Origin of the sequence: Pacificoceanicola niger (assembly GCF_048553275.1) — a bacterium.
Lineage (GTDB): Bacteria > Pseudomonadota > Alphaproteobacteria > Rhodobacterales > Rhodobacteraceae > Pacificoceanicola.
The window spans coordinates 333,001-388,179 of the sequence record NZ_JBLZMW010000003.1; the positions used below are offsets into that span (position 1 = coordinate 333,001).

The window sequence follows — 55,179 nt, forward strand, 5'->3', positions numbered from 1 at the left end:
CCCGGGCCAAACCCATTCGCACCGGCAGCAGCTTCATCGGCCTTGGCACGCATGAACATCGCATGGTGATCTACCCGATTTCCCATCCCGACGCCGAAGGCTATGCCCAGATCAACTGGATCGCCGAGCTGACCCTCGATGACACCGCCGGCTGGAAGAAATCCGGCTGGTTCCGCCCGGTTGAGATCGACGTCTTTGCCCATCACTTCGACGCCTTCAAATACGATTGGCTCGACGTGCCCGCCATGCTGCGCGGGGCCGAGATCGCCTATGAAAACCCGATGATCGACCGCGATCCCGTTCCGACATGGGTCGACGGCCCCGTCGCGCTCATGGGCGATGCCGCCCATGCGATGTATCCCACCGGCTCCAACGGCGCGAGCCAGGCGGTGATCGACGCGCGCACGCTTGGCGCGGCCATGGTCGAACAGGGCGTCACCCCGGCGGCACTTCAGGCCTACAAAGACCAACTGTGCGCACCGGTGTCAGAGCTGGTGCTGCGCAATCGCGGGGCCGGGCCCTTTGGCCTTCTGAATATGGTGAACGACCGCTGCGGCGGCACCTTCGATGACATCGACACGGTGATCCCCGCGCAGGAACGCGCCGAGTTCATGGCCGCCTACAAGGCCGCCGCAGGCTTTGCCAAGGATCGGCTCAACGCCGCGCCACGCACGATCCCCCAGGGCGCGCGGGCAGCGGGTTGCACGGCCTAACAAAGCCGCAGGGTCGCATTTGCCACGGGCTGGCAAATTACGAAGATGACCTCGCGTAACGATGCCGTTCTCTTGATCAAGGTTAATGACTCTGGTCCTAAAATACATCACAAGACCCGAATACTGCAATCGCTCGCTGTTCTGGCATTTGCTCACTCAACCGCCAGTGTCCCGTAGTTTTCCAGTTAAGTTGAAGAGACATGCTCGCTCACGAAGTAATGACAAGCCCGGTCGTGAAGATCCAACACGACGCCACGGTGAACCAGGCGCTCGCCCTCATGAGCCGTCACAACGTCGGCTTTCTGCCGGTTGTCCGTGACGGATGGATCGACGGCGTTGTGACCGACCGAGACATTCTGCTGCGCGGCACAATCAATGGCGCGGTCGAGTTCTTTTGCCCGATCGACTCGCTTACAACCCGCCATGTCCAGCAGGCCGGGCCGCTGCAGCCGCTCGAAGAGATAACGGCGCTGATGATCGAACACGATCTGCGCCGCATTCCGATCACGGACTCCCTTGGGTATCTTGTCGGTGTCATCTCCCTCACCGACATCGCACAGCGCGCCGCGCCCGAGCATGCCCTGTCTGTGTTGCGCACCATCGCCGAGCAGCCCGCCCGGCGCAAGACCGCCCGCTGATCGCGCCTACCCGGTCAGCGCCTGCACCCGGGCAAACCGACGCCGGTCCACACCCGCGAGCAGCGACAGCGCGCCCGGATTGATCACGTGGATATCCATGTGATCGCCGGTCTCGACCAGGTCTTGATCACTCAGCCGCTTCAGCACACGGCACACGTGCACCGAGCTCAGCCCGAGGAAATCGCCCAGCACCTGCTGCGTCAACGGCACGTGATAGGTGTCGCGCGCCGCGCCGTAGAGCCGCACGCTGAATTCCAGCAGCGCATGCGCCACGCGCACCTCCGCCGACCCCCGGCCGATCCGCAGCATCCGCTCGGCCAGCCGAACCCGCGCCGCGGTGCGCCCGGTCTCCACCCGTTCCGCCAATTCCGGCAGATCTTCCAGCAGGCCGGACCATGTCTCCAGCGAAAACAGGGCAACACGCGCCTTTGTCACCGCCTGCACCGTCACAAAAGCCGTCTGGCCATCGGCCGAGAGAGGCTCTGCCAACTCGCCCGGCAGGACAAGATCAAGGATCTGCACGTCGCCCCCGTCAAGTGACTTGGACATCTGCAACCACCCCGACAGCACACAGGCCAACACGGCACAGGGTTCGTACTCCGTGGCCAGGGAGGCACCTTTGCGCAGGCTCACCGTGTGACGGTCAAGCGCCGCCTCCCAACGCCGCGCCTGCCCTGCGGCACGCAGCTTGAGCAGGGACCAACGCTCTTCTAGCGCCGCCGGGCTGTTGTGGCTCCGGACATCCGTATCCAAAATCATCAGACACACTCCTCCGGGCATCCAATTCCTTTACCTTAGGGCACCCACGACACAAATCAACAATCAATAAATGTATAAACTGGACTCACCACACGGATCAGGCGATCAGCGCCGCGTTCACCTCATCCTGTTCCGCCTCCACCGCGTCCAGATGCGCCGCCTCCTGATCCGCCTCCGCCGTTGATCCGAACGCATCCGGCCCAAGCATCAGCGCCTGCATCATGCCCGTGGTCTCCGGCTCGGAAGGCTCCGCCTGTTCATAGGTGTATTCGGTCCCGACATACTCGCGCATCATCCATTCGCGATAGGCGTCGATCATCGCGCCGTCGCTGCCATAGACATGCGGATCAAAGGCCGCATACTCAAGGAACGCCGCCCGCACCGCGTCCAGTTCATCGCCCTCCACATTCTCCTCATAGCCCCATGTGGCATAGCCGAGATAGCTCGTCAGCGTGAAATCCCCGGCATAGTCCGCCGCCGCATCGCTGGCGAACATGGCCGAATGCACGTGGTCGGAGTGTTCAAGATCCGTATGCTCGGACTCGTGGTCCTGTATGTGGATCTGCCCCGGCGCGTGCAGCTCCATGATCCCGGTCAGCACCCCGGTCAACGCGTCGGCGCTGTAGCTTGCGGACCCGTCCACCGTGGTCACATCCGCAATCTCGCCGTCATACAGCTTTTGCAGACTGTCCTGCCCATAAGTCTCCGAGCCGCTGCCATCCCCGAAGCCATCCGGCGTGCGCAGGAAATAGAGCCGGATCTGCGGATCGCCCGACAGGTAGGAACTCGCCACATCATAGCTTTGTCCCTCGTGCGCGATGGTGACCGTCTCATCGACCCAATCGGCCGGATCGGCCCCGGCCATCTCGGCATAGGCCGCCTTTTCGCCCGCCTCGCGCGCCTCCCAATACTCCGGCCCCTCCCCAGCATCCCCCGCCGTCAGGTAGACCGTCGTCACCGGCTCGCCGGACTGGATCTGGTTCAGCAAGGTCGGGTTCATGAACAGCAGGTCGTCGTCCTGATGCGCCACGATGAACATCTCGCCCTCGGAGAGGATCGGACCCGGCGTGCCGGGATCGACCGGGTCCACCGGCTCTTCGGGATCGACCGGCGCACCGCCGTCCACCGTCACCCCGGACACCGTTCCGATCAGCGGCGTATCCTCGGGCCAGTTGCTCTCCCCGATCAGCATATTTTCGCGAAGCGCCACATCGGGCACGATGCCCTGCGCCTCGGCCAGCCGCACGCCGTCCTTCTCGATATACATCGTGCCATCGGCCTCGACCCCCGAGGTCCAGACTGCCGCCTCGCCTTCGACAATCGCGCCTTCGGCGATCACCCGATAGGCCTGACCGTCCTGCCAGATTTCCAGCATCATGTCGGCGGTGTTCTCCACCTGCCCCATCAGGATGTTGTTCGTCGCTGGCCCGTCGCCAAAATCATAGACCCGCTGCCAATAGCCGCCCATGACGTCGTCAAACCGTGCCGTGGCCGCGATCTCGAACACACCACCGGTCTCGCCCTCGGCACCGTCGCCGCCATCCGGCGCGCCCGGCTCCCCGGGATCAACCGGCTCTCCGGGATCAACCGGCTCCGGCTCTCCGAGATTGACGATCTCGAAGCTCAGAACGTCGCCTTCCAGCGTCCCGCCCCCGGCCCAGTCGGTGATCCCGATCAGCTGGCTGCCCCGCTCGATATCGAGCGGCACCGCCCCGGCCATCTCGACCGCCACCTCATCGTCTTCACCGATCCACATGGTGCCATCGTCGCGCACACCCAGGGTGAAGGTCTGCGCCTGCCCCTCGACAATCGCATCCTCCGCCACCAGGCGATACGCCTGTCCATCCTGAAAGACATAGAACAGCAGGTCGGACGAGGTGCCCCATTGCATCAGGCTGATGGTGTTGGCGCCGGTCGCCGTGCCGAAATCGAAAACGGTTTGCCACGCCTCCGCCTGCAAATCGTCAAAGCGCACCGTGACGGTCAGCGTGAAGGCGCCGTTGATATCCGCACCCTCATAGGGCGCCAATGGATCGACGGGGGGCATGGCTACTCCTGTGACACGCCCGCAGCACGGCGCAGGACAGCACGGCGCGGCAGGATGCTATAAATTCGGGCGCAGGACGGCGGGCGAGGAAAAGGACACGGACACCGCGTTGCGCACATCTCAATCTTGCGTTGATTAAACACAACAATCTTACCTCTGTCAGTGTATACGGGTTTCCGTTAGGGAAAAGCTGCGTTTCGCATCCCGTTCCAATCCGATTTTCGCAACAGTTGCAGACCATTACCCAACGTCAGCCAAAATGACCGGCGCCATGATTCTGCCACAGGATTTTGAACGGGCGCCGCCGCCAACCGCCGCACCGCCGCCCGCGCAAGAGGTGATTCGCGCCACGAAGCCGCCAACTCTATTCCTTTGCATAGGATTTGCTCTCCCAACGCTCTTGCCATCGGCAGGGAACGGCCCGAAATCGCTGCGAAATCAAGGCAGGCTTGGCATACGCCCCGCTCTGGGGCAAAATCCCATGAAAACGAGGGCACCATGTCGATACAGAAGAATGCCGGGGCCTTGGTCGAGCGCATCTCGACCCTGTCGCCTGACACCGGCCGGTTGATTGTAGCCGTGGCCGGGGCGCCGGGGTCCGGAAAATCCACCCTCGCCGAAGCCGTCGTCCAACGCCTGAAAGCGGCCGGCGAAGCCGCCGTCCTGATGCCGATGGATGGCTTCCACCTCGACAACCGCCTGCTCGAAACCCGTGGCATGCTCTCGCGCAAGGGCGCGCCGGAAACCTTCGACTTTGGCGGCCTGGCCTCCGCCATCAGCCGCATCCGCGCGGGCGAACCGGTCTTTCTTCCGGTCTTCAACCGCTCCCGCGAGGAAAGCATCGCCGGTGCCGCCGAGATCAGCGCCGACACCCGGATCATCGTGGTGGAAGGCAACTACCTGCTCCTCGATGAAGCCCCCTGGACCACGCTCGCGCCGTTCTGGGACCTTACGGTCTTTCTCGACGTCGACACCGCCGAACTTGAACGACGACTGGTGTCACGCTGGATCGGCTACGGGTACGACATGACCATCGCGCGGGCCAAGGCCGAGTCCAATGATCTGCCCAATGCCCAGCGCGTGACAGAGGGCTTCAGGGGCGCCGACCTGATCCTGACCTGAAAGCGCGGGCCGGAAACGCACCCAAACTCTACTCATATGAGCACCCCGGCAGAATCTCCACATCCGGAGGTTGATCCAGATAGCATGACCTGCAACATCCGCGTAGTGTCCGCCACGGGGAAACGTTTTGGAGGGACAGGAAATGCGCAGGATTCTGGCGGTTTGCGCCATCGTGGCCGGGCTGATCGGCGGAGCGGCACCGACCGCGGCGGATACCATCACCGACGTCCTGTATGCCACGCCGGAATGGACCGGCTTCACCGATGCGGACGGCAGCGGCATCTACAACGAATTGCTGCACGAGATTTTCTCCGCGGCCGGCATCACAGTGCATCGCCAGACCGTGCCGATGAACCGCGCCGTGACGCTGGTCGAGCGCGGAGAGGCGGACTTCACCGGCGGTTTCCGGCGCGACACCCGCAACTTTGCCGATGTGCCGATCTATGAAACCACCTTTGCCGCCATGTATCGCGCCGATATCGGCCTGACCATCACCAGCCCGGATCAGCTCAAGACACTGCGCGTCGCCACCGCCCCGCAGGTCAGCAGCACGCTCGGCGAAGATCTCAACGAGGTCGACAGCCGCTCGCAGGCCGCCAAGCTGCTGGTCTCGGGACGCATCGACGCCTACGTCGACCTGCGCCTGCCGCTGGAGCGTTTCCGTGCCACAGGCGAGGCCAACCTCGACGTCGCCAACGCCTCCGACACCCGCTTCGACATCGACCCGGACGATTGGACGATCACCACGATCGCCTCCACCCGGCTTTACATGCTGTTTCCGGACACGCCGCGCGGCAACACCCTGCGCCGGATCTACGAGGACGGCACCCGCGCCCTCGCCCGCTCCGGGCGGCTGGCCGAACTCTACACCCACTACGGGCTGGAAGTGCCGACCATCCCGCTGGACGAATAACGCCGCCTCACGCGATCGCCCCGGGCATCAACGCCGCGCCAGCCTGTCTCCGGCAAAACGGGCCATCCGTCCCGAGGCTCCCCTGCGGCCGGACGGGAGCCCGGATCTCTCACCTCGAACCCCGCCTTCTGCGGTCGGCCCCCTCACCCCCGCCACGGACCAGGCGCGACCCACGCCAGTCCGACAATCCACCGTCTCACCCCGGCGTAAACGTCAGCCCGCGCGTCCGCACCCCGGCATAGCGCGCATCCCATGTCGTACCGACCGAGCGCATCTCCAGCACCTCCAGCTTACCCGAGGCCGGGTTGATCCACCCGGCCAACGCCACACACATGGGCGCCCCGGTCTGCGGGTCCTGCGACAGCGTCGACAGGCAGTAGCTTTGGTAAAACGCCCCGTCACCGGGAAACGCCGCGTCGTACTGACCGGCCAACGGGCCACTGTACCCGTGCATCACGTATTGCCCGGAGAACGCGCCCTCGTAGGGCTCATATTGGGTAAAGCTGATCCCCGGATCCTCGACACAGGTCCAGGACTGCGCCGCCACCGCCTCTTGCGGCAATTGCGGCATCGCCGCGCCCGATCCCCCGGTCTCCGCGACAGCCCCCGCCGGCGGCGTGCGCGTGTAGACCAGCTTGTCGCTGCTGATCCCGGTCTGGAACTGCTGCGTGCCGCCCAGCGGCACATCGTTCGGCGCCACGAACTGATGGATCAGGTTCAGCACCGGATTGCCGCCCGCATCCACCACGAACTGCCCCGCCAGCCCGGACACGCAGCTCCAGCTCGGATCGCCCTGCCCGCCGTCGAGCGATTTCCACCCGATGTTCAGGCTCACGGAAAACCCGTTCGCCCCGGCCACCGGCCCGGTGCTCGACGACCGGGTATAGCCAAGGACCGTATAGCGCCCCGAACTGCCGGTGGTCGAAGAATAGGTGCCGATGATCAGCCCGGTCGCCGGGTTCGACGTCAGGGTCATCTTGGAGCCGTAGACGTTGTACCAGACCCCGTCGATTGCATTCGCTGCCGTGCTCATCTCAGGCTCCCTTCGCCGTCAGTGCATCAAACGCCGGGCGCAGGTCATCCGCGCTCTTGATCGGCGTCACCCCGCCGGGGTTCTGGATCATCGCCGGACCATCCGCCTTGTTGAAAATGATCACGCCCACCGCCTGCGCCTTCATCTCGCCGCCCACGGACACGTAATCATACACGTAAACCGTGTAGAGATAATCCATCAGCACCGACCCGACGAGCAGCAGCTGCGGCAGCGCGCCGAGCACCGCGAACTGCGGCAGCGTCTCGCCCGCGTTCTCGCCTTCCTCGATGGTGCGCATATAGACGTCCGGCGGCACCACGATCGTGCCGGTATCGGCGCCATAGGCCTGCCCCACCTTGATCGTCAGCGTGTTCGTGTTGCCGCCCAGATTGGCAAGGATCTGGTGAATCGTGTCCGGCCCGCCCTTGAACCGCGAGGAGCCGCTGTCCAGACACAGGAAAATATCGTCCAGCGTCAGGTCCCCGACGCTCACCGTCGCCCCGCCCGTGGTCCAGATGTAATCGACCGACGGCACAGGCGTATAGCCGTTGAACGGCAGCGCGATATACTGCGTCGGGTCCACCCCGCTCAGATCCACATCGCCGATCAGGCACGATCCCGTGCGCGTCGGCCGGTCCCAGTCGAAACAGACCCAGGCCTTGTTCCGGTCAATCACCCCATCGGCCAGCAGGTCCTGCATGACGTTGCTGAACCCCTGCTGCATCGCCCCCTGCGCGGGCAGGGCCAGACAGGCGCTCCAGTCGATCTCCTCGAACTGCGGGCCGCTGTACTCCGTCGCCAGGCCAAAGGTCGCGCGCTGCGCCACGCCGCCCGGCAGGTTCAGAACATCGCTTCCGATACTCGCGGAGAGCGAGCCCCAAGGCCCGTAATCAAGCTCCACCGGGGTCGTCTGGATGGATTGAAAACTGGTCGACAGGCTCGGGTCGAACCGTTTGTGAACCATGCAGGCATCGGTCGTGCACTGCGTCGAGGTCACCCAATCCATGTTGGTTCCGGTATCCAGCGCAAAGAACTGCACCTGCGGCTTGTCCGAGGTTCCCACGGAAAGCGGCGCATACCAGGGCGACGCCCCGTTGTCCTGATAGGGGCCACTGTACATGGGCAACTTGAAACTGGTCGGCAATCCATGACTGGTCATCGCGCGCTTCACTCCCGTTAAAGATTATTTTTCGCACGGTTGTGGAGGGTCATTTACCTCAGGTCAACTTATAGGTATGCCAAATTGAAAGAAATTATTCTCGCTGTTGCCCGTACTACGGGTATAGTTCCCATAACAGGGAGAACAGCCGAACAGCGGCGGAACGGGGTATTTCAGGCATGAGCAAGGAAAGGATCGGGATCTGGTCCAACGCGTCCCTGACCCTGAAATTCCTTGCGATTGCCGTGCCGCTGACCCTTGTCGTGACCATGACGACCTTCGCCCTGCTTGAACGGGACCGCACCCGGACGGCCGTCAAGGCGCTTGATGAACGCATCTCGAAACTGGCCGAAATTCAGGGCGCCGCGCTCTCCGGGCCGGTGTGGAATTTCAACCAGAGCCAGATCGACCTGATCCTCGAAGCCATCGTCAACGATCCTGACCTGACCGGCATCACCCTGCGCGACGATCGCGGCGACAGGCTCGGGCAGATCGGCGTCACCAGCGGCGATGACATGCGCGCACAAAAGGCGCCGATCTACCGCTATCAGGATCAGCCAGAGCCGCTGCTGATCGGCGACATCACCCTGCACTACACCCAGGACCGCCTCACCCGCGAGACCCGCCAGCAGGTGCGCAGCGCCGTCGTCGTCACCGCCCTGCTCGCGCTGGCGCTGACCGTCTCGGCGCTTGTCGCGCTGCACTACGCCGTGCGTCAGCCGCTCAAACGCTTTGGCCGGGCCATTGGCGCGGCGCAGGAAACCTCGCGCTACATCCCCGTCGAAGTCACCACCGGCGACGAAATCGGCAGCCTCGCAGGGGCCTACAACACTCTACAACAAAAGCAGAAATCGGACGAAGCCGAACTCCGCCGCATTCAGGACAACCTCGAAACCCTCGTCGAGAACCGAACCGAAGAGCTCAAGAAAGCGGTCGACGCGCTCAAGATTCGCGAGCGCGAGATCCTGCGCGCCCGCGACGATGCCCGCAACACGCTGACCCGCCTGCAACGCACGCAGGACCGCCTGGTGCAGTCGGAAAAGATGGCCAGCCTCGGCCAGCTCACCGCCGGCATCGCCCATGAGATCAAGAACCCGCTGAACTTCGTCAACAACTTCTCCTCCCTCTCCGAAGAGCTGCTCGTCGAACTCGAACAGATCGTGCGGGACTGCGCCGATGGCATCGACCCGGACAAGGCACATGACATCATGGACCTCGTCGGAACCGTCACCGCCAACCTCGGCAAGATCCAGCAGCACGGTCGCCGCGCCGATTCCATCGTGCGCAACATGCTGCTGCACTCGCGCTCCGGCCCCGGTACGCTGCAGACGGCCAACGTCAATGCCATGGCGGACGAGGCGCTGAAACTCTCCTTCCACTCCGCCCGCGCCGAGATCGAAGGCTTCAACATCGACATGCAGACCGCCCATGACGACGGCCTGCCACAGGTGCAGTGTTTCCCGCAGGACCTCACCCGCGTCTTCATCAACATCATCTCGAACGGGATGTATGCCACGCATACCCGCCGCCTCTCCGGCGAAAAGGGCTACAGCCCGCTGATCCGCGTCGAGACCCGCAGCACACAGACCGGCAGTGTCGAGGTGGTGATCGAGGACAACGGCCCCGGCATGACGCCCGCCGTGGTTGAAAACATCTTTACGCCCTTTTATACCACCAAACCGGCGGGCGAGGGCACCGGTCTTGGCCTTTCGATTTCCTACGATATCGTCGTCACCCAGCACGGCGGCGATATCTCTGTAACCAGTGCGCCGGGCCAAGGGGCCCGTTTTGTGATCTCACTCCCCCTGACGCAGCGCGAAGACCCCGCGACACGTCCCGAGGCAAAGGACGTCCCAACGTGACACTCAGACCTGTCAAGATCCTCGTCGTGGATGACGAGCCCGACATGGAACCTCTCTTCCGCCAGCAACTTCGCCGCGAGTTGCGCGCCGGTCGCTTCGAACTCGACTTCGCCGGATCCGGCTGCGAGGCCCTCAAACGGATCGACGACGACGACCCGCCGCGCGTGGTGCTGGTGCTCTCGGATATCAACATGCCCGGCATGTCCGGGCTGGAACTGGTGGCGCGGCTGCGCCCCCGCCGTCCCGGCCTCGCCATCTCCATGGTCACCGCCTATGACGACGCCGACACCCGCGCCCGCGCGCAGGCCAATGGCGCTGACCGCATCTTTTCCAAACCGATCGACTTCGGCGCGCTGAAAATCTACCTGGAACAGTTGATGCCCGCCTGACCGATGCCCAACCGAACGCCCCAAATCCTCGTCGTCGACGACGAGCCGGACATCGAAAGCCTGATCCGGCAGAAGTTCCGCCACCAGATCCGCGCCGGCAGCCACCGGTTCCACTTCGCGCGCGACGGTATCGAAGCCCTCGAAGCGCTCGAAGCCACGCCCGCCATCGACGTGGTCTTCTCCGACATCAACATGCCGCGCATGGACGGGCTCACCTTCCTGACGCATCTTGTCACCATGCCCGAACCGCCCGCCGTGGTCATGGTCTCCGCCTATGGCGACATGGCCAACATCCGCGCCGCGATGAACGGCGGGGCCTTCGATTTCCTGACCAAGCCGATCGAATTCGACGACCTCTCGGCCACGCTCGAAAAATGCCTTGCGCACCTGCGCCGCCTGCGCACGCTCCAGCGTGAAACCGCCCGCGCCCGCGCCGCAGAGGCCCTGCTCGCGCGCTACTTCTCCCCTGCCGTCATCGACAGCCTCACCCCCGGCGCCGCCGCCTACCGGCCCCAGACCGAACGCCGCACCGGCACCTTCCTGTTCACCGACATGCAGAATTTCCTGCCCCTCGTCGAACACGCGGATCCCGCCGCCGTCAGCGTCCTGCTCAATGGCTATCTCGACGGCATCACGCGGGCGATCTTCGATCACGGCGGCACCATGCTCAAGATCATCGGCGACAGCGTCCATGCGGTGTTTGGCGCGCCGCTCGACCTCGACGATCACGCCGGTGCCGGGATTCGCTGTGCCCTCGCCATCGACGCCTTCTGCGAGGACTTCCGCCGGCAACAGGCACGCGAGAGCGGCCTCACGCTCGAAAAGACCCGCATCGGCGTGCACACCGGCGAGGCCCTGCTGGGGAATTTCGGGGGCGACATGTTTTTCGACTACGCCGCCTATGGCGCGGCGGTGAACATCGCCTCCCGCCTCGAAGGCGCGAACAAGGTGATCGGCACGCGCCTGTGTGTCTCGGAGACCACCGTCGCCGCCACCCCAGAGTTTCGCGGACGCCGCATCGGCGCCCTGCGTCTGCGCGGCAGCGGGCAGCCCTTGCACGGTTTCGAACCCGCCGCGCCAGAGACCGTCCCGGACTCCGTCCTGACCGCCTACACCGCAGCCCTCGACGCGCTGCACCGGGGCGATCCCACGGCGCAGGAGCAGCTCGAAGCCCTGGCCGTGAGCCGCCCGGACGATGCCCTCGTCGCCTTCCACCTCACCCGCCTGCGCGCGGGCGGCTGGACCCCGGAGATCGACCTCGCCGTACCGAGCCTGCGCTAGCCTGCGCCGCTTGCCCGACCGGGCATTTGCGGCCCACACAAGACCCCGCTCAAGCAAAAGGGCGCGCGGATCACCGCACGCCCCTTTCGCCCCTGCGCCCGCGCCGCTTGCCTGACGCGGGGCGTGAAACCGGGTGAGTGTCGCTCAGGTGTTGAACAGGAAGTGCAGCACGTCGCCGTCCTTCACCTCGTAGGTCTTGCCTTCCGCACGCATTTTCCCGGCATCCTTCGCGCCCTGCTCGCCCTTGCAGGCGACAAAGTCGTCAAAGGCGATGGTCTCGCCCCGGATGAAGCCTTTTTCGAAATCGCCATGGATCACCCCGGCGGCCTGCGGCGCCAGCGTGCCCTTGCGAATGGTCCAGGCGCGCGCCTCTTTCGGCCCGACGGTGAAGTAGGTCTGCAGGTTCAAAAGCTCATACCCGGCCTTGATCAGGCGATCCAGGCCCGCCTCCTCCAGCCCCAGTTCCTCAAGGAATTCCTTGGCTTCCACGGCGTCGAGCTGGCTGATCTCTTCTTCGATCTTGGCAGAGATCACCACGTGCGAATTGCCCTGCGCCGCCGCCATCTCGGCCACCTTCGCGCTCAGCGCATTGCCTGTCCCGGCCTCGCTCTCATCGACGTTGCAGACGTACAAGACCGGCTTGGACGACAGAAGCTGCAGCATTTTCCATTGCTTGACGTCTTCCTCATCGACCTCGACCACCCGCGCGGGCTTCCCCTCCTCAAGCGCGGCCAGCGCCATCTTCATGAGACGCTCTTGCTGAACCGCCTCCTTGTCGCCGCCGCGCACCTTGCGCACGATGTTCTGAAGGCGCTTCTCAAGGCTCTCCATATCGGCAATAATCAGTTCCGTTTCAATGGTTTCCGCATCGGCCACCGGATCGACACGGCCATCGACATGGGTCACGTCCTCATCCTCGAAACAGCGCAGCACATGGGCGATCGCATCGGTCTCGCGAATGTTCGCCAGGAACTGATTGCCCAGCCCCTCGCCCTTCGACGCGCCCTTCACCAAACCGGCGATATCCACGAAGGTCATCCGCGTCGGGATGATCTGCTTCGATCCGGCAATCTGCGCCAGCGTATCAAGCCGCGCATCGGGAACCGCCACCTCGCCCACGTTCGGCTCGATCGTACAGAAGGGAAAGTTCGCGGCCTGCGCGCTGGCCGTCTTGGTCAAGGCGTTGAAAAGCGTAGACTTTCCCACATTCGGAAGCCCAACGATACCCATCTTGAAACCCATGCCGTGCGCTCCTGCCATGTCCAGTGTAAAGGGCGAAAACCCGCGCGGGGTCTACTCTCCCCCTTGGCCTGATGCAAGAGCGTGATAATCTCTCACGCATAAAGCGAGGGACTCACATGAAAATCAACCCATACCTGACCTTTGACGGACAGGCCGAAGAGGCCATGACCTTCTATCAAAGCGTCCTCGGCGGCACGCTCCAGCTCATGAAATATGGCGAGATGCCCGACAAATCCATGGTGCCCGAGGGCATGGAAGACCGCTGCGCCCACGCCGGTCTGCAGACGGACAATTTCTGGCTTCAGGCCTCTGACAGCATGGGCGAGCCCTTTGACGGCTACAAGGGCTTCACCATCCAGATCGACCTCGACGATGTGGACCGGGGCCGCGCCCTGTTCGACGCACTCGGCGCGGGCGGCACGGTGATCATGCCTTACGACAAACAGTTCTGGGCCAGCGGTTTCGGGCTGGTCAATGACCGCTTCGGGGTGCCGTGGATGGTCCATGTGACCTGATCGGCCGCCGCAGGCCCGGACGGGACATCAGGCGCGGGCCACCAGGCCCACGCCCACCGTCCAGAACCGCAAGCCCAGCGCCACCGCCGCCACGGCAAGGCCCAGCGTCAACCCAAGCCAGACGCCAACCCCGCCAAGGCCCAGCGCAATGCCAAAACCCCAGGCCGCCGGCATGCCGACGCCCCAATAGGCCACGCCCGCCGCCATCATCGGCACCCGCGTGTCCTGCAATCCGCGCAGAAAACCGATGTGCATCACCTGCGCCGCGTCCACGATCTGAAACAGCGCCGCCATCATCAGCAGGCCGCGCCCGGTCTCGATGATCTCTGCGCGGGCCGGATCGTCGCTGTCGATGAAGGCGCTCAGCAGCGCCTCCGGAAAGATCAGCAGCAGCGCGACCGAAAGCAGCCCCGCCGCCGCGCTCAGGAACAAGGTCACCTTGGCCCCCCGCACCAGATGCGCCGCGTCGCCGCGCCCCATGGCATTGCCCGCCCGCACCGTCGCCGCGTTCGACAGGCCAAGCTGCACCATGAAGGTCGCCGTGGCGATCTGGATCGCCACCCCATGGGCGGCCAGCGGGATCACCCCGATCCAGCCCATCAGCACCGCCGACCCGGCAAACAGCGACACCTCCGCCAGCGTCGTCAGCCCGATCGGCAGCCCAAGGGCAAAGACCCGGCCAAACATCTCCCAATCGGGCTTCCAGAACCGCACGAAAATCTGATGCTCGGGCAGGAGCCGCAGCGCGTAGACGATGACGAGCGCAACCCCGGCAACATTTGACGCCACGGAGGCCATCGCGGCCCCGGCGATGCCCATTTCCGGCGCGCCCCAATTGCCGAAGACAAAGGCATAGTTGGCCAGCGCATTGACCACCGCAGAGGCCACGATGATCCACAGCACCATGCGCGTAAACTCAAGCCCGGCCAGGTAATTCTTGAAACACATGATGCCCAGGGCGGGCAACATGCCAAGCCCCGCGATCCGCAGGTATTCCTGCGCCAGCGCCGCCGTTTGCTCCGTCTGCCCCATGCCACGCAGGATCGGCCCGGAGTACCACAGAAGCGGCAGGCTGAGCGCAAAGAACAGGATCGACCACCACAGCGCCATACGCGTGGCGCGGCGGATCTGCACCTCGTCATCCTGCGCCGCAAAGGTCGCCACCATCGGCATGATCGCCCAGGCAAAGCCCGACCCGAGCAGAAACAGCGTGAACATATAGGACGTGGCCAGCGTCAGCGCCGCCAGCTCCGGCACGCCGTACCACCCCATCATGATCGTATCGGTCAGCCCGATGGCAAACTGCGCCAGATGGCCGCCCACCATCGGCAGCCCAAGCGACAAAATGGCCTTGGCATGGCCGGCGATGCTCATCTCTACACGTGTCATGCGACAGCCCTAATCCGCGCACAAAAAAGCGGCAAGTCCGGAACCATCGATCATCACAAATCGCAATGACCCGATGCGCTCCCAGCCCACCGCATGCCCCTCCATGCGGGCGGACTGACAAATGCCGACCTGTCAGACCTGCCTGATAGAGACCTTCGCCGTCGATGCCGCGCATCACATATATCAAGAAGGTGGGCAGAAAGCGTAAAGTCGCTGCAATCGCTCGGTTCAAGCCTTGGCAAGATCAGAGCAGACATCCTGCCCGGCACCAGAAATCCGCTGTGAGGATCTGAACCGAGTACTGTATTGTCCCGCGAAAGGGCACAAATCCAGAAGCTCGCCTTTCTACAGAGTCACAGACCGACAAGGCTGACGGAGCGTTCTCATTACACGGCTGCCAGAACGCCCATTTTTCCGCGGCGTTTGCGGCTGCGTCGTCTTCGCCCACATGCAACGGCCAGAGCACATTGACGATCCGCCAACCGGCGTGACAGCAGAGGGCGACTTGCAGATCGTCCACGTATTCCGGCGATTGGCAGCGCACGGTCGCGAAGTCCCGAAAACTGTCGCGCAGCTGCACGTCACAGCTCACGTCGCCCTGCCAAGCGGTGCCGACGCCCTCGGGCTGTCCAGCGGACCGTCTGCGCGGCAGTCACAGGCGGCTCCCTGACGTCCAGCGATCCAAATTTAAGATTCGGGACGACGGTCCATTTTTTCAATCCCAGGTTCAGGGCACGTCGCATGTATCTCGGGCCCCGGCATACCGCCCTTCGCCGCAATCGGGCAAAGCTCTGGTAATGGCCGAAATATCCCGTGCATGAGCGTCCCTCTGTTTACCCAAAGTGAAACATCCTCGTTTCAGGGGCGTCAAAGAAGATCGGCGAGCATTGATGCCATCCGGGCAGCGCCATCATCGGCCACGGCATGCGGGATACGGGGCGCGCGAAGTGCGTCCGGCATCGCCTCGGCGATCCGGTCGGGGTCGCTTTGTGCGAAGATCATGCGCCGACCGGCATTATACCGATCAAGCCGCGCGGCCACGTGAAAACTCTGCCCGAAATGGTTGCCCAACGGGAAATACAAAAACGGTGTACCGGCAGCCGTCAGTGCCATGCAAGTCGTCAGCCCCCCTGAACAAGCGCCAGATCGCAGGCAGCCAGATGCCGGTCGAGATCGGAGAGGAACGTCCGCGCCTCGCCCCTTTCGGGCCACTTGAAGACCTCGAGATTGAGCCGCGGGCCTGTCACAACGATCATTCTCAGTTCGGGGATGCGCGCCTCGGGATAGGCTTCGAGTCGCCGATGGATCAACCGTGCGCCAACGCCGGAACCTCCGACCGTGACGATGCAGACCTTTCGCCCATCATCGTATCCGAATTCGGCCCGCAGATCGCTGCGCCCGCCAAACCGTGCGCGATGCGTGCCGATGCTGTAGTCCGAGAAGTCATACTGCTCCGGGATCCAGTCGCGCATCCGGGGCAAGCCCTCTCCGAAACCCGAGGTCTGCGATATCCTCTGGTCCGCCGACGAATATGGCCCGGTCGCGGACGTTCGGCTGACCCTCGACATGGCTGATCATCTCGGCGTTGTCGTCGGTCGTAAGAAACGCCTCGCGCGGACCGTTATCCGCAAACGGCACCCAGCCGACGAAATCGGTGAACCAGGTGATCGCCGCGCGCTTCCTGTCGGGGTGTTCGTGCCAGTGGTGATCCACGTCCCAGGCTTCGTCCGCGATCACCAGATCGTAGGGGTCAGACTCCAGCACATCCTGAAAGATCATGAAGGTCTTGATCAGGACCTCGTCCATGTTGCGGATGGCCTGAAACGCGTTCAGATCGTGTTTGCCGGCCTCGTCCTCGATATGGGCGCTCTCGTTGGCAAGCTTCCGGCTGGCGGCCTGGACGGTTTCACCCTTGGCCTCCAGAAACCGGGTGACAGGGTCTTGCGCCAGCCAGTCGATCTGCAAACCGGGGTGAAGCTTGCGCAGCTCCTGCGCCACGGCCAGATCCCGGCGCGCGTGGCCAAGCCCGATCGGGAATGACAGGTACAGTACCCTTTTCCGACGGGTGCGCCGGGTTGGGGGCGCCTTTTCAGCGACGCCAGGGTGCAAGCGCAGGACATCCCGCATCCGTGTGTTGAACCACGCCGCAAAGCGGGCGTGGATTGCGTGCCCGCCGCCGTCTTTCACGTCAAGGGGGCCGCCGGTCAAACGCCTGAACTATGCGTTTCAACAAAGCGATATCCGTGAAGGCATCGACGTGGTCTGGACCGGGCAACAAGCCCTGGGCGCGGCGGCACAATGGCTGAGAGACAGGTTGCTGGATTTGCCCCAGCAAGCATGGCGCGACAGTTAGTGCCCGCAGACCACGGTCCAAAAGCCGCGCCCCACGATCTTGCTTTGCTTCCCTGCGCCTGGCAGCGCGCGATGACTTTGATGTCAAAGCCGATCCCGGCCAGCCAGAGCGCACCGAGACCGGTCCGGTTCGGTGAAGGAAAAGGTCAGAACGGCCGGGCCGACGCCTCCGGTGTGAAATACCAGCCGACGCCGACGGCAAAACGCACGAACCCCGTCAGGCCATGCAACACCCATGCCTCGACCAGGCCGCGCTGACGGTAGGACCGGGCGAACAGAAGCCCGCCGATGAACGACACGGACAGGACCACCCAGTTCCAGAACATCAGGTGCGCGAGCGCGAAGAGCGTCGCATTCAGGACGGTCGCACGGGACCCCTTCGGCAGGATCGCGGCGTAGCGTTGAAAGAAAAGCGTCCGGTCAATGAGCTCCTGCGGCAGGCCAGCCTCGAAGGCGCCAAGGTCAGTCGGGCCGGAAGAGACCTGATGGCCAAGGGCCTCGGTCCAGATCGTCGCCGCGTCCGCGGCTGTCAGAACCTCGGGGCCGCAGACCTCGATCAGCGTGGCAGGCAGCGGGGCGTCGGTCCGATGACGCCGCAGGATCTCGGCCACCGCCGCGTCCGCGATGTCGCGAATGTCCACCATCGCCACGCCGACCTCCCCGATCGGCTAAGGGAAGATGCCCTGCAGCAGCGCGTCCCTTGCCGTCAGATCGTTCTGCATGAAGGAGTTGGCGCGCAGGACGGTCGCGGGCAGCGCGGCCGCCGCGATCATGCGTTCCACCAGATGCTTGCTGGCATAATGGGGCGTGTCGACATAGCGGTCCGCGTGGCTGACGGACAGGTTGACGATGCCGCGCACCCCTGCCGCCTTCGCAAGGTTCACGGCCATCATCGCCTGGCTCGCCTCCTCCGGACTGACGGTCGTCTGCAGGAACAGCGTGTCGACGCCCTGCAAGGCGGCCTCGACCGACACCGGGTCGGACAGGTCGCCCTGAACCGCTTCGACCCCGTCGCGCCCGCGAAGGTGTGCGGGATCGCGGGTCAGCGCACGAACATCAGCCCCATGCAGACGATCAAGGATCGCGCGACCTATCTGGCGGGTGGCTCCGGTGACAAGGATCGTCATTCGGCCCCCCACTGGGCTGCGGGCATCGTGCCGGTTTCCATGAGGCTTCGGCGCGGCCCCTCGCCCGAGGCCATCATCCAACCGGGATATTCCGGTGTCAGGGCACTGACCTCATCCAGAGCAGCCAGGTCGCCTTCTGACAACGCCACCTCGGCGGCCTTCAGGTTCTCCTCCAGCTGATCGATCCGCTTCAGGCCAAGGATCACGCTGGTGACAACCTTCTGATGCAGCAGCCACGCCAGCGAGATTGCCGCGAGATTGATGTCATGCCGCGCGGCGATGCCGTCCATCACGTCCAGAAGCGGCGCGCCGCGTTCTTCGTTCACCGGAGGGAACGGAATCGTGGCGCGACGCCCTTCGGACGCACCGCGATATTTGCCCGTCAGATAGCCCCCGGCAAGCGGGCTGAAGACCATCAGGCCCAGGCCTTCGGCTTCCAGCAGAGGCGCGATCTCGCGCTCCATGTCGCGCCCGGCCAGCGAATAGTAGCCCTGATAGCTCTGGAACCGCTCCAGCCCCCGACGCTCGGCCGTGCCAAGGGCCGTGGCCAGCTGCCACGCGGCCCAGTTCGACACGCCGATGTGACGGACAAGGCCCTGCCGGACAAGATCGTCCAGGGTGCGCAGCGTGTCCTCGACCGGGGTGGCGGAGTCGAAACCGTGCAACTGGTAGAGGTCGATATAGTCTGTGCCAAGGCGCTTCAGGCTGCTATGCACCTCGTGCAGGATATGCTGGCGCGAGGCACCGCCATCGTTCGGGCCTGCGCCGGTGCCGTGCTCGAACTTGGTCGACAGCACCACATCCTTGCGCGCGATGCCGAGCGAAGACAGAGCCCGGCCGACGATCTCTTCCGACTGCCCACCTGCGTAGACGTTGGCCGTGTCGATGAAATTGATGCCTGCGTCGAAAGCACGGCGCAGGATCGCTTCGGCGTCGTCCTGCATGACGCCGCTGGCGGCTGCATAGGGGCCGCCGCTCTGGCCAAAGGTCATGGTTCCAATGCACATCTCGGAAACGAAAAGGCCGGTACGGCCAAGGGTATTGTAGCGCATTGTAAGCTCCGCTTGTGATTCTCACGCCCGGCACATACGATACCAGTACGTTCCGGAACCATTTAGTATCGAATAGAAAATGCCCTTGACAGAAATTGACCTTCCCCCTGCCCCGCGAGGTCGCAAACGCGACCCCGAGCGAGATGTTGCCATTCTCGAGGCGACGATCGATCTGCTGGCGGAGGTCGGCTATGACGGGTTGAGCACGGCGAAAGTCGCGGATCGCGCGCAGGCTGGCAAAGGCACGATGTATCGCCGCTGGCCGACGAAAACCGACCTGGTGCTGGATGCGGTCGCGCATATGAAGGCACAACAGGTCGACCTTGACGCGCTGCCCGATACGGGCACGTTGCGAGGCGATCTCCTGGCCCTGTTCCAGCCTCAGGACAGCGCGCAGGTGGACCGGATCTTGCGCGCCATGGCGGGGGTCGTGTCGATGCTCAGCCAGATGCCGGGACTGGCCGAAACGGGCGATTATTCGATTTTCGAGCCATGGATCGCGGCGAATACGGTTCTGATGGAGCGCGCCATGACGCGCGGCGAGATCCCCGCAACGGCAGATATCGCACTGGCCGCCCAGATCATCCCCTCCATGGCCGCCTATCGCGCCCTGATCCTTCGGGTCGCGATCGACAGGGACCTGCTGGTCCGCCTGGTCGACCAGGCCGTGTTGCCCGCCCTGAACGAAAGCCCTGCAAATCTCGCGCGCCGCTGAAACGGCATCGTCCCCGACTTTACCCAATGTCGCCGATCGCCTGCCGTTACGGGCCCACGACGAATGTCGGGACGGTCCGCGCTGCCGACCTTCGCCCCGCGAAAATGCTGCACGATGGATGAACGGCTGGTCTGGTGAAGCTGCGTTGTGGCGTTGGGTCCGGCGATGAACGGCAGCGTCGGGCCGAGATTGACGGCAGGCGAACCCGAACCGGAAGGTGCCCGCCGCGCTGCCGCATGACCGAACGGGGTCCAAGCGTCACCTTGGCGTTCCAATCCCTCGTCGCATGACCATATTCCTCTTGCCAAGGTCGGGACTTTTGCTGTTGTTGCAAACCGATGCGGCGGGGATTGAAAATGGCGTCTGACAAGGCTCTGGAGATCGTGCAGGACGGCCTTGATAGGCACGCCCGAGCAACATTGTCCGGCGACATCGATATGATGATGGCATACAGCGACATCCCCTGCACCATCGAGACCATGGCGGGCAAAGTGGTTGCCACGAACCGCGCCGAGATGAGAGCGATATGCGAAGCCCTCGTGCACTCCATCGAGGTCAGGCAGCTTAGCGACATGGTTCGCCGTTGCCTTGAAGCGGAATTCACCAGCGAAGACACCATCTGGGCCACATACGAGACTCGGTTTCTCCGAAATGGCGTCGAACTGGCGGAGGACACTTACACCTCTTTCATGATCCTGAAAAAGCGCGCAGATGGCTGGCGTTTCAGCGGTATCCAGCTGCTGGTCTCTGAAGGAGATCCCGTAAGCGCCACCTTGAAGGACCGGTTCGGTTGAAGCTGAGGAAACCTTGTTTTCACAAGTTTCCTGAAGTCTCAGCGGACGTTGGTGGACGGTGGAGGGAAATCCCCTTGGCGGGCTGCAAGCCAACAACTTGCTATCTGGCCCCACGGCATGAGACGAAAAGAGCCCTGGTTTTTCCGACTTGACGCAGCCTTTGGTCAAAGCGCGGGTCGGTCCGCAGGGTATGAGGTCGCCACGTCGACAATTTTGCAACCGCTGCGAATGGCTGGCTCAACGGGCCGCGCCGCAGCAACCGACACCCCGGGTCGAGGGCGGATTTGGGCCGGGAGCGACGGCCGCCTGATGGGCGACCAGGCGCTTGGCCCGGCCGCGCAGCGAAGGTCGGGAACGAGCCCACGTCGACCGATGCTGCGGCGCGCACGAATGGCGGCTTTGACGACCTGCTGAAGGAGCCGTCTACCATCAGACGTGATCCGACCCGAGACGGCGTAGGAACCACAACGCGACCAAGATCGACAGTCCGGCGAGCAGGAACGTGATCTGCAAGCCATCGGTCACCGCAGCGGAGGGAGCATCTTCAATGGCGGCGCTTCCGACGCCGGCTGAGAAAATGGCTCCCATGACGGACGCTCCGGATATGAGGCCGATGTTGCGTGACAGGTTAAGCAGGCCCGACACCGCGCCGCGCTGGTCGGCGGACACATCTGCCATCACCATCACGGTATTGGAGGATTGGAACATCTGGTATCCCGGCGTCAGGATCGCGATTGCCGCGATGTAGCCGACGACGCCAAACGTCGCGGGCAGCACCGACAGCGAAAGTGCTCCGGCGGCAAGGGTTCCCAGCCCGAGCGCCAGAACCCGCCGTCTCCCCCAGCTATCGACCAATCGACCCGACGGCACGCCGGTGCAGATCGAGAGGGCCGGCCCGACCGACATCACCAGACCGACAACCGCCTCTTGCAGGTGGAGCGCGAAGGCGAGGTAGAACGGCCCGACCACCAACGTGGCCATCATGACATTCGCCACCAGAAAGTTAACCGCCAGGCCGGGAAAGACGCCACTCTTGCCAAGAGCGGACACATTCAATCGCGGCGTTTTCTCGACCGGCGCGACCGCTGGCAGGAACCGCAAAGCCAATCCGGCGGCCAGCAGACCGACCGGAACCAGAACCAAGAAGATCGCAGGCCATCCGACCCAGTCGATCAGCACGCCGCCGAGAGACGGGCCGAGCGCCGTGCCCACCGCCGACATCGTACCGAGCAATCCCATGGTCCGTCCGACACGCTCGGTCCCGACTGTCTCTCGCACAAGTGCGATGGTGAGCGTCATCATAAACGCCGCGCCGATCCCCTGAATCGCCCGAGCAGCGATCAGCATCCACAGGCTGGATGCCAGACCGCACAGCGCGGATGCCAGCGAGAACAGAACCAAACCAAGCAGGAGCATCCGCTGCCGACCGAAAACGTCCCCGAGACGCCCGGCGATCACAACGAAAAGCGTGATCGACACCAGATAGGCGATCACAATCCACTGCACCCAATGAAACGGCACGTCGAAGGCCAATGCGAGCGTTGGGAGTGCGATATTGGCAATGCTGGTTCCCAGCGAGGCCAGTACCATGGATAGCGAAAGACACAACATCACTCCACGCCGCGCAGCCTTTAGCTCCGATGAGTCGAGAGTCTTCATCTGTTTCCTCCACTTGCGAGAATCGCTACAGGAAGGCACCTTACGAATTGAAGTCAACTTGAGGTCAAGCATGAGACTGCTCGATATCGGCGAGGTGTCGCGACAGGCCGGTGTCCCGGCATCGGCCCTGCGGTACTACGAGGAGATTGGTCTGATATCTTCGGTCGCTCGACGCGGGCTGAGGCGCCAGTTCGAACCTGATGTCCTGTTGCAGCTTGCGCTGATCTCGATGGGGAAGGCGGCGGGCTTCTCGCTTGGGGACATCTCGGCAATGTTCGGTCGAGACGGCAAGCCCGACCTGCCCAGGAAGGACCTGCATGACCGTGCAGATGAACTTGATCGGCACATTGGAGAGCTGACCGCTCTACGCGATACCCTGCGCCATGTGGCCGACTGCCCGGCTCCGTCCCATATGGAGTGTCCGACGTTCAGACGCCTCGTCGACCTGGCTGGAAAACGGCGACGAAAAGGGATCAAGGCGCGTTTGCAAACGTCGGGTTAGTCGGAACAAATGGCAGCTTCGTCCCGCCTGCCTGACGTCCGTTGCCCGCCGATGCTGCACACAACCGTGGAGGTCCGCTTCGGGGAACGCACCGCGTCCGCATTGCAGCCGAATACAGACCGTCAACGGTCTGACCGCCGCGGTGAAGCCCCAGATCCTGTCTCGCCAGACGGTCCATGCACAAAAAGCGGCAAGTCCGGAACCGCCGATCGTCACAAATCGCGATGATCCGCCCGCCCCCGGGCGGTCCACTCAACGGCGGGTCAAAAGCGCTTTCAGGCCGTCGGGATAGAGCTTTGGCTGGCCCGGCAGATCCAACGCTTCAAGCGCGACCCACTCCGCCGCGCAGGCCACGCCGCTGTCTTCGGTAAAATCGATCCGGGTGACACCGGCAAAGGCCTCCGGCGGGAAGGTCACCTCAAACAGCGCGAGGATCTCATGGCCGAGGCTGCCTTCGTGGCTATAGATATTCTCCATGAACACCGGTGGGCCATGGGCGGTGACCACGATCCCGAGCTCTTCGTGAAACTCGCGGATCACGGCCGCCTCCAATGTCTCGCCGAACTCGACCGTCCCGCCCAGGGGGCGCACGCCCTTCACGCGCCCGCTGTCATCGCGCACCTCCGCCGCAAGCAGCCGCCCCCCGCGCCAGTGCAGGCCCAGGGCTTTGAGACGGATGCGGGGGGCTGGACGCCAGGTGCTCATGCCCGAAGGCTACGCACCTGTCCTGACCATGACAAGCGCGCCGGGGGGGCGCGCCTCCTGCCCCGCTCACGCCTTGCGCGTATCGGGATGCAGCGCCGTGCCGAGGATATGGTCGGCGCGGTGGATCACATGCCCCGCGCCGCCGACGATCAGCGGATCGGGCAATTGCGCGATACTCTCATCCTTTCCGGGATAGTCCACCGTACTCAGGAAATGCCGCATGCAGTTCAGCCGCGCGCGTTTCTTGTCGTCGGATTTGATCACAGTCCAGGGCGCATCGGCGGTGTCGGTGTAGAAAAACATCGCCTCCTTGGCCTCCGTATAATCATCCCAGCGGCCAAGGCTCGCCTTGTCGATCGGCGAGAGTTTCCACTGTTTGAGCGGATCGGTCTCCCGGCTGGAAAAGCGGGTTCTCTGTTCCTTCTGCGTCACCGAGAACCAGTATTTGTAGAGCCGTATCCCCGAGCGCACCAACATCCGTTCAAGCTCCGGTGTCTGGCGCATGAACTCCAGGTATTCGTTCGGCTCGCAAAAGCCCATGACCCGCTCGACCCCGGCGCGATTGTACCAGGAGCGGTCATAAAGCACGATCTCCCCGGCGGTCGGCAGGTGCTCGATGTAGCGCTGGTAATACCACTGCCCGCGCTCCTGCTCCGTCGGCTTGTTCAGGGCGACCACCCGGGCGTTGCGCGGGTTGAGGTGCTCGGTAAAGCGCTTGATCGTGCCGCCCTTGCCCGCCGCGTCGCGCCCTTCAAACAGCAGCACGAACTTCTGCCCGGTCTCCTGCGCCCAAAGCTGCACCTTCAACAGCTCCGCCTGAAGCTGCGCCTTTTCCTTTTCATAGGCGCGCCGCGACAGCCGCCCCCTGTAGGGATAGGCGCCGGTCTCGAAGGCGCGGCGGATCTCGTCCGCCGTCGGATGCGGCCTGGCCGGGGCCTTCGGCGCTTCGGTTCCCGCCTCATTGGCGGCAGCGACGGCCGCCTCGGGCAAGGGGGCGGTCGGAATGGCGGTCTCGGTCATGCGGGCATCCTTCTGTCTATGGCGTGCCGCGACTCTACCCCCGCACACAAACGCGCACCTTGACCCCTGTCAAACCGCCCGCCTTTCCTTAGGTCAGCCGTCCAGAACGTCCCGCCACGAATGCTTCGGCTGAAAGCCGAGCATCGCCTTCGCCTTGCGGTTGCAGTACATCGTCTCGTTGCCCGACATCTCGCGCTTCACCGGCACCCCGTCGTAGAACCGCGCACGCACCTCCGCGTTGCTCGCGCCCACCGACAGATCGTCGTTCGCGACGTTGAACACCTCATAGCCAAGCCCGTCCACCTCCAGGCAGCGCATCACCATCTGCCCCAGATCGCGCACGTCGATATAGGCAAAGATATTGCGCTCCCGCAGCGCCGCATCCGCCACATAGGCCGGGAAATCGCGCGCGTATTCATGCGGTTCGATCACGTTGTTGATCCGCAGGCCATAGATGTCGATGCTTGAGCGCTGCTGGAACGACCGGCCCGTCACCTCGTTGCAGACCTTGCTCATCGCATAGGCATCCTCGGGCACCACCGGATGATCCTCGTCCACCGGAATATACTCCGGCTTACGCGTCCCATCGGCGAAACAGATGCCATAGGTCGTCTCCGAACTGGCAAAGACCACCTTCGGAATGCCGAGCTTCACCGCCGCTTCCATGACGTTGTAGGTCGACAGCGTATTGACCCGATAGGTCTCGCAATCAGGCGCGATCAGGATGCGCGCCAAGGCCGCGAAATGCACCACCGCGTCAAATCCCGGCACGCCGGTCCCCGGCGCCAGCTCGGAGAAATTGGCATAGCCCGACAGCGCCGAGAACACCTGCCCCGGATCGGTCAGATCCACGATCAGATTGTCGACCCCCTCGGCCTCCAACGGCTGCAGATCGAGGTTCAGAACCGTATGCCCCGCCGCCGCCAGCATCGGCAGAATATGTTTGCCAGCCTTGCCGCTGCCCCCTGTGAACGCAATCCGCATGATGTCCTCCCGATCTGTCCTGCACTGTTTCGCGGTTTTGCCACCCGCGCCCCCGCGATGTAGCCCACCTGATGCGAGAAGCCATTGATTTTCCCCCGCGCATCCGGCAACAGGACCAGACACGGCAAGAGGGATACCCATGACACGCATCGACGCCACCTTCGCAAAGCTGAAGGCCGAAGGAAAGAAAGCATTCGTTTCCTACATCATGGCGGGCGATCCGGACGTGGAAACCTCGCTCGCCGTGATGAAGGGCCTGCCCGGCGCGGGCGTGGACATCATCGAACTGGGCCTGCCCTTCACCGATCCGATGGCCGATGGATCGACCATCCAGCTTGCCGGACAGCGCGCGCTTGCCCACGGCATGACGCTGGACCGCACGCTGCAGATGGTCCGCGACTTCCGGGCAGACAACAATGAAACGCCGATCGTGCTCATGGGCTACTACAACCCGATCTATTCGCGCGGCGTCGACACCTTCCTGACACAGGCCAAGGAGGCCGGGATCGACGGGCTGATCATCGTCGACCTGCCCCCCGAAGAGGATGACGAACTGTGCATCCCGGCGCAGAAGGCAGGCCTCAACTTCATCCGCCTCGCCACGCCCACCACCGATGACAAGCGCCTGCCCAAGGTGCTGCAGAACACCTCCGGCTTTGTCTATTATGTCTCGATCACCGGCATCACCGGCGCCGCCGCCGCGCAGGCCGCCGACGTGGCCCCCGAAGTGGCACGGATCAAGGCAAAGACCGACATCCCGGTCATCGTCGGCTTCGGCATCCGCAGCCCGGACACCTCGCGGGAGATTGCCGGCGTCGCGGATGGCTGCGTGGTCGGCTCCGCGATCGTCTCTGAAATCGCGGCCGGCAAGAGCACCCAAGACGTGCTGGCCTTCGTCAAGACGCTGGCCGACGGGGCGCATTCCGCCTGATCCGCGCAGCGTGATGGCCAGAGGTTTCGGTCGCTGACGCGACCGACCGGGTCGCGTTTCCTTCGGAAACGCTCATGGGGGCGCTGCCCCCGCCACCCTGCGGGCGGCCCCCCGAGGTATTTCAGGACCAAAGACGGACAAGGCTGCGCTCCTCCCGAGGGCGCGGAGCGCAGGCGGCCGGGGCGCAAGCCAGGGTCGCCCGGTTCCGGCGCGTGTTCGGGCGATCAAGCAGGTGAGCCGTCAGAGCGTCGCGTGATCCTTGGGGCGCTGCCCCCGCCACCCTGCGGGCGGCCCCCCGAGGTATTTCAGGACCAAAGACGGACAAGGCTGCGCGCGCACCCGAGGGCGCGGAGCGCAGGCGGCCGGGGCGCAAGCCAGGGTCGCCCGGTTCCGGCGCAACTTCGGGTGATCAAGCCGGTGAGCCGTCAGAGCGTCGCGCGATCCTTCGCCGAGGTCTCGTCCTGCGCCCTGCGCAGCAGGCGTGCCATGGTCTCGGCCAGAACCGCGCGGCGGACCGGCTTGGCCACATGGGAGTCGATGCCCTGCTTGAGATATTGGTGGACCTGATGCGTCATGGCGTTAGCGGTCAGCGCGATGATCGGCACGCGCGGCAGGTCGCGGGCATGCTCGAACTGACGCACGAAGCTCGCCGCTTCCAAACCGTTCATTTCCGGCATGTTGACATCCATCAAGATCAGGTCGAACGGCTCCGCGCAATGGGCCCGCACCGCCGCCGCGCCATCCCCCACAATGGTGAGCGAAACGCCGTAGCGGCGCAGCATCAGATCGATTACCCGCTGGTTTGTCTGATTATCCTCCGCGGCGAGAATGCGCCATGGGCGGCTGGCGAGGAAGCGTTCGCATTCAGAATACGGGGCCTCGGCCCGGCCTGAGGACGGCGCCACTTCGCGCGCCTCGAACGTGGCATGAAACACCGCGCCGCCGCCGGGGCGGGGCGTATAGGTCAAATCCCCGCCCATGAGGCGACAGATCTCCCGCGCGATGGTCAGGCCAAGCCCGGTGCCGCCGAAGCGCCGGGTGATCGAGCTGCCCGCCTGTGCAAAGGCCTCGAACAGATGCCCGCGTTGATCCTCGTCGATGCCGGGGCCGGTGTCCATCACGACACAGTGGCCCAGGCCCGCGTCGATCCACAGCCGGAGCGTGACGTCGCCCGCTTCGGTGAACTTGACCGCATTGGACAGAAGATTGCTCAGCACCTGGCGCAGCCGCGTCGGATCGCCCAGGATATGCCGCCAGGCGCTGTCCTCCACATTCACCGCAAGTGTCAGCCCCTTCTGCCGCGCCTTGAGCGCGAAGAGCTGTTGCACGCTGGCGGCCAGAGCGGGCAGGTCCAGCGGGATGCGTTCCACCTCCATCTGCCGCGCCTCGATCTTGGTCAGGTCGAGAATGTCGTTGAGCAACGTCAGCAGCGTATCGCCCGACGAGAGCATCAGCGAAGCCATCTCCGCCTGCTCCGCATCCAGCGTCGTCTCCGTCAGCGCCGCCCCCATCCCGAGCAGCCCGTTCAGGGGCGTTCGGATCTCATGGCTGATCATCGCGAGAAACGCGCTCTTGGCGGCGCTGGAATCTTCCGCCTCGACCTTCGCCGCTTCGAGATCCGCCGTGCGCCGCCGCACCTCGGCCTCCAGACGCCGGGCCTGCGCCCTCAACGCCTCGTTCGCCTCGTACAGCGCGCGCGTCTTCCCCTCCAGAAGCGCCTCCGCTTCCTTGCGCGCCCGCCGCTCGCGCTCATAGCGCCGACGGCTGACCCGGTCGCCGTCCTGCGGCCCCTTCGGAGGGTCGTGCTGCACCATCTACCCCGCCCGGCGCAGCAGGAAACAGGCGCCGTACAGGCCGTCCTTGCGCTCCCGCGTCTCCGTGATCTCCATCGGCTCGCCGAAATGCGCCACACAGGCCTCCACCAACCCCCGGCAAAACGCCATCAGCGGCCGGGGCGAGCGGTAATCCAGCACCATCTCGCCATCCGTGTGCACGATGGTCTCGAACCGGGGCAACTCCGCCCCCGGATAGAGCTTGCGCACCTCCAGATGCACCTCGCTCTCGATCGCGTCCAGCATCTCCAGCGCCGTCTGCTTGCCCGCAAAGAACGCCGGATACCCTGTCACGAACCGACCAAACATCCAATGTCCGAATTGCCGCTGCAGCAGCTCCCCCGGCAGCCCCGTGCGGACACTCAACGCCGCAACGATCTCGAACAACTCCGAACAGGGGTACGAGCCCACCGCCGAATACGCCCCGCCCGTACTCAATACCAGCCCGTCCAGAACCTCATCCACGGCGTCCTCGCCAATCGCGGCATCGGCCATCTCCAGAAGCTCCGTGAACACCAGCCCTTTCATGATCAGCCCTCCGCGGCACACCTCCCCTGCCCTTACGCCAAACCCGTGAAGGCCCGCTTAAAATCGCCCGACACGACCATCCGTGCATTGCGGCCTTGCGCCAACATTGGTAACCTTACCTTACCAATTCGAACTCAGCAGCAGCCAGAACCGGATCACGCCCATGCCCGTCATCACCGAAATCGAGGACCTCAAGCGCATCTACCGCCGACGCGTGCCGAAAATGTTCTACGATTACTGCGAATCCGGCTCGTGGTCGGAACAGACCTTCCGCGAAAACTCCTCCGATTTCGATGACATCCACCTGCGCCAGCGCGTCGCCATCGACATGGCCAACCGCTCCACCGCCACCAAACTCATCGGGCAGGACGTCGCCATGCCCGTCGCCCTCGCCCCCGTCGGCCTGACCGGGATGCAGCACTTCGATGGCGAGATCAAAGCCGCCAAGGCCGCCGAGAAATTCGGCGTCCCCTACTGCCTGTCCACCATGTCCATCTGCTCCATCGAGGACGTGGCGTCGAACACCTCCAAACCCTTCTGGATGCAGGTCTACACGCTCAAAGACGACGCCTTCATGCAGAACCTCTTCGACCGCGCGAAGGCCGCCAACTGCTCCGCCGCCGTCATCACCGTCGATCTGCAACTGCTGGGCCAGCGCCACAAGGACCTGAAAAACGGCCTCTCCGCCCCGCCCAAACTCACCCCCAAATCCGTCGCCAACATGATGACAAAGGTCCAGTGGGGCCTCGGCATGTTGCAGACCAAACGCCGCTTCTTCGGCAATATCGTCGGCCACGCCAAGGGGGTCTCGGACGCCTCCTCCCTGACCACATGGACCGCCGAGAGCTTTGACCAGTCGCTCAACTGGGACCGCATCCGGCAATTCCGCAAAATGTGGGACGGCCCGCTGATCATCAAGGGCATCATGGACCCGCGCGACGCGCTGGAGGCGCTGAACGTCGGCGCCGACGCCATCGTCGTCTCCAACCACGGCGGCCGCCAACTCGACGGCGCGCTGTCCTCCATCCGCGCTCTGGAACCAATCATGGACGCGGTCGGAGACAAGATCGAAGTCCACATCGATTCAGGCATCCGCTCCGGCCAGGACGTCCTCAAAGCCTGCGCCATGGGCGCCAAAGGCACCTGGATCGGCCGCGCCTACGTCTACGGCCTCGGCGCCATGGGCGAAGCCGGCGTAACCCGCGCGCTGGAGGTCATCCACAAGGAACTCGACATGTCCATGGCCCTCTGCGGCCACCGCGACATCAAAGGCGTCGACCGCGATATTCTGATGGTGCCGAAGGGGTTTTCGGGGGACTGGGGGTGAGTGGAATCCCAAGTCTTTAGCGGGCCTAGACTCGTCGAACATCTAGCGCACGCGCTCCGAATGTACTATTCGCGTGGACTAGAGGCGGCAGTTGCCGCATAAATTGTTACAGTTCAATTAAGAGCGACCAAACCGTGTCAAAACTAGATGATTTCTTGAACAAAAACAATATTATACCCAGCGAAGAATTGCCGGCGGTTCACACGACACAAGCTTTCAATCTCCAAGAGATCATCGACACTGCCGAACTTACACCTCGACCGTGCAACGTGTTCAAAGGCGAGGACTTGCTATATTATTTTTACGGAAAGCCTTCCTATAAGCCCTACACTTCGCTCGCACAATCAAGACCGTTTGAAATGCCTGTGTGTTTCATGGTCCCACTGTCTGCGCTGTCTCCGATCAAAAGAATCTATCCATTTGACAGCGGCGCATTCGTTGGCAATAGACATCCAGACTACATAAGCAAAATGAAAATTGGAAATTTTGAGGCCACGCCATCGTTAAACAACCCCAGAAAAATAGTTGGGGCGTTATTTACCAGCGTCGAGAAGTTTTTCTCACTCGACGGTAAGAATGAAAATGACTTCAAGAATGAATTTCACCTGGGGATTTTGGACGCTGAAATGACGGCTTTAAACATCCTCGCCAACGACAAATCGCTTTCGACTATCGACGACAGACGATTTGCAGTAGAAATTCAAATCGACCACGCACAACCTCTGAACTCCAAAACAGTGGATGCTGTTGTTTTGCCAGAGCAATATCTGGAGGATACTACAGTTGTTTCCTTTGTAACAGAGACTCTTCAGGCAGTACCTATAACGTACACAGTCTTCAGCGCTTCGTCTTCCGATCATACACCGCTAATATACAGCAAGATCCTTGAATACTACAAAGATCAGGGGACAATATGAGAGATTTCTACTACCATGGCGTTCTGATACCTACAGATAGCTTTCCGCAGTTTTGCATACCGCTTTTTGAGACCGATCAAGCGCGCGGTCTAGTGATTCCGACATCGAGCAACGGTAGAGTAACCGAAAGTTTTCAACTTCTCCCTCGTGGATATGAAAAGAGAATTTTGGGAGACGCGACTAGACGAATGAAGGTCATGGCAGGTGATCCGGAAGTGTTTTCATTTTTTAATGGCACTCGTGAAGGCATAACTGGAGATCGTCGCGAAGTCGAAAAATTTATAGAACTTCATATTGACTATATCCAAAAAAGCCCTTCAGCACACCTCTCCGCGCTACGCTTTATAGGATCATCAAAGGAAGCTGAGTATAGCGCCATCGTTCGCCTCAGCAATATAATTGAGAACGCAAAAATCCGTGAACACTTTCTATCTATTGAATTAAAGACCTCGCGACTGGGCGACGATGATGATGATAAATTAGATAGATATATCGAAGAACTGTCCGAAAGCCCCAACTTTTCCAGCACGCATAGAATTATTTCGCAACTAATGGCGCGCAAGTCGTCATTTCGGCACAGGCATTTTAAAACTGCTTTGAGAGCAAGTTTAGAGAACAATCAAGTCTACTGGATTGCGGAAGACTCCGATGTAGCGGAGTTCATTGAATACATTGTGCGAGAAGGGCGTCTTATGATCGCGCCAGAAGAAAGACAAAAATTGAACTTACCAGAGATTTAATCAGCAGACCAACGCAAAAGTGTGACTCTACCTGAATTTGCAAAAGTAACCATCCAGAAACATCTCGGATGGATGTCTGCCCATGTACAACGATGATGATGCAAGCTCCGCGAACACATCACAGAATATTAACCCATTGTTAACAAACACTGTTTCGCGCGCGAAACAACTCTGGGACGAGTCTCAACGGGGGGCCCCGCGCAGTCCCCACGGCACCAGCACCAAAGGCACCAGCAAGAGCGCCCCCGCGATCACCGTAAACGACCAGCTCAGCCCGAATCCCTGCGCCAAAAATCCCATGATCGGCGGCCCGATAAAGAACCCCGCATAGCCCATCACCGCCACCCGGCTGATCGCCTTCGCCTTCTGCCCCGCAGGCGTCACCCGCCCCGCCCAGGCAAGCGCCATCGGCGCCACCACCGACACCCCAAGCCCGACCATCGCAAAACCCGCATACCCAAAGGCGATCCCCGGCCCCCAGGCCGCGACCACCGCCCCGACCGCCGCCAGCATCGCCGCGAATCGCAAGACGACGCTCTCCGAAAACCGCATCACAACCGCCTGTCCCGAGAACCGCCCAAAGGCCATCGTCAGCCCCAGGATCGCAGGTCCCAGCGCCCCCTCCGCCGCCCCCGCGCCGTGCCCTCGTTCCAGATGCAGCGCCGACCACCCCTCCGTCCCCTGCTCCGTCATGAACCCGATCAGCACGATCAGCCCGAACGGCAGCAGCCCCAGCCATCCAAGCCCCGGCACATGCCCCGCCCCCGCGTCGTCGTCCTGATCCGAAACCGGCGCCGCGAGCATCACCACCGCCAGCCCGGCAATGATCAGCGCGATCACGCTGTAGACGGCGAAGGGGCCAAAACCCACCTCCCGCGCCAGCCCCCCCGCCATCGCGGCACAGGCATAGGCAAGAGAAAAGATGCCATGCGCCATGTTCATCAGCGGCCGGCCATGCCGCGCCTCAAGCACGGATATGCGCGCGTTCATCGCCACATCGCAGCTCCCAGCCCCCACCGGCGCGATCACCATGGCGAGGCAGAAGATCAGCCAGCTCTCCGCCAGGCCCACCAGCAAGAAACCCGCCACCATGACGCCGCTCAGAACGGGCAGCATCCAGCGCGACAACACTGGCTCCAGCCGCGGCGCCAGCCACATCGCGCCAAAGGCCACAATCGCCCCGATCAGCAAAGCCGTGCCAAGCCCGGCATCGGACAGCCCCGCCTGCCGCTTGAGCGCCGGAACCAGCGCGGCGAAACTGCCCCAACACAGACCCTCGGCCACGAATGCGCAGAGCGGGCCGCGCGCGATGTACAAATCCTTGATCATGCGAGCGCATAGTTCACGCCGATTTCACACTGTCCAGACACCAAAGATTTCCGATTGTTTCCACGCCGGGTTCGGTCACAAAAACACCCCCCGTCCCCGAATCAACTTGCCAAGCGGGGTAATCCGGTTTACGCGCACGAGCCTGAACGCGGGGTGACAGCCTTGGAGGCACCCTGCCCTAACATATTGGAGAAGTATCATGGCTGGAGAGATTCCGGATCTCGAAGCTCAGGAACGGACGGGGACAGGCAAGGGCGCCGCTCGTCAGGCACGTCGCGACGGCCTCGTTCCCGGGATTGTTTTTGGTGGCGACAACGATCCGCTGCCGATCAACATTCCGTTCAACGTTCTGCTCAAGCGCCTCAAGCAAGGCCGCTTCAAGTCGACGCTGTTCAACCTCAAGGTTGAAGGCCACGACGACGTCCGCGTGATCTGCCGCGATGTGCAGCGGGACGTGGTCAAGGACCTGCCGACGCACGTCGACCTCATGCGCCTGCGCCGCACCTCGAAGATCAACCTGTTCATTCCGGTTGAGTTCGTGGGCGAAGAAGCGGCTCCGGGCCTCAAGAAGGGCGGCGTTCTGACTGCCATTCGTCCGGAAGTCGAACTGGTCGTGACCGCCGGTGACATCCCCGAGAAGATCACCGTGGACGTCTCCAAGCTGAACATCGGCGACATCGTGCACATCAGCGACGTCACCCTGCCGGAAGGCGCAAAGCCGACCATCGACCGTGATTTCGTGATCGCAAACCTCTCTGCTCCGTCGGGCCTGAAGGCATCCGAAGACGAAGCGGAAGCAGAAGAGACCACCGAGGCAGAAGAGGCATAATTGCTGCCTCACTGCTTTGATTGACGAGACGAAGGGCCCCTGCTTATGGCGGGGGCCCTTTCTTAATGTACTGCATGAATATCCACGCATAGCGTCTTGATTTACAGGCTCTTATTCGATCTCCAAGACCTGTATCGCCTCGAAGGCTTCCAGCGCGGGCGGGCCAAGGTACAGGCCCTCGGACGTTTTGGCCCCCTTGTGCGCCGCGCGGAAGGCATCGGATTTCGTCCAGGCCCGGAAGCTCTCTTCATCCTCCCAGATCGTGTGGGAGGCATAGAGCACATGATCGGCCTGCTCCGACCCCTTCATCAGGGCAAAACTGCGAAAGCCCGGCACCTGTTTCAGGTGGCTATCGCGCGATGTCCACATCGCCTCGAACTCCGCGGCGCGTTCCGGGACCACCTTGAAACGGTTCATTGTCAGATACATCGGTCTCTCCCGTTGTTTTGAAGGCCTTATCGGACTAACTAGGGCATCAAATGCGACCTTGGAGGCATCAGTGCAGATTTTCGTCGGCCTCGGCAATCCCGGCTCGAAATACGCGGGCAACCGTCACAACATCGGCTTCATGGCGCTGGACCGCATCGCGGCGGACCACGGATTTGGCCCATGGAAAACCAAATTCCAGGGCCAGCTTTGCGAAGGGCGGCTTGGCTCCGAGAAGGTGCTGCTGCTGAAGCCGGAGACCTTCATGAACCTGTCCGGCCAGTCCGTGGGCGAGGCCATGCGCTTTTACAAACTGGAACCCGGCGATGTCACCGTGTTTCATGACGAACTGGATCTGGCCCCCGGAAAATGCCGGGTAAAGATGGCGGGCGGCCATGCCGGACACAACGGTCTGCGCTCGATCCACGCGCATATTGGAGAGCATTATCAAAGGGTTCGCCTTGGGATTGGGCATCCCGGACGCAAGGAATTGGTGGCCGCCTACGTGCTGCATGATTTTCACAAGGCGGATGAGGACTGGCTCGATGATCTGATGCGCGGGATCTCCGATGGCGCTGCGGCGCTCGCGGCGGGAGACCCGTCGAAATTCTCCAACGCCGTTGCGCAGCGGACTGCGCCGCCGCGCTCCTCCAAGACGGCAAAAAAGCCGGAAGACGCCCCCGCTGCCGCACCGGACCCAAAGCCCGAGACCAAAGACGACAATCGCAGCCCGCTGCAAAAGCTCGCGGATAAATTCCGGTGAGATGCCGGGGCCGCGAGATTTCTTCAGAGGAGTAGAGAGATGTTGGAAAAAGACGCGGATATCAATGTTTTGGGCGGAAAACTGGCGGTTTGCGGCATGGAGCCGGTGACCGGCTATTTTCGTGACGGGCATTGCAACACCTGCGCCGATGACCGTGGCAGCCATACGGTTTGTGCGGTGATGACAGCGGAGTTTCTTGCCTATTCCAAATATGTCGGGAATGACCTGAGCACGCCGCGGCCGGAATTCGGGTTCGTGGGACTGCAGCCCGGAGATCGCTGGTGCCTGTGCGCCTCGCGCTTTCTGCAGGCGCATGACGAGGGCTGCGCCCCGCGTGTCGATCTTGCGGCCACGCACCGGCGGGCGCTGGACATCGTAAAGATCGACATATTGAAAGATAATGCGGTTTAATCGGCCTTCTTGCGGATTTTTTGTCGGTTTTCTGGGGGTCAGGTTTTCAAAAGGGAGGCCCGCATAGGCCGCCGGGTTTCGAGGCGCGACCACGCCGTTTGCGGCAGCGGAGCTTTGTCAAATACGATGAAATGCGCAGAGTGACAGGGGATCATCGCACGTTTTCGCGATATACCCGATGTACTCACAGATTTATCCACAGAGTGACATGTGTTTCCGCGCGTGACGCGCCGGATCGGCCAGACAGCACGCCCGATCACGAGACACGGCACAAACGTCTGGACAATTTTTTGCGATATATTTCATCGCGTTGCGCCGGAAAGTTCATGCGACTGGCCGGTTTTTGCAGGCTCTGAAGGCCATGTGCGCAGGAAAAAGGGCGACGCCTGCGCATCGCCCCATTGTGACGGCTCTGCCCCGGATCAGTCGGCGGTGCGGCCTTCGGCCCCTTCCATGTCGAATCCGAGGTGCTTGGCGACCGTGTAGATATCCTTGTCGCCGCGACCACAGAGATTCATGCAGATGATGTGATCCTTGGGCAGCTTTGGCGCGATCTTCATCACATGGCCAAGCGCGTGGGAAGGTTCCAGCGCCGGGATGATGCCCTCTGTCTCGCAGCAGAGCTGGAAAGCTTCGAGCGCTTCCTTGTCTGTGATCGACACGTATTCCGCGCGGCCAATGTCGTGCAGCCACGAATGCTCCGGCCCGATTCCGGGGTAGTCGAGACCGGCGGAAATCGAGAAGCCTTCGAGGATCTGACCGTCGTCATCCTGCAGAAGATAGGTGCGGTTGCCGTGCAGCACACCGGGGCGGCCGCCGGTCAGGGAGGCGCAATGCTCCATCTTTTCGTTGACGCCCTTGCCGCCCGCTTCGACGCCGATGATCTTTACCGATTTCTCATCGAGGAACGGGTAGAACAGGCCCATGGCGTTGGAGCCGCCGCCGATGGCCGCGACGAGCGTGTCGGGCAGACGGCCTTCGGCCTCCTGCATCTGCTCGCGGGTTTCCTTGCCGATGATCGACTGGAAGTCGCGCACCATGGCCGGGTACGGGTGCGGACCGGCGACCGTGCCGATGCAGTAGAAGGTGTCGCGCACGTTGGTGACCCAATCGCGCAGCGCGTCGTTCATCGCGTCCTTGAGCGTGCCGCGCCCGGAGGTCACGGGGACGACTTCGGCGCCGAGCAGCTTCATGCGGAAGACGTTGGGCTGCTGACGCTCCACGTCATGGGCGCCCATGTAGACGACGCACTTGAGGCCGAACTTGGCGCAGACGGTGGCCGTGGCCACGCCGTGCTGACCGGCACCGGTTTCGGCGATGATCCGGGTCTTGCCCATGCGCCGGGCGAGGATGATCTGGCCGAGCACGTTGTTGATCTTGTGCGCGCCGGTGTGGTTGAGCTCGTCGCGCTTCATGTAGACCTTGGCCCCGCCGAGGCGCTCGGTCAGCCGTTCGGCGAAATAGAGCGGCGACGGGCGGCCGACGTAATGCTTCCAGAGGAAGTCCATCTCGGCCCAGAAGGACGGGTCGTCCTTGGCCCTGTTGTATTCTTCCTCAAGGCTGAGGATGAGCGGCATGAGCGTTTCGGACACGAAGCGCCCGCCATGAATGCCAAAGCGGCCCTTTTCATCGGGGCCGTTCATGAAGGAATTGAACAGATCGTCCGCCATGGTGTCTCTCCGCGTTTTGTTGCCGCCTTCTTAGGAGATGGGGCGGCCAAAGAAAATGCGAAAAACGGGTCAGGCGGCGGCCGCGTGCCGGGCAGCGCGCCACAGATTGATCATTTCATCCTTCGAGGGCGCGGTTTCGCAGACAAAGGCGTAGGATTGCTGGAACCGGGTGGCGCGGTGGGCGGTGTTTTCAAAGCCGGACACGGCGGCGCTGGCGGTAAAGCTGCGCAGGGCGGCGGCCTCGGACCAGATGAACGTCACGAAATGATAGGAGCCAGCCTTGAACGTCTTGGTCGCGCGATGTCCAGGCAAGGCTTTGGCCTCGGCTTTCAGAACGCGCAACGGGCCGGTCAACGCCATGGCCTTGAGAAACCCCGCGGATTCGAAGCCAATCACGTAGACATGGTACATATTCTTCCCTCCCGGGAAACAACAACAAAAGAAACCCCCACGTAGGGCAAAACATACTCGAAAGAATAGGTTAACTCAAGCTTTTGCTACTGTGGCAGATGTCGGATGGCATTCAGAGCAATTCAGACGCAACGGCCAAGCCTCGACGCGCCGAACCGGACTGTCGCCGCGCCCCGCTCTGAGGTCCGGTGTGCGGGACTTTGCTGAAATTCGATTTCAGCAGCTGAATGACCGCTTTGTGAGTGTCCCTTCGCATTGATCCCGACTCGGAAAGTCTTTGGGGGTTTGCTGTTGCATGCTCCATGAAACACGTACCTGACCACCATTGGTGCGCATTGAGCCTCAAAAATGCCGTGAGGCAGTGCTAATCAGGCCCACTATCGACACGGAAGCGACCCGCGTGACCGACCCATTTGAAAACGCCGCGACATGCGAAGAAGAACGCGCCATCGCGACTTCTTTGCCTCGAGAAGATCTCGTAGCGGCTGTGCTAAGTCATAGTTGGGATGGTTGTGTTGCCTCAACAATGGGCACCATCGCGGATCGTGAAGACTGTCCGCTCTTGGCCGTCCTGTTCATGTTTGATCTTGGGGAGGAGTATTATGCGGCCCCAGATGTGTCGGGCGCGCAAGAGATATTTGATCTGTTTGAGCGCATACAGAGACGGATTAACGCAGGCGGGTACACGCATCTCCCCGAGGATCATCTGGCAAATGACAGCCCAAGCGTGCGCAACTACCTCGACACCGCAGCCAACCCCATTGCTACCTGGGCTTTGAGCGCAAAAATCGTAGAACCTGTACTCGACCGGTCAGCGGTCTCACAACGTCCACTTTCGAATGCTGAAGAGCAGCAGGCACAAGAGATTTTCGAAGCGATGAAAGAAGCGGCTCCGGGGGGCGAAACCGCTGTGAAGCCGATCGCAATGCGCGCCGTTATCGCTGGGCGCCGGGTTGAAGCGCGCATCCAAGAATTGAGTGTCGCGCAGGGCAAAAAAAGGAAACCAACGAAAAAATGGCCGTTCTTCGTGATTTGGGGCGTCGCGATTTGGCTTATGTGGCCGTCACTACAACGTATGTTCTTTATGCAATGATACTCTGCCAGCCTTCAGGATAACGCTTTCGAGGATGAACGTCGGCTCCTTGGTGCACAGCAGCTATTCGGACAACTTGCGGCATGTGTCACACTGGGCTCAAACCCGACTTTCGCGGCGCCTTGCATGAGGGTCCGCTTTGCTCGCGGTGTCCGTTGGTTGGGTCAGGGATGTGATGCGGGCGGTGGGTTTGTCTGGCTTTTCGCGACGGCGCGTTCCAGAGCCGGGTAGCGCAGACCGAGGGTGAGGCCGCGTGTCAGCATGGAGATCAGCATGGCCGCCCAGAGCCCGTGATTGCCCATGGGTTCGAGCAGGACCCAGAGCGCGACGAGATAGGCCGCCGCAGAAACCACCATCATGTTGCGCATATCGGCGGAGCGCGTCGCGCCGATGAAGATGCCGTCCAGCATGATCATGCCGAGCATGAAGATCGGCGTGGCGACCATCCACGGCAGGTAGGTGCGCGCGGCGGCCTGAACCTCCGGGTCCTTGGCCATGGTGTCGATGATCAGCGGCCCGCCGATGGCAAAGGCCGCCGCCATGGCGATACCGAAGATCAGCGCCCAGAGGGTGGTCAGCTGCGCGCTGCGGCGGATGCGGTGAATGGCCCCTGCCCCGAAGGCTTGCCCGACCAGCGCCTCTGCCGCGAAGGCAAAGCCATCGAGCGCATAGCCGGCAATGTGCAGGAATTGCAGCAGTACCTGATTGGCGGCGAGGGTCACGGCCCCGAAGCGCCCGCCCAGCAGCAGGAAGGAGACGAAGATGCCCTGGAGCAGCAGCGAGCGGATCAGGATGTCGGTGTTCACGACCGCCATGTGGCGCAGCTTGGCGCGGTCGAAGACCCGGGTCCAATCGCGCCAGTCCGGCACCCGGAAGGCCGCGCGGCACAGCCAAAGGCCAAGCAGCAGCCCCGACCATTCGGCCAGGAAGGTGGCCAGCGCCACACCATCGACGCCCAGCCCGAATTGCAGGACGAACAGCAGGTCGAGGCAGACGTTGACGCCGTTCATCCAAAGCTGCAGCAGCAGCACGTCGCGGGTGCGTTCCTGCGCGATGAGCCAGCCGGTGATGCCGTAGATCGAAATCGCGGCGGGCGCGGACCAGATGCGGATCTGCATGTAGGCGCGCGAGAGATCCTCGACCTCCTGCCCCGCCGGGGAGACGCTGAACGCCCCGCGATAGATCAGATCCTGCAGCATGATGAGCGCAGCGCCCCCGGCCAGCCCGATCATCAGGACCCGGGTGAGCAAGGCGGCGACCTCGGCCCGGTTCCCCTGCCCCGCCGCCTGCGCGGTGAGGCCGGTGGTGCCCATGCGCAGGAAGCCGAAGATCCAGTAGACCGACGACAGGATGATCGCCCCGACCCCGACGGCGGCGATCGGCTCCGCCTGCGGGATCTGCCCGACCACGCCGGTGTCCACCGCGCCGAGGATCGGGACGGTGATATTGGCGAGCAGGATCGGCAGGGCGATCTTGAGCACACGCCGGTGCGTGATGGGTTTGGCGTCGGTCATGGGGGCCTTTAACCGCGGCGCCTGTGGCCGCTGCCGGAATTTGGATATTTGGACAGAGAAGAAGCGGGGGCCGGTGCCTTAGCCCTCGGGCCTTGGCATCAGGAAATGGGCGGTCGCCTGCGCGATGGGGCGGTCGTGATTGTCCTGCCAGGCTTCGGCCTGCACCGAGGCATAGCGGCGGCCCGAGCGGGTGACACGGGCGCGGGCATAGGCATCGCGTGGCAGGCCGGTGCGCAGGTAATCGACGGTGAAGTCGATGGTCTTGGGCAGGCGCGGGAGTGTGCCGCGCGCCATTTCTTCGGCATCGAGCGCGCCGCTTTCGATATCGGCCCAGAGCCATGTCCAGTTCAGCGTCATCATGGCGGTGACTTCGAGGAAGGCCGCCGTGACCCCGCCGTGGATGGCCGGAAGCACCGGGTTGCCGATGATCTTGTCGTCATAGGGCAGGATCGCGGTGAGCTCGTCGCCGCGGCGGTCGAAGCTGATGTTCAGGTATTGGATGTAGGGCACGCCGGTGACCAGGGCGGAGAGCGCGGCGTCGCGGCGCTGTTTGATCACCTGGACCGGTTCGGGCCTGGATTTGGCGCTCATGTTTTCGGCTCCTCGACGGTGAAGGCGCCGGTGGCGCTGGCCACGGGTCTGTCCCTGTCGTCATCGAAGGCGGTGGCGCGGACGAAGGCGACGGAGCGGGTGATGTGGTAGCACTCGGCGCGGCAGGTGATGGTCTGGCCCGGCGTGGCCGGGCGCATGTAGTCGATGCGCAGGTTGATCGTGGCGGTGCCGCCGGGGGATTTCGGGTGGGCGATGACCGCTGCGCCGCCGGAGGTGTCCATGAGCGCGGAGACCGCGCCGCCGTGGATCACGCCGGAGTCGGGATCGCCGATGAAGCGCGGGTCGTAGGGCAGCTCGATCTCGGCGATCCCGTCGCCGATTTCGATGATCCGCATCCCCAAAGCCTTGCAGTGCGGCAGGTATTCGATGAACTGTTTGGCGATCGTTGCCTTGTCGACGCTCATGCGCGGCTCCCTTGCGGTGCGATGGGGTCTTTATGAGCGCCGGGGAATGTGGCTGCAAGCGCGGCGTGAATGGCTTGCCCTTGCCGGATGGGGGGCCTATCGTTTGAGCGAAGAGGATGCCCATGACCGACCCCCGTCTCAGCTTCAAGGAAATGTGCGCACGGTTCGACGTGACGCCGCGCACCTTGCGCTATTACGAATATATCGAACTGCTCACCCCGGAGCGCGCGGGGCGTTCGCGGTTCTATGGTCCGCGTGAAATTGCGCGGATGACGCTGATTCTGCGCGGGCGCAAGTTCGGGTTTCAGCTTGAGGACATCCGCCAGTGGCTGATGATCTATGAAGAAGAGGGCACAGAAGCGCAGATGCGCGCCTGGATCGAGATGGCCGACCGGCAGCTCGGTGAGCTGGCTGAGCAGAAGCGCCAGCTGGACGAGGCCATGGCAGAGCTCAAGGCCCTGCGCGACCGGACCGAGGCCAGTCTGTCCGGCTGATCCGCCGCAGAGTCGCCGCAGAGTCCCCGATCGTAATCAATCACATGAATGTCGGAGCGATCCCCCGCCGGGTATGGAATACCCGACCCTGTGCACTGCCGACTTTGTAACAAAGTTATAACGCAACAGCGGTGACGTTGCCTGATGTTACGTCAACTTAAAAGTGACGCAGCGTATGAGTTACGTCAACGACTTTTCCCATTGTATGACTGTGAGGAAATCAACACCTCACGTCGCACCACCCGAGACATGAGGACCATGAGACATGAGTGAAGACCGAGTTATGACGATCCGGGAGATGTGCGACGCGTTCGAGGTGACCCCTCGGACCCTGCGCTTCTACGAGCAGAAGGAGCTGCTGTTTCCCGTCCGTGAAGGCCAGAAGCGGCTGTTTACCCGGCGCGACCGCGCCCGCCTCAAACTGATCCTGCGCGGCAAGCGCTTTGGGTTCAGCCTTGAGGAGATCCGGCAATTGCTGGACCTGTACCACGTCGGCGACCAGCAGCAGACCCAGCTGCAGCGGTCCTACGAGGTGGCGCGGGAGCGGCTCAACGATCTGGAGACGCAGCGCGAGGAGCTGAACACGGCGATCGACGAATTGCAGGACCAGATGAAATGGGCCGAACGCATGCTCGCGTCGATGGCCCAGAAGAAAAGCGCGGCCGAGTAACGCCCGGCCGTCAATCCCCGAGGAGGACCCCAATGCCCAGCTACACCGCACCGGTCAAGGACCAGCTGTTCGTCCTGAACGATTTGCTGAAGATTTCCGAGCAGGACGTGCCCGGATATGACGAGCTTGACCGCGATACCCTTGAAGCCATTCTTGACGAGGCGGCGAAGATTGCCGAGCAGGTTCTGGCGCCGCTGAACGCGGTGGGCGACACGCAGGGCTGCGTGCTGGAAAACGGCGTGGTGCGCACGCCGGAGGGGTTCAAGGCGGCCTTCGACCAGGTCCGTGAGGGCGGCTGGACCGCGCTCGACTGTGATCCGGACTACGGCGGGCAAGGCCTGCCCTACCTGGTCAGCACCGCCGTGGGCGAGCAGTTCTCGGCCGCGAACATGGCCTTCAACATGTATCAGGGCCTGACGCATGGGGCCTATTCGGCGATCCACACCCACGGCACGGAGGCGCAGAAGGCGCTGTACCTGCCGAAGATGGTGAGCTGTGAGTGGACCGGCACCATGAACCTGACGGAGCCGCATTGCGGCACCGATCTGGGCCTGATGCGCACCAAGGCGGTGCCGCAGGACGATGGCACCTACAAGGTGACCGGCCAGAAGATCTTCATCTCCGCCGGCGACCACGACATGAGCGAGAACGTGATCCATCTGGTTCTGGCGAAGATCCCAGGTGGCCCGGAGGGCATCAAGGGTGTCTCGCTCTTTATCGTGCCGAAGTTCCTGGTGAACGAGGATGGATCGGTTGGCGAGCGCAACGGCGTCTCCGTCGGCAAGATCGAGGAGAAGATGGGCATCCACGGCAACTCGACCTGCGTGATGAACTATGACGAGGCGACCGGCTATCTGATCGGCACCGAGCACAAGGGCATGCGGGCAATGTTCACCATGATGAACGAAGCGCGTATCGGCGTCGGCCTGCAGGGCTATGCCCAGGCCGAGGTCGCCTATCAGAACGCCGTCGACTATGCCAAGGACCGCCTGCAGGGGCGCGATGTGACCGGGGTGAAGAACCCGGACGGCCCGGCCGATCCGCTGATCGTACACCCGGACATCCGGCGCAACCTGATGGACCAGAAGTCGTTTGTGGAGGGCGCGCGGGCGTTCACCTACTGGGGTGCGGCGATGATCGACCGGGCGCATGGCTGCGACGACGCGGCGGCGGACGGGCTGATTTCGCTGATGACCCCGGTGATCAAGGGCTTCCTGACCGACAAGGGGTTCGAGATGGCCACGGCGGCGCAGCAGGTTTACGGCGGCCATGGCTATATCGAGGAATGGGGCATGTCGCAGTTCGCCCGCGACGCCCGCATCGCGATGATCTACGAAGGCGCGAACGGCGTTCAGGCGCTCGACCTCGTGGGGCGCAAGCTGGCGCAGGACGGCGGCAAGCATGTCATGGCCTTCTTTGCCATGGTGACGGATTTCATCAAGGAAACCAAAGGCCGCTCCGACGCCTTTGACAAGGATTTCCGCGAACCGCTGAAGGCGGCGTCCAAGGATCTGCAGGCGGCGGGCATGTTCTTCATGCAAAACGGCATGAAGAACCCGAACGCGGCGCTCTCCGGATCGTATGACTTCATGCACCTGTTCGGGCATGTCTGCCTTGGCCTGATGTGGGCGCGGATGGCGGTGGCCGCCGAGGATGCGCTGGCCGCTGGCGCCAGCGACGTGGCCTTCTACGAGACCAAGATCGCCACGGGGCGCTACTACATGGCGCGGCAACTGCCGATGACCCGCACCCACCTGGCGCGGATCGAGACCGGCGCGGACACGGTGATGGCACTGGACGCCGAAGCCTTCTGATGGAAGGGTGCGGGGCAGACCGCATGGCGCTCGAAGGCGGGAACCGGTTTTGAGCGTCTCGGACATGCGGTCACACGACATCAGAGCGTTTCGCCCGCGCGAAACGCTCGCCCCGCCCTGCAGACCGGAGGAGACATGCCCAAACGCTTTCGCCTGACCCGCCGCTTTCCGGTTGCGATGACCGAAGACGGCTATCGCGGATTGCGCCGCTTTGCGCAGGAGGCCGGGCTGGACGAGGGCGAGGCGCTCTCTTTTCTGTTCGAACATTTCGACAGCGTGACCGATCAGGACGCGCTGTCCCATCGCCTGCGGCTGTTCAATGCGGAGTTGGACGCTCGCAAGCGATAAGCGATACGGGAGGATCGTGACATGATGAGATCAAGGATACTCGGGATGCTTGCCGCCGCCTTGGCGCTCCCGGCCCTCGCCGAGAGCCCAACGGGCGCGGAGCCCGCCTTGCGCGCCGCGCTGATGGACCGGGTCGAGGCCTATGAGGCGCTGATGGCGGACGGGCAGATCGTCGCCTCGCTCGATTTTCTGCCGCCCGCGTTGCTGGCACAGCTCGCGAAACAGGCGGGCACCGATCCCGACGGGATGCGGCAGAGGATGACCGAGCAGTTCCAGGCGACGATCGACAGCCGGCCGCTCTGGGGGGCGACGTTCGAAATCTCCCGCGACCCTGCCACGATCGAACACACCGAGAGCGGACGCCCCTACGCGGTGATGGCCTCCTACAGCGCCTTTCCAAGCCTCGGAATCCCCGAGATCAACGCCCCGGTCATGGCACTGATGGAAGACGAGGCCTGGTATCTGGTGCGGATCGAGAGCCCGATGCACAGCGCCATGGTGGCGCAGATCTACCCCGACCTGAGGGCCCCTCTGCTGACAATGGACAAGACCCGATGAGCTGGATGACTGAAGACCACGCCATGCTGGCCGAGATGACCGCGAAGTTCATCGAGACCGAATGGGCGCCCCTCTACGACAAATGGCGCAAGCAAGGGCAGATGGATCCCGAGACATGGCAACAGGCCGGTGCCCTGGGCCTCTTGTGCCCCTCCGTCCCGGAGGAATACGGCGGCGCGGGGGGCGATTTCGGCCACGAGGCGGTGATCCTGATGGAGGCCTCACGCGCCAATCTTGCGTCCTGGGGGCACGGCATCCACTCGGGGATCGCGGCGCATTACATCCTCGCCTACGGCACCGAGGAGCAAAAGCAGCGTTGGCTTCCGAAGATGGTCACCGGCGAGCTGGTCGGCGCTCTGGCGATGACTGAACCCTCCGGCGGATCGGATGTGCAGCGGTTGAAAACGCGGGCGGTCAAGGACGGCAACGGCTATCGCCTTTCGGGCCAGAAGACCTTCATTACCAACGGCCAGCACGCGGGCCTGATCATCGTGGCCGCCAAGACCGACCCCGAGCAGGGGTCGAAGGGAACCTCGCTGATGGTCGTCGAAACCGACCGCGCAGAGGGCTTCGCGCGCGGCCGCAACCTCGAAAAGATCGGCTGCCACGCGGCGGACACGTCGGAGCTGTTCTTCGACAACGTCGCCCTGCCCCCCGAAAACCTGCTCGGCGGGGAAGAAGGCCAGGGCTTCTACCAGATGATGAAGCAACTGCCCCAGGAGCGCCTGATCATCGGCTGCGGCGCGGTTGGGGCCATGGAAGGCGCCGTGGCCCGCACCATTCGCTACTGCAAGGAACGCGAAGCCTTTGGCGGGCCGCTGACACAATTCCAGAACACCCGCTTCAAGCTGGCCGAGTGCCAGACGAAAACCACTGTGGCGCGGGCTTTCCTCGATACCTGCATCACGGAGCATCTGCACGGTGAACTGAGCGTCGAAAAGGCCGCGATGGCGAAATACTGGCTGTCAGACACACAAGGCGAGGTGCTCGACGAGTGCGTGCAGCTGCACGGCGGTTACGGCTTCATGCAGGAATACGCCGTAGCCGAGATGTGGGCCGATGCCAGAGTGCAGCGCATCTACGGCGGCACCAATGAAATCATGAAAGAGCTGATCGCGCGCAGTTTCTGAGCACGGCACACTGGGCAAGGCAGGATTAGGATATTTATACAGAGAAGAAACAGGAAGGTCGCACATCGGGCCCGACCGAGGGCAGCAGTCAACCTTCCTGCACTGCCCGGGGCCTTCAACAGCCGCGGGGCTTCTCCTCTGACGGCCATCGGCTTCCCAGCCTGTACCGTGCTGACAGTCTGAACGATTCGTATTTAATATCTGGTTACAGACTTTGCGGTGTTTCTTTTCTGCAAAAATATCCCACGGGGGTGTGGGGGTGTGAAACCCCCACGGCTTGACGATGGGTTCCAGCGCGACGGGAGGATATTGCGCATGACAATGAAACTGCACTGCTTTGGGGAAAGCGGGAACGCTTACAAGGCGGCACTGGCGCTTGAGCTTTCGGGGCTCGACTGGGAGACGGTCCATGTCGATTTCTTCGGCGGCGCGACGCGGACGGCGGAGTATCTTTCCGGTGTCAACGAGATGGGTGAGGTTCCGGTGCTGGAGGATGGCGGCACCCGGTTAACGCAATCCGGCGTGATTCAGATGTATGTCACGGAGAAGTCCGGCCGGTTCGGCGGGACGACGCCGGAAGAGGCGCGCGAGGTCATGCGCTGGATGTTCTGGGACAATCACAAGATGTCCTCGCAGGCCGGGATGACCCGCTTCTTGATGAATTTTCTACCCGAGGAAAAACGTCCTGCCCCTGTGATCCAGTTCATGCAAGGCCGTCTCAAGGCCGCCTATAAGGTCCTCGACACCCATTTGGACGGGAGGGACTGGATTGTCGGAGACGGAGTGACCAACGCGGATCTGAGCTGCTGTGGGTATCTGTATTACCCCGAGCCCTTCGGGTTTGTGCGCGGTGCGTGGGCGAATATTGACCGCTGGCTGTCGAACATAGAGGCGCTCCCTGGCTGGAAGCACCCCTATGATCTGATGCCCGGCAGTCCGGCGGATCGGTCATAATCCGTGAGTGCGCCGGCCATAACCTCACTCCCTGTCGAACCCGCGGATTTGCCATGCTGGCAGTTCGACGGGGCAGACGCGCTGGAATATCTGACGATCCTTGACAGTGTTGGCGACTACGTCATTCCGCACCAGCCCACGACCCACATCCACCCGGATCTTGCCGGGCTGTGGGCGCTGTATCAGTTGCTTCAACACCAGCCCTCCCCACCGGATATGGCGGGGGCATTGGCGGCCACCGCGCGTACCTTGGGTTTGACCGATTTGGCGGAGCGGCTGGAGGCTGTTCTGCCCGCCATTGCGGCAGCGCAGAACGCCGAGACGCGCGAGCGGCTGTATGAGAAGGTGATCTTTGGCCGTTTTGAGATGGGATATGCTTGGCACACTGACCCACAGTGCGAGCCGCAGATTCGCCTCGCGCAGTTTGTGGCAGCGCAGCTTCCCAGGACGGTGTACCCGGATTCGGCGACCGCGCGTGCCGCCAGCCGTGCCATGAAAGAGGCATCTGCCGCACGATTTGCCCGCTGCCCGGAGGACCCGTTCGAATGGGTGTGACGCAAGGGCGCAAAAACGCTTTACGCAAACCGTCGCCACGTCACTCTTGCAACAGGGGCCCCCTTGCCCCCACCTCTGTGACGAACACGAAGATCCGACAGGAGCCACTCCGATGACCGAAGCCTATATCTACGACGCACTCAGGACGCCGCGCGGCAAGGGGCGCAAGGACGGCAGCCTGCACGAGGTGACGAGCCTGCGCCTCTCGGCGGGCGTTCTGAACGCCGTGAAGGAGCGCAACGCTCTCGAAGGGCACGCCGTTGAGGATGTGATCTGGGGGAATGTCACGCAGGTTGGCGAACAGGGCGGCTGCCTTGCGCGGTCTGCGGTGTTGGCGTCCGATCTGGACGAGAGCATTCCGGGCCTTGCGATCAACCGCTTTTGCGCCTCCGGCATGGAGGCCGTGAACCTTGCCGCCAACCAGGTGCGCGGCGGCGCCGGTCAGGCCTATATCGCGGGCGGCGTCGAGATGATGGGCCGCGTGGCCATGGGCAGTGACGGGGCGGCGATCGCCGTGGATCCGAGCCTGGCCATGGACAGCTATTTCGTGCCGCAGGGGATCAGCGCCGATATCATCGCCACCGAATACGGCTTTTCCCGCGATGACGCCGATGCGCTTGCCGTCGAGAGCCAGCGCCGCGCCGCAGCCGCATGGGAGGCGGGCCGCTTTGACAAGAGCATCGTCACCGTGCGGGACATCAACGGCCTGCCGATCCTCGACCGCGACGAATACATGCGCCCAGAGACCGACATGCAGAGCCTTGGTGCGCTGAAGGCCAGCTTCAAGGACATGGGCGAGGCCATGCCGGGCTTCGACAAGATCGCGCTGATGAAGTATCCGCATCTGGAGCGGATCAACCACATTCACCATGCGGGCAACTCGTCCGGGATCGTGGACGGGGCGGCCGCCGTGCTGATCGGCAACAAGGCATTCGGCGAGGCGCATGGCCTCAAGCCGCGCGCACGCATTCGCGCCACGGCAAAGATCGGCACCGATCCGACCATCATGCTGACCGGGCCGGTTCCGGTGACGGAGAAGATCCTCAAGGACAGCGGCATGGCCATCTCCGACATCGACCTGTTCGAGGTCAACGAGGCCTTTGCCTCGGTTGTGCTGCGCTTCATGCAGGCCTTTGATGTGGACCATGACAAGGTCAACGTGAACGGCGGTTCGATCGCCATGGGCCACCCGCTCGGCGCGACGGGCGCGATCATCATCGGTACGCTGCTGGACGAGTTGGAACGCACCGGCAAGGGGACCGGCCTTGCGACGCTTTGCATTGCCTCGGGCATGGGTGCGGCGACGATCATCGAGCGGGTGTAACCGGAGATGCCGCAGGCGAGGGAGATCTACCAGGAGGCGCTCGACGCGATGACGCAGGCCATGCGCACGCGCGACGTCTCCGCCTTCCTGCGGTGCATCCGTCTGCCTCTGACCATGACGACGGCCGATGCAGAGGCCGTCTTTGACTCCGCCCCGTCGCTCTCGGCGCGCTTTTCCACCTATCTCGACGAGTTGGAGACGCGCGGCGTCGAACGGATCGAGCGGACCTGCATCGCGGCGCGGTTCAACTCCTGCGGCGTGATCGAGGGGCACCACAGCACGCGGCTCTACAAGGACGCGGGTTTTGCGGTCAAACCTTTCACCACGCTGCTGAAATTCGCCCGGAGCCCGGGCGGCGCCTGGCTCAACTACCGCTCGGAAACCGGGCTGGCCAACAGCAGCTGGCCGATCCTGCCGGCGGATGTGATCTCGACACCGCCCCGGGGCGTGGCGCGAGACGACATCGAAGCCTTCGGCATCTTTCAAAAGATGCTCAACACCGTGACGCAGCATTACCTCAATGGCGATGTGGTGGGCCTGGACAAGCAGGTGCTCTATCCGGTCCGGTTGCATTCGCGCATCGGAGACAGCATCTGCAGGAATTTTGATGAATTGAAGGTCGATTTTGCCCAATACATGAAGGAATTCGAAAGTCACAACGTGACAGATGTCGTGCGCACGGTGAAAACTGCGGAATTCAGATCGGATCGCGAGATCTGGGGCCGCTACAGGACCTATGTTCTGAGCAAGGACATCATCATCGTGGACCCCTACGACAGCGAAGTCGAACTGGAGCTTGCCGAGGACGAGACCTGGCGATTGCGGTCCGTTCGTCACGGCCTTGGCCATATGCGTTGGCGCGAGGAGGGAGACGAGACATGATGACGACCGGTTTCAACGCACAGGGGGGCCGTCCGGACAGCCCCGCTGACCCAATTCGGAAGGCCTGACCATGCCGAAAATCGACATTTCATCGCTCAAGCCAAGCACCGGGTCATCCTACCCTGCCCCCTATGACGCCATGGTCGCGGGACGCAGCACGGTGCGGCTGGGCGCGGCGGCGGGTCTGACGCAATTCGGGGCCAACATCGTGCGGCTGGCGCCGGGGGCGCTGTCTTCGCTGCGGCACTGGCACGAGCAGCAGGACGAGTTCCTGATGGTCACCGAAGGGGTCCTGACGCTGGTGGACGGGCACGGCGAGACCGAGATGCATCCGGGCGACTGTGCCGCCTTTCCGGCGAACGATCAGAATGGTCATCACATGGTCAACCGGTCGTCCGCCGATGGCGCGTTTCTGGTCATCGGAACCCGGACGGCGACGGAGACGGCGTGGTATTCCGATGTCGACATGAAGGTGGAGGTGCAGGATGGCGACATGTACTTTACCCGCCGCGACGGCACCGTCATCGATCACCATGAGACCAGCTTTTCGCGGATCAGCGGGTCCCTGACCAAGGCGCTGATGACGGACAGCTTTGCCCTGTACCAATCGCTTTTCACCCTGCCGCTCCATGTCGTGGCGCGGGAAGGCCATGACTACAAGCTCACCGACCTTCAGGAGCTTGAGGACGATTTCAACAGTTACCGGACGGCCATGACACATGCGAAAGTGACCAATATCCGCCGCGAGGTCCTGGCGCGGGGCACCGGTGCGGTGGCGGGCTCGAAACGGGTCAGCACCCAGGTTCAGATACTCAGCGGCGACGAATTGGTCATGCAGCCCTTCACGGTGAATTTCGATTTGATCGAGACCCCGCAAGGATGGCGGATCAACCGGATCGAAAGCGCGCAGCAGCATATCGAATGGACACTCGGGCGCGTCGAGTCCGGCGCGTGACGATCAGACAACACCGGGCGCAACCGCCCGCACAAGACGACAGACGGAGAAAGACATGAGCGACTTTACCATGAACACCGGCGCCGACGGCGTGGCGGTCATCACCTGGGACGTTCCGGAGAAGTCCATGAACGTCATGAGCATGGAGGCCTGGCCCCAGCTCGAATCCCTCGTGGACGAGGCGTTGGCGGATGAGGCGGTCAAGGGCATCGTCATCACCTCCGGCAAGGACAGCTTTGCGGGCGGCATGGATCTGAACGTGATCGCCAAGATGAAGGAAAGCGCCGGTGACGATCCGGCGCGGGGCCTCTTCGAGGGGTTGATGAGCGCCCATGGCATCCTGCGCAAGATCGAACGCGCCGGTATGGACGCCAAGACCAACAAGGGCGGCAAGCCGATCGCCGCCGCCCTGCCGGGCACCGCGCTTGGCATCGGCTTCGAGATCCCGCTGGCCTGCCATCGCATCTTCTGCTCGCCCAATCCCAAGGCCAAGATCGGCCTGCCGGAGATCATGGTCGGCATTTTCCCCGGCATGGGCGGCACCACGCGCCTCGTGCGCAAGATGGGCGCGATGGCGGCCTCGCCCTTCCTTCTGGAGGGCAAGCTGTCGGCCCCGGTGCAGGCGCAGAAGGCCGGTCTGATCGACGAGGTGGTGGCCGATCCGGTTGCCGCCGCGAAGGAGTGGGTGCTGAACGCCACGGATGCGGACATTCTCAAGCCGTGGGATGCGAAGGGGTACAAGATGCCCGGCGGTGCCCCCTATCATCCGGCGGGGTTCATGACCTTCGTCGGGGCGTCGGCCATGGTCAACGGCAAGACAAAGGGCGTCTATCCGGCGGCCAAGGCCCTGCTCTCTGCGGTCTATGAGGGGGCTTTGGTGCCCTTCGACACGGCGCTGAAGATCGAGGCGCGCTGGTTCACCAATGTGCTGATGAACCCCAGCAGCGGCGCGATGATCCGCTCGCTCTTCATCAACAAGGAAGCGTTGGAAAAGGGTGCGGTGCGTCCCGCCGATGTGCCCGATCAGACCGTCGGCAAGGTTGGCATTCTGGGTGCGGGCATGATGGGCGCGGGCATTGCGCTGGTCTCTGCACAGGCCGGGATCGAGGTGGTCCTGCTCGATCAAAAGCAGGAGGCCGCCGACCGCGGCAAGGCCCACACCGAAGCCCATGCCCAGAAAGGCGTGCAGCGCAAGAAGGTCAGCGAAGAGCAGGCGCAGCAGATGGTGGACCGCATCACCGCGACCACCGATTATGACGCGCTCAAGGGCTGTGATCTGATCATCGAGGCGGTGTTCGAAGATCCGAAGATCAAGGCAGAGGTCACCAGGGCCGTGGACGCGGTGACCGATGCGGATTGCATCTTTGCCACCAACACATCGACCCTGCCGATCAGCGAGCTGGCCAAGGCGTCGAAGAATCCGGAGCAATTCATCGGCATTCACTTCTTCTCGCCGGTCGAGAAGATGCTGCTGGTCGAGATCATCAAGGGCAAAGAGACCGGCAACCGCGCCGTGGCCAAGGCGCTCGATTTCGTGCGCCAGATCCGCAAGACGCCGATCGTGGTCAATGACGCGCGCTTCTTCTATGCCAACCGCTGCATCATCCCCTACATCAACGAGGGCATTCGCATGGTGAAGGAGGGCGTCGCACCGGCGCTGATCGAGAATGCCGCGAAAATGGTCGGGATGCCGCTTGGGCCGCTGCAGCTGGTCGATGAGACCTCGATTGACCTCGGGGCCAAGATCGCCCGCGCGACGAAGGCCGGAATGGGCGATGCCTATCCGGATGGCGAGGTCGACGAGGTGATCTTCTGGATGGAGGAGCAAGGGCGTCTGGGCCGCAAGGCGAAGGCGGGCTTCTACGACTATGACGACAAGGGCAAGCGCTCCGGCCTGTCCGAGGTGGTCAAGGCGCAGTACCCGCAGGCGGAGGATCAGCCGGATCTGATCGACGTACAGCACCGCCTGCTCTTCGTGCAATCGCTAGAAGCGGTGCGCGCGTTGGAGGAGGGCGTTCTGGAAGACATCCGCGAAGGCGACGTCGGCGCGATCCTCGGCTGGGGCTTTGCGCCGTGGTCGGGCGGGCCGCTGTCCTGGCTCGACATGATCGGTTCGCCCTATGCGGCGGAACGCTGCGATCAGCTTGAAGCGGCCTTTGGCGCGCGCTTCCATTGCCCCGATCTGCTGCGCGAGATGGCGGGCAAGACCCAGAGCTTCTATGGCCGCTTTGGCGGTCAGACGGCGGACGCTGCGTGATCCATTCGGCGGGGGCCTGCGGGCCCCTGCCCTCTGCCGGCGGCGTTACAGCCCCTGACGCTGGCGTTTTTCAAACTCCGGCCCCATGGTGCACCACTGGTCCTCATGGGCGACCCAGTGGACCTCCCCGGAGGTGGCCGCGATGATCACACGGCCCGGTTCGGTGGTGATGATCGAAGCGGAGAGCATATTGAGGAAGACGGCGAGCGCTTCGGCGGAAATGCACATGGTACGACTCCTTTGACATTGGCCGCGGGCGACCGAGGCATCCTCCCATTTATCGTTCGACATAACCCTAGCCCAAAACTCTTAACGAAATGCGCGTGACCGTAAAGGACCCCCTGCCTGCGCGGCCTGATACGGATCTTTGCGATCATGCTGTGCAAAATGGGCCATGCTCGTGTCTCTTTCGCTTGCCAATCGGCTCCACCTCTCACACCATGCGCGCGCGGCAAGGGGCAGAAATTCGCAATGAAATCAGCAGACCGAAAACTCGACGATGCGGCGCGAGCGGCGTGGCTGGCCTATGTTGCAGGCATGAAGCAGGATGAGATTGCCGCCGCCATGGGCATTTCCCGGCAATCGGCACAGCGCCTGGTGGCGCAGGCCATGCACTCCGGGCTGATCAAGACACGCATCGACCACCCTATTGCCGATTGCATGGATCTGGCGCGGCGGATGCAGGACGCATTCGGACTGCAGATCTGTGAAGTCGTCCCGTCGCTCGGCTCGGACGAAGCAACGGGGCTGGCGGTCTCGCATGCAACGGGAGACATGATCGAAGCCTGGCTGAGCCGCGCCGAACCGCAGGTGATCGGGCTTGGCACCGGGCGAACGCTTCGGGCCGCCATCGAACATATGCCGCATCTGGATTGCCAGCAGCACAAGATCGTCTCGCTGACCGGCAACATCGCCCCCGATGGCTCCACCGCCTATTACAACGTTCTGTTCACAATCGCCGACAAGGTCTCGGCGCAGACCTATCCCATGCCCCTGCCGGTGATCGCCGCCACGCCCAATGAGCGCACCGCGCTGCTCAAACAGGCGACGCTGGCCAACACGCGGATGTTGGCGGAAAAAACCGACGTGCGCTTTGTCGGGGTCGGTCCGATGCTGGAGCGGCCGCCGTTGGTGGCCGATGGCTTCATCACCGAGGCCGATCAGGCCCGGTTGCTGCAGAAGGGCGCCGTGGGCGAGATCGTCGGTTTTGTCTTTGACGCGGCCGGGACACTGATCCGCGACGAGATCAACGACCGTGTCAGCAGTGCCGCCCTGCGGCCGACCCCCGGCGGCCCGGTGATCGGCGCGGCGCATGGCGCGGCCAAGCACAACGCCATCCGCGCGGCGCTCTCGGGCACGCTTCTGGATGGGCTGATCACCGACGAAGCGACGGCGCGGGCGCTGCTCGCCGGGTAATGCCTGAAATTTAGGCACGTCTTCTTTCTGCACCTGCACAGGAGCCTCCAGACGCCTGTAACCATTGGCGAACCAGGGGCTCGCCACGGCATCCCGCAGGCAATCCTTTTGCA

At 62.9% G+C, this 55,179-nt stretch carries 58 protein-coding genes (1 of these 58 only partly in view); 32 read left to right on the forward strand and 26 right to left on the reverse strand.

Annotated features, from left to right (window positions below; genetic code table 11):
- Positions 1–713 carry the 3' portion of a flavin-dependent oxidoreductase gene (locus ACN2XU_RS06445; protein WP_419409584.1) on the forward strand. The gene continues 577 nt to the left of window position 1, outside the view, so only the last 713 of its 1,290 coding nucleotides appear in the window; its start codon lies off the left edge, out of view; the stop codon is at positions 711–713.
- Positions 714–931: 218 nt separating this feature from the next.
- Positions 932–1,351, forward strand: a complete 420-nt coding sequence (locus tag ACN2XU_RS06450) for a CBS domain-containing protein (RefSeq protein ID WP_419409700.1) — start codon at positions 932–934, stop codon at positions 1,349–1,351.
- Between the two features lie 6 nt (positions 1,352–1,357).
- Here ACN2XU_RS06450 and ACN2XU_RS06455 read toward each other — a convergent pair whose 3' ends face one another.
- The gene (locus tag ACN2XU_RS06455; protein ID WP_419409585.1) at positions 1,358–2,110 is read right to left on the reverse strand and encodes a Crp/Fnr family transcriptional regulator; all 753 of its coding nucleotides are present in this window, start codon (positions 2,108–2,110) and stop codon (positions 1,358–1,360) included.
- 97 nt (positions 2,111–2,207) lie between these two features.
- On the reverse strand, positions 2,208–4,157 hold the full coding sequence (locus tag ACN2XU_RS06460) for a PIG-L family deacetylase (RefSeq protein ID WP_419409586.1): 1,950 nt from the start codon (positions 4,155–4,157) through the stop codon (positions 2,208–2,210).
- A gap of 498 nt (positions 4,158–4,655) precedes the next feature.
- Here ACN2XU_RS06460 and ACN2XU_RS06465 point away from each other — a divergent pair, with 498 nt between their 5' ends.
- Positions 4,656–5,279 carry a nucleoside triphosphate hydrolase gene (locus ACN2XU_RS06465; protein ID WP_419409587.1) on the forward strand — a complete coding sequence of 208 codons (624 nt, stop codon included), beginning with the start codon at positions 4,656–4,658 and terminating at the stop codon, positions 5,277–5,279.
- A gap of 142 nt (positions 5,280–5,421) precedes the next feature.
- Positions 5,422–6,192 carry a substrate-binding periplasmic protein gene (locus ACN2XU_RS06470; protein ID WP_419409588.1) on the forward strand — a complete coding sequence of 257 codons (771 nt, stop codon included), beginning with the start codon at positions 5,422–5,424 and terminating at the stop codon, positions 6,190–6,192.
- 196 nt (positions 6,193–6,388) lie between these two features.
- Here ACN2XU_RS06470 and ACN2XU_RS06475 read toward each other — a convergent pair whose 3' ends face one another.
- Positions 6,389–7,225, reverse strand: coding sequence for an avidin/streptavidin family protein (locus ACN2XU_RS06475; protein WP_419409589.1), 837 nt, complete (start codon positions 7,223–7,225; stop codon positions 6,389–6,391).
- Between the two features lies 1 nt (position 7,226).
- Positions 7,227–8,384 (reverse strand): pepsin-like aspartic protease, encoded by a 1,158-nt coding sequence (locus tag ACN2XU_RS06480; RefSeq protein ID WP_419409590.1) that lies wholly within the window; start codon positions 8,382–8,384, stop codon positions 7,227–7,229.
- A 179-nt stretch (positions 8,385–8,563) separates the two neighbouring features.
- Between ACN2XU_RS06480 and ACN2XU_RS06485 the strand changes: the two genes are divergently transcribed.
- Genes ACN2XU_RS06485 through ACN2XU_RS06495 form a run of 3 tightly spaced genes read left to right on the forward strand, consistent with a single transcriptional unit; the run spans position 8,564 to position 11,916 of the window.
- Positions 8,564–10,246, forward strand: coding sequence for a sensor histidine kinase (locus tag ACN2XU_RS06485; RefSeq protein WP_419409591.1), 1,683 nt, complete (start codon positions 8,564–8,566; stop codon positions 10,244–10,246).
- Positions 10,243–10,635 carry a response regulator gene (locus tag ACN2XU_RS06490; RefSeq protein WP_419409592.1) on the forward strand — a complete coding sequence of 131 codons (393 nt, stop codon included), beginning with the start codon at positions 10,243–10,245 and terminating at the stop codon, positions 10,633–10,635. Before ACN2XU_RS06485 ends, ACN2XU_RS06490 begins: the two co-directional genes overlap by 4 nt.
- Positions 10,636–10,638: 3 nt before the next feature.
- Positions 10,639–11,916: an adenylate/guanylate cyclase domain-containing protein gene (locus ACN2XU_RS06495; protein WP_419409593.1), complete on the forward strand. Its 1,278-nt coding sequence runs from the start codon at positions 10,639–10,641 to the stop codon at positions 11,914–11,916.
- A 144-nt stretch (positions 11,917–12,060) separates the two neighbouring features.
- Here the strand turns inward: ACN2XU_RS06495 and ychF are convergent, their stop codons facing one another.
- A complete protein-coding gene (gene ychF, locus ACN2XU_RS06500) occupies positions 12,061–13,158 on the reverse strand; it encodes a redox-regulated ATPase YchF (protein ID WP_419409594.1) in 1,098 nt (365 codons plus the stop codon).
- Positions 13,159–13,274: 116 nt separating this feature from the next.
- On the opposite strand from ychF, the gene ACN2XU_RS06505 reads away from it, so the two are divergent.
- Positions 13,275–13,673 (forward strand): VOC family protein, encoded by a 399-nt coding sequence (locus tag ACN2XU_RS06505; protein WP_419409595.1) that lies wholly within the window; start codon positions 13,275–13,277, stop codon positions 13,671–13,673.
- Between the two features lie 27 nt (positions 13,674–13,700).
- Here ACN2XU_RS06505 and ACN2XU_RS06510 read toward each other — a convergent pair whose 3' ends face one another.
- The 7 genes from ACN2XU_RS06510 to ACN2XU_RS06540 form a co-directional block, all read right to left on the reverse strand.
- Positions 13,701–15,062 (reverse strand): MATE family efflux transporter, encoded by a 1,362-nt coding sequence (locus ACN2XU_RS06510; RefSeq protein ID WP_419409596.1) that lies wholly within the window; start codon positions 15,060–15,062, stop codon positions 13,701–13,703.
- Positions 15,063–15,929: 867 nt separating this feature from the next.
- Positions 15,930–16,175, reverse strand: coding sequence for a hypothetical protein (locus tag ACN2XU_RS06515; RefSeq protein ID WP_419409597.1), 246 nt, complete (start codon positions 16,173–16,175; stop codon positions 15,930–15,932).
- An 8-nt stretch (positions 16,176–16,183) separates the two neighbouring features.
- Positions 16,184–16,534 (reverse strand): hypothetical protein, encoded by a 351-nt coding sequence (locus ACN2XU_RS06520; protein ID WP_419409598.1) that lies wholly within the window; start codon positions 16,532–16,534, stop codon positions 16,184–16,186.
- Entirely contained in the window at positions 16,506–17,249 is a 744-nt protein-coding gene (locus tag ACN2XU_RS06525) for a hypothetical protein (protein ID WP_419409599.1), read from the reverse strand. Before ACN2XU_RS06525 ends, ACN2XU_RS06520 begins: the two co-directional genes overlap by 29 nt.
- Positions 17,250–17,560: 311 nt before the next feature.
- Positions 17,561–18,058 carry a CPBP family intramembrane glutamic endopeptidase gene (locus ACN2XU_RS06530; RefSeq protein WP_419409701.1) on the reverse strand — a complete coding sequence of 166 codons (498 nt, stop codon included), beginning with the start codon at positions 18,056–18,058 and terminating at the stop codon, positions 17,561–17,563.
- Between the two features lie 24 nt (positions 18,059–18,082).
- Complete coding sequence (locus tag ACN2XU_RS06535) at positions 18,083–18,541, reverse strand: NmrA family NAD(P)-binding protein (RefSeq protein WP_419409600.1); 459 nt, start codon at positions 18,539–18,541, stop codon at positions 18,083–18,085.
- Positions 18,538–19,593: an aldo/keto reductase gene (locus tag ACN2XU_RS06540; protein ID WP_419409601.1), complete on the reverse strand. Its 1,056-nt coding sequence runs from the start codon at positions 19,591–19,593 to the stop codon at positions 18,538–18,540. Before ACN2XU_RS06540 ends, ACN2XU_RS06535 begins: the two co-directional genes overlap by 4 nt.
- 85 nt (positions 19,594–19,678) lie before the next feature.
- Between ACN2XU_RS06540 and ACN2XU_RS06545 the strand changes: the two genes are divergently transcribed.
- Complete coding sequence (locus tag ACN2XU_RS06545) at positions 19,679–20,308, forward strand: TetR/AcrR family transcriptional regulator (RefSeq protein ID WP_419409602.1); 630 nt, start codon at positions 19,679–19,681, stop codon at positions 20,306–20,308.
- A 356-nt stretch (positions 20,309–20,664) separates the two neighbouring features.
- Positions 20,665–21,102 (forward strand): hypothetical protein, encoded by a 438-nt coding sequence (locus tag ACN2XU_RS06550; protein WP_419409603.1) that lies wholly within the window; start codon positions 20,665–20,667, stop codon positions 21,100–21,102.
- A 429-nt stretch (positions 21,103–21,531) separates the two neighbouring features.
- On the opposite strand, the gene ACN2XU_RS06555 is transcribed toward ACN2XU_RS06550, so the two are convergent.
- The gene (locus ACN2XU_RS06555) at positions 21,532–22,761 is read right to left on the reverse strand and encodes an MFS transporter (RefSeq protein WP_419409604.1); all 1,230 of its coding nucleotides are present in this window, start codon (positions 22,759–22,761) and stop codon (positions 21,532–21,534) included.
- Between the two features lie 70 nt (positions 22,762–22,831).
- Between ACN2XU_RS06555 and ACN2XU_RS06560 the strand changes: the two genes are divergently transcribed.
- Positions 22,832–23,263 (forward strand): helix-turn-helix domain-containing protein, encoded by a 432-nt coding sequence (locus tag ACN2XU_RS06560; RefSeq protein WP_419409605.1) that lies wholly within the window; start codon positions 22,832–22,834, stop codon positions 23,261–23,263.
- A gap of 252 nt (positions 23,264–23,515) precedes the next feature.
- Here the strand turns inward: ACN2XU_RS06560 and ACN2XU_RS06565 are convergent, their stop codons facing one another.
- The 3 genes from ACN2XU_RS06565 to ACN2XU_RS06575 form a co-directional block, all read right to left on the reverse strand.
- Complete coding sequence (locus ACN2XU_RS06565) at positions 23,516–23,968, reverse strand: NUDIX hydrolase (RefSeq protein ID WP_419409606.1); 453 nt, start codon at positions 23,966–23,968, stop codon at positions 23,516–23,518.
- Between the two features lie 66 nt (positions 23,969–24,034).
- Positions 24,035–24,988 carry a polyphosphate kinase 2 gene (gene ppk2 / locus ACN2XU_RS06570; protein WP_419409607.1) on the reverse strand — a complete coding sequence of 318 codons (954 nt, stop codon included), beginning with the start codon at positions 24,986–24,988 and terminating at the stop codon, positions 24,035–24,037.
- 93 nt (positions 24,989–25,081) lie between these two features.
- Positions 25,082–25,972, reverse strand: coding sequence for an NAD-dependent epimerase/dehydratase family protein (locus ACN2XU_RS06575; protein WP_419409608.1), 891 nt, complete (start codon positions 25,970–25,972; stop codon positions 25,082–25,084).
- 139 nt (positions 25,973–26,111) lie between these two features.
- Here ACN2XU_RS06575 and trpA point away from each other — a divergent pair, with 139 nt between their 5' ends.
- Complete coding sequence (gene trpA, locus ACN2XU_RS06580; protein WP_419409609.1) at positions 26,112–26,903, forward strand: tryptophan synthase subunit alpha; 792 nt, start codon at positions 26,112–26,114, stop codon at positions 26,901–26,903.
- Between the two features lie 425 nt (positions 26,904–27,328).
- On the opposite strand, the gene ACN2XU_RS06585 is transcribed toward trpA, so the two are convergent.
- The gene (locus ACN2XU_RS06585) at positions 27,329–28,717 is read right to left on the reverse strand and encodes an ATP-binding protein (RefSeq protein WP_419409610.1); all 1,389 of its coding nucleotides are present in this window, start codon (positions 28,715–28,717) and stop codon (positions 27,329–27,331) included.
- A complete protein-coding gene (locus ACN2XU_RS06590; RefSeq protein ID WP_419409611.1) occupies positions 28,718–29,263 on the reverse strand; it encodes a heme NO-binding domain-containing protein in 546 nt (181 codons plus the stop codon).
- A 163-nt stretch (positions 29,264–29,426) separates the two neighbouring features.
- On the opposite strand from ACN2XU_RS06590, the gene ACN2XU_RS06595 reads away from it, so the two are divergent.
- From ACN2XU_RS06595 to ACN2XU_RS06605, 3 genes are all read left to right on the forward strand, one after another.
- Positions 29,427–30,590: an alpha-hydroxy acid oxidase gene (locus tag ACN2XU_RS06595; RefSeq protein ID WP_419409612.1), complete on the forward strand. Its 1,164-nt coding sequence runs from the start codon at positions 29,427–29,429 to the stop codon at positions 30,588–30,590.
- 134 nt (positions 30,591–30,724) lie between these two features.
- Positions 30,725–31,507 carry a hypothetical protein gene (locus tag ACN2XU_RS06600; RefSeq protein WP_419409613.1) on the forward strand — a complete coding sequence of 261 codons (783 nt, stop codon included), beginning with the start codon at positions 30,725–30,727 and terminating at the stop codon, positions 31,505–31,507.
- The gene (locus tag ACN2XU_RS06605; protein ID WP_419409614.1) at positions 31,504–32,247 is read left to right on the forward strand and encodes a hypothetical protein; all 744 of its coding nucleotides are present in this window, start codon (positions 31,504–31,506) and stop codon (positions 32,245–32,247) included. Before ACN2XU_RS06600 ends, ACN2XU_RS06605 begins: the two co-directional genes overlap by 4 nt.
- Positions 32,248–32,430: 183 nt before the next feature.
- Here ACN2XU_RS06605 and ACN2XU_RS06610 read toward each other — a convergent pair whose 3' ends face one another.
- Positions 32,431–33,576, reverse strand: a complete 1,146-nt coding sequence (locus tag ACN2XU_RS06610) for an MFS transporter (protein WP_419409615.1) — start codon at positions 33,574–33,576, stop codon at positions 32,431–32,433.
- 199 nt (positions 33,577–33,775) lie between these two features.
- On the opposite strand from ACN2XU_RS06610, the gene ACN2XU_RS06615 reads away from it, so the two are divergent.
- Positions 33,776–34,405, forward strand: a complete 630-nt coding sequence (locus tag ACN2XU_RS06615; protein WP_419409616.1) for a 50S ribosomal protein L25/general stress protein Ctc — start codon at positions 33,776–33,778, stop codon at positions 34,403–34,405.
- Between the two features lie 111 nt (positions 34,406–34,516).
- Here ACN2XU_RS06615 and hmuQ read toward each other — a convergent pair whose 3' ends face one another.
- Positions 34,517–34,834, reverse strand: a complete 318-nt coding sequence (hmuQ, locus tag ACN2XU_RS06620) for a heme-degrading protein HmuQ (protein ID WP_419409617.1) — start codon at positions 34,832–34,834, stop codon at positions 34,517–34,519.
- 70 nt (positions 34,835–34,904) lie between these two features.
- On the opposite strand from hmuQ, the gene pth reads away from it, so the two are divergent.
- Both pth and ACN2XU_RS06630 read left to right on the forward strand, forming a co-directional pair.
- Positions 34,905–35,594, forward strand: coding sequence for an aminoacyl-tRNA hydrolase (pth, locus tag ACN2XU_RS06625; RefSeq protein WP_419409618.1), 690 nt, complete (start codon positions 34,905–34,907; stop codon positions 35,592–35,594).
- A gap of 39 nt (positions 35,595–35,633) precedes the next feature.
- Positions 35,634–36,005, forward strand: coding sequence for a DUF2237 family protein (locus ACN2XU_RS06630; RefSeq protein WP_419409619.1), 372 nt, complete (start codon positions 35,634–35,636; stop codon positions 36,003–36,005).
- Between the two features lie 422 nt (positions 36,006–36,427).
- Here the strand turns inward: ACN2XU_RS06630 and trpB are convergent, their stop codons facing one another.
- Together trpB and ACN2XU_RS06640 are read right to left on the reverse strand one after the other, a co-directional pair.
- Positions 36,428–37,675 (reverse strand): tryptophan synthase subunit beta, encoded by a 1,248-nt coding sequence (gene trpB, locus ACN2XU_RS06635; RefSeq protein ID WP_419409620.1) that lies wholly within the window; start codon positions 37,673–37,675, stop codon positions 36,428–36,430.
- 69 nt (positions 37,676–37,744) lie between these two features.
- Entirely contained in the window at positions 37,745–38,086 is a 342-nt protein-coding gene (locus ACN2XU_RS06640) for a hypothetical protein (RefSeq protein WP_419409621.1), read from the reverse strand.
- A 400-nt stretch (positions 38,087–38,486) separates the two neighbouring features.
- Here ACN2XU_RS06640 and ACN2XU_RS06645 point away from each other — a divergent pair, with 400 nt between their 5' ends.
- Complete coding sequence (locus ACN2XU_RS06645) at positions 38,487–39,179, forward strand: hypothetical protein (RefSeq protein WP_419409622.1); 693 nt, start codon at positions 38,487–38,489, stop codon at positions 39,177–39,179.
- Between the two features lie 164 nt (positions 39,180–39,343).
- Here the strand turns inward: ACN2XU_RS06645 and ACN2XU_RS06650 are convergent, their stop codons facing one another.
- The 3 genes from ACN2XU_RS06650 to ACN2XU_RS06660 all read right to left on the reverse strand — a co-directional run bounded on the left by ACN2XU_RS06650 (position 39,344) and on the right by ACN2XU_RS06660 (position 41,709).
- Positions 39,344–40,693, reverse strand: a complete 1,350-nt coding sequence (locus ACN2XU_RS06650; protein ID WP_419409623.1) for an MATE family efflux transporter — start codon at positions 40,691–40,693, stop codon at positions 39,344–39,346.
- Positions 40,694–40,771: 78 nt separating this feature from the next.
- Positions 40,772–41,284, reverse strand: a complete 513-nt coding sequence (locus ACN2XU_RS06655; RefSeq protein WP_419409624.1) for a PaaI family thioesterase — start codon at positions 41,282–41,284, stop codon at positions 40,772–40,774.
- Complete coding sequence (locus ACN2XU_RS06660) at positions 41,281–41,709, reverse strand: PaaI family thioesterase (RefSeq protein WP_419409625.1); 429 nt, start codon at positions 41,707–41,709, stop codon at positions 41,281–41,283. The genes ACN2XU_RS06655 and ACN2XU_RS06660 overlap by 4 nt, the downstream gene beginning before the upstream one ends.
- Before the next feature lie 122 nt (positions 41,710–41,831).
- Between ACN2XU_RS06660 and ACN2XU_RS06665 the strand changes: the two genes are divergently transcribed.
- The 12 genes from ACN2XU_RS06665 (at position 41,832) to ACN2XU_RS06720 (ending at position 53,650) form a co-directional block, all read left to right on the forward strand.
- Positions 41,832–42,203, forward strand: coding sequence for a MerR family transcriptional regulator (locus tag ACN2XU_RS06665; protein ID WP_419409626.1), 372 nt, complete (start codon positions 41,832–41,834; stop codon positions 42,201–42,203).
- Positions 42,204–42,468: 265 nt separating this feature from the next.
- Positions 42,469–42,873: a MerR family transcriptional regulator gene (locus ACN2XU_RS06670; RefSeq protein ID WP_419409627.1), complete on the forward strand. Its 405-nt coding sequence runs from the start codon at positions 42,469–42,471 to the stop codon at positions 42,871–42,873.
- A 32-nt stretch (positions 42,874–42,905) separates the two neighbouring features.
- Positions 42,906–44,687: an acyl-CoA dehydrogenase C-terminal domain-containing protein gene (locus ACN2XU_RS06675; RefSeq protein ID WP_419409628.1), complete on the forward strand. Its 1,782-nt coding sequence runs from the start codon at positions 42,906–42,908 to the stop codon at positions 44,685–44,687.
- Between the two features lie 135 nt (positions 44,688–44,822).
- The gene (locus tag ACN2XU_RS06680) at positions 44,823–45,035 is read left to right on the forward strand and encodes a hypothetical protein (protein ID WP_419409629.1); all 213 of its coding nucleotides are present in this window, start codon (positions 44,823–44,825) and stop codon (positions 45,033–45,035) included.
- A gap of 21 nt (positions 45,036–45,056) precedes the next feature.
- The gene (locus tag ACN2XU_RS06685; RefSeq protein WP_419409630.1) at positions 45,057–45,593 is read left to right on the forward strand and encodes a hypothetical protein; all 537 of its coding nucleotides are present in this window, start codon (positions 45,057–45,059) and stop codon (positions 45,591–45,593) included.
- On the forward strand, positions 45,590–46,723 hold the full coding sequence (locus ACN2XU_RS06690) for an acyl-CoA dehydrogenase family protein (protein ID WP_419409631.1): 1,134 nt from the start codon (positions 45,590–45,592) through the stop codon (positions 46,721–46,723). Before ACN2XU_RS06685 ends, ACN2XU_RS06690 begins: the two co-directional genes overlap by 4 nt.
- A gap of 315 nt (positions 46,724–47,038) precedes the next feature.
- On the forward strand, positions 47,039–47,677 hold the full coding sequence (locus tag ACN2XU_RS06695) for a glutathione S-transferase family protein (RefSeq protein WP_419409632.1): 639 nt from the start codon (positions 47,039–47,041) through the stop codon (positions 47,675–47,677).
- Positions 47,678–47,680: 3 nt separating this feature from the next.
- Positions 47,681–48,232, forward strand: coding sequence for a hypothetical protein (locus ACN2XU_RS06700; RefSeq protein ID WP_419409633.1), 552 nt, complete (start codon positions 47,681–47,683; stop codon positions 48,230–48,232).
- 112 nt (positions 48,233–48,344) lie between these two features.
- Complete coding sequence (locus ACN2XU_RS06705; RefSeq protein ID WP_419409634.1) at positions 48,345–49,556, forward strand: acetyl-CoA C-acetyltransferase; 1,212 nt, start codon at positions 48,345–48,347, stop codon at positions 49,554–49,556.
- 6 nt (positions 49,557–49,562) lie between these two features.
- Entirely contained in the window at positions 49,563–50,438 is an 876-nt protein-coding gene (locus ACN2XU_RS06710; RefSeq protein ID WP_419409635.1) for a hypothetical protein, read from the forward strand.
- Between the two features lie 70 nt (positions 50,439–50,508).
- Complete coding sequence (locus ACN2XU_RS06715) at positions 50,509–51,393, forward strand: cupin domain-containing protein (protein ID WP_419409636.1); 885 nt, start codon at positions 50,509–50,511, stop codon at positions 51,391–51,393.
- Positions 51,394–51,448: 55 nt separating this feature from the next.
- Complete coding sequence (locus tag ACN2XU_RS06720; protein ID WP_419409637.1) at positions 51,449–53,650, forward strand: 3-hydroxyacyl-CoA dehydrogenase NAD-binding domain-containing protein; 2,202 nt, start codon at positions 51,449–51,451, stop codon at positions 53,648–53,650.
- A gap of 45 nt (positions 53,651–53,695) precedes the next feature.
- On the opposite strand, the gene ACN2XU_RS06725 is transcribed toward ACN2XU_RS06720, so the two are convergent.
- Positions 53,696–53,878, reverse strand: a complete 183-nt coding sequence (locus tag ACN2XU_RS06725) for a hypothetical protein (RefSeq protein ID WP_419409638.1) — start codon at positions 53,876–53,878, stop codon at positions 53,696–53,698.
- Positions 53,879–54,121: 243 nt separating this feature from the next.
- Between ACN2XU_RS06725 and ACN2XU_RS06730 the strand changes: the two genes are divergently transcribed.
- Positions 54,122–55,066 (forward strand): sugar-binding transcriptional regulator, encoded by a 945-nt coding sequence (locus ACN2XU_RS06730; RefSeq protein ID WP_419409639.1) that lies wholly within the window; start codon positions 54,122–54,124, stop codon positions 55,064–55,066.
- Positions 55,067–55,179 lie beyond the last annotated feature (113 nt).

Bases quoted from the DNA above. Each gene is read 5' to 3' on its own strand.
- ACN2XU_RS06665 (WP_419409626.1), top strand. From the start codon at position 41,832: ATGACCGACCCCCGTCTCAGCTTCAAGGAAATGTGCGCACGGTTCGAC.
- ACN2XU_RS06705 (WP_419409634.1), top strand. From the start codon at position 48,345: ATGACCGAAGCCTATATCTACGACGCACTCAGGACGCCGCGCGGCAAG.
- ACN2XU_RS06590 (WP_419409611.1), bottom strand. From the start codon at position 29,263: ATGAAAGGGCTGGTGTTCACGGAGCTTCTGGAGATGGCCGATGCCGCG.
- ACN2XU_RS06465 (WP_419409587.1), top strand. From the start codon at position 4,656: ATGTCGATACAGAAGAATGCCGGGGCCTTGGTCGAGCGCATCTCGACC.
- ACN2XU_RS06585 (WP_419409610.1), bottom strand. From the start codon at position 28,717: ATGGTGCAGCACGACCCTCCGAAGGGGCCGCAGGACGGCGACCGGGTC.
- ACN2XU_RS06495 (WP_419409593.1), top strand. From the start codon at position 10,639: ATGCCCAACCGAACGCCCCAAATCCTCGTCGTCGACGACGAGCCGGAC.
- ACN2XU_RS06680 (WP_419409629.1), top strand. From the start codon at position 44,823: ATGCCCAAACGCTTTCGCCTGACCCGCCGCTTTCCGGTTGCGATGACC.
- ACN2XU_RS06510 (WP_419409596.1), bottom strand. From the start codon at position 15,062: ATGACACGTGTAGAGATGAGCATCGCCGGCCATGCCAAGGCCATTTTG.
- ACN2XU_RS06565 (WP_419409606.1), bottom strand. From the start codon at position 23,968: ATGAGCACCTGGCGTCCAGCCCCCCGCATCCGTCTCAAAGCCCTGGGC.
- ACN2XU_RS06480 (WP_419409590.1), bottom strand. From the start codon at position 8,384: ATGACCAGTCATGGATTGCCGACCAGTTTCAAGTTGCCCATGTACAGT.
- trpA (WP_419409609.1), top strand. From the start codon at position 26,112: ATGACACGCATCGACGCCACCTTCGCAAAGCTGAAGGCCGAAGGAAAG.
- ACN2XU_RS06720 (WP_419409637.1), top strand. From the start codon at position 51,449: ATGAGCGACTTTACCATGAACACCGGCGCCGACGGCGTGGCGGTCATC.
- ACN2XU_RS06630 (WP_419409619.1), top strand. From the start codon at position 35,634: ATGTTGGAAAAAGACGCGGATATCAATGTTTTGGGCGGAAAACTGGCG.
- ACN2XU_RS06450 (WP_419409700.1), top strand. From the start codon at position 932: ATGACAAGCCCGGTCGTGAAGATCCAACACGACGCCACGGTGAACCAG.
- ACN2XU_RS06540 (WP_419409601.1), bottom strand. From the start codon at position 19,593: ATGCGCTACAATACCCTTGGCCGTACCGGCCTTTTCGTTTCCGAGATG.
- ychF (WP_419409594.1), bottom strand. From the start codon at position 13,158: ATGGGTTTCAAGATGGGTATCGTTGGGCTTCCGAATGTGGGAAAGTCT.
- ACN2XU_RS06555 (WP_419409604.1), bottom strand. From the start codon at position 22,761: ATGAAGACTCTCGACTCATCGGAGCTAAAGGCTGCGCGGCGTGGAGTG.
- ACN2XU_RS06560 (WP_419409605.1), top strand. From the start codon at position 22,832: ATGAGACTGCTCGATATCGGCGAGGTGTCGCGACAGGCCGGTGTCCCG.
- ACN2XU_RS06575 (WP_419409608.1), bottom strand. From the start codon at position 25,972: ATGCGGATTGCGTTCACAGGGGGCAGCGGCAAGGCTGGCAAACATATT.
- ACN2XU_RS06690 (WP_419409631.1), top strand. From the start codon at position 45,590: ATGAGCTGGATGACTGAAGACCACGCCATGCTGGCCGAGATGACCGCG.
- ACN2XU_RS06475 (WP_419409589.1), bottom strand. From the start codon at position 7,225: ATGAGCACGGCAGCGAATGCAATCGACGGGGTCTGGTACAACGTCTAC.
- ACN2XU_RS06550 (WP_419409603.1), top strand. From the start codon at position 20,665: ATGGCGTCTGACAAGGCTCTGGAGATCGTGCAGGACGGCCTTGATAGG.
- ACN2XU_RS06610 (WP_419409615.1), bottom strand. From the start codon at position 33,576: ATGATCAAGGATTTGTACATCGCGCGCGGCCCGCTCTGCGCATTCGTG.
- trpB (WP_419409620.1), bottom strand. From the start codon at position 37,675: ATGGCGGACGATCTGTTCAATTCCTTCATGAACGGCCCCGATGAAAAG.
- ACN2XU_RS06515 (WP_419409597.1), bottom strand. From the start codon at position 16,175: ATGGCACTGACGGCTGCCGGTACACCGTTTTTGTATTTCCCGTTGGGC.
- ACN2XU_RS06460 (WP_419409586.1), bottom strand. From the start codon at position 4,157: ATGCCCCCCGTCGATCCATTGGCGCCCTATGAGGGTGCGGATATCAAC.
- ACN2XU_RS06655 (WP_419409624.1), bottom strand. From the start codon at position 41,284: ATGAGCGCCAAATCCAGGCCCGAACCGGTCCAGGTGATCAAACAGCGC.
- ACN2XU_RS06520 (WP_419409598.1), bottom strand. From the start codon at position 16,534: ATGCGCGACTGGATCCCGGAGCAGTATGACTTCTCGGACTACAGCATC.
- ACN2XU_RS06660 (WP_419409625.1), bottom strand. From the start codon at position 41,709: ATGAGCGTCGACAAGGCAACGATCGCCAAACAGTTCATCGAATACCTG.
- ACN2XU_RS06470 (WP_419409588.1), top strand. From the start codon at position 5,422: ATGCGCAGGATTCTGGCGGTTTGCGCCATCGTGGCCGGGCTGATCGGC.
- ACN2XU_RS06650 (WP_419409623.1), bottom strand. From the start codon at position 40,693: ATGACCGACGCCAAACCCATCACGCACCGGCGTGTGCTCAAGATCGCC.
- ACN2XU_RS06675 (WP_419409628.1), top strand. From the start codon at position 42,906: ATGCCCAGCTACACCGCACCGGTCAAGGACCAGCTGTTCGTCCTGAAC.
- ACN2XU_RS06605 (WP_419409614.1), top strand. From the start codon at position 31,504: ATGAGAGATTTCTACTACCATGGCGTTCTGATACCTACAGATAGCTTT.
- ACN2XU_RS06725 (WP_419409638.1), bottom strand. From the start codon at position 53,878: ATGTGCATTTCCGCCGAAGCGCTCGCCGTCTTCCTCAATATGCTCTCC.
- ACN2XU_RS06710 (WP_419409635.1), top strand. From the start codon at position 49,563: ATGCCGCAGGCGAGGGAGATCTACCAGGAGGCGCTCGACGCGATGACG.
- ACN2XU_RS06695 (WP_419409632.1), top strand. From the start codon at position 47,039: ATGACAATGAAACTGCACTGCTTTGGGGAAAGCGGGAACGCTTACAAG.
- ACN2XU_RS06535 (WP_419409600.1), bottom strand. From the start codon at position 18,541: ATGACGATCCTTGTCACCGGAGCCACCCGCCAGATAGGTCGCGCGATC.
- ACN2XU_RS06530 (WP_419409701.1), bottom strand. From the start codon at position 18,058: ATGGTGGACATTCGCGACATCGCGGACGCGGCGGTGGCCGAGATCCTG.
- ACN2XU_RS06485 (WP_419409591.1), top strand. From the start codon at position 8,564: ATGAGCAAGGAAAGGATCGGGATCTGGTCCAACGCGTCCCTGACCCTG.
- hmuQ (WP_419409617.1), bottom strand. From the start codon at position 34,834: ATGTATCTGACAATGAACCGTTTCAAGGTGGTCCCGGAACGCGCCGCG.
- ACN2XU_RS06715 (WP_419409636.1), top strand. From the start codon at position 50,509: ATGCCGAAAATCGACATTTCATCGCTCAAGCCAAGCACCGGGTCATCC.
- ACN2XU_RS06595 (WP_419409612.1), top strand. From the start codon at position 29,427: ATGCCCGTCATCACCGAAATCGAGGACCTCAAGCGCATCTACCGCCGA.
- ppk2 (WP_419409607.1), bottom strand. From the start codon at position 24,988: ATGACCGAGACCGCCATTCCGACCGCCCCCTTGCCCGAGGCGGCCGTC.
- ACN2XU_RS06505 (WP_419409595.1), top strand. From the start codon at position 13,275: ATGAAAATCAACCCATACCTGACCTTTGACGGACAGGCCGAAGAGGCC.
- ACN2XU_RS06455 (WP_419409585.1), bottom strand. From the start codon at position 2,110: ATGATTTTGGATACGGATGTCCGGAGCCACAACAGCCCGGCGGCGCTA.
- ACN2XU_RS06615 (WP_419409616.1), top strand. From the start codon at position 33,776: ATGGCTGGAGAGATTCCGGATCTCGAAGCTCAGGAACGGACGGGGACA.
- ACN2XU_RS06685 (WP_419409630.1), top strand. From the start codon at position 45,057: ATGATGAGATCAAGGATACTCGGGATGCTTGCCGCCGCCTTGGCGCTC.
- ACN2XU_RS06640 (WP_419409621.1), bottom strand. From the start codon at position 38,086: ATGTACCATGTCTACGTGATTGGCTTCGAATCCGCGGGGTTTCTCAAG.
- ACN2XU_RS06730 (WP_419409639.1), top strand. From the start codon at position 54,122: ATGAAATCAGCAGACCGAAAACTCGACGATGCGGCGCGAGCGGCGTGG.
- ACN2XU_RS06670 (WP_419409627.1), top strand. From the start codon at position 42,469: ATGAGTGAAGACCGAGTTATGACGATCCGGGAGATGTGCGACGCGTTC.